General features: G+C 56.0%; 47 protein-coding genes (2 of these 47 cut by a window edge). 26 read left to right on the forward strand and 21 right to left on the reverse strand.

Going from position 1 to position 57,671, the window contains the following annotated elements; translation table 11 throughout:
- The 10 genes in view from gspL to gspC are tightly spaced (at most 20 nt apart) and all read right to left on the reverse strand, a layout consistent with a single transcriptional unit that may run on beyond the window.
- On the reverse strand, positions 1-977 hold the 5' portion of the coding sequence (gene gspL / locus HMPREF3178_RS13885) for a type II secretion system protein GspL (protein ID WP_017144961.1). The gene continues 220 nt to the left of window position 1, outside the view; only the first 977 of its 1,197 coding nucleotides appear in the window; its start codon is at positions 975-977; its stop codon lies beyond the left edge, outside the window.
- Entirely contained in the window at positions 970-1,950 is a 981-nt protein-coding gene (gene gspK, locus HMPREF3178_RS13890; protein ID WP_017144960.1) for a type II secretion system minor pseudopilin GspK, read from the reverse strand. The genes gspL and gspK overlap by 8 nt, the downstream gene beginning before the upstream one ends.
- Positions 1,947-2,543 (reverse strand): type II secretion system minor pseudopilin GspJ, encoded by a 597-nt coding sequence (gene gspJ / locus HMPREF3178_RS13895; RefSeq protein WP_004110660.1) that lies wholly within the window; start codon positions 2,541-2,543, stop codon positions 1,947-1,949. The genes gspK and gspJ overlap by 4 nt, the downstream gene beginning before the upstream one ends.
- On the reverse strand, positions 2,540-2,905 hold the full coding sequence (gene gspI / locus HMPREF3178_RS13900; protein WP_004110668.1) for a type II secretion system minor pseudopilin GspI: 366 nt from the start codon (positions 2,903-2,905) through the stop codon (positions 2,540-2,542). The genes gspJ and gspI overlap by 4 nt, the downstream gene beginning before the upstream one ends.
- On the reverse strand, positions 2,902-3,414 hold the full coding sequence (gene gspH, locus HMPREF3178_RS13905; RefSeq protein ID WP_017144959.1) for a type II secretion system minor pseudopilin GspH: 513 nt from the start codon (positions 3,412-3,414) through the stop codon (positions 2,902-2,904). The genes gspI and gspH overlap by 4 nt, the downstream gene beginning before the upstream one ends.
- Positions 3,414-3,836 carry a type II secretion system major pseudopilin GspG gene (gene gspG, locus HMPREF3178_RS13910; RefSeq protein ID WP_004107983.1) on the reverse strand — a complete coding sequence of 141 codons (423 nt, stop codon included), beginning with the start codon at positions 3,834-3,836 and terminating at the stop codon, positions 3,414-3,416. The genes gspH and gspG overlap by 1 nt, the downstream gene beginning before the upstream one ends.
- Before the next feature lie 20 nt (positions 3,837-3,856).
- Positions 3,857-5,059: a type II secretion system inner membrane protein GspF gene (gene gspF, locus HMPREF3178_RS13915; RefSeq protein WP_017144958.1), complete on the reverse strand. Its 1,203-nt coding sequence runs from the start codon at positions 5,057-5,059 to the stop codon at positions 3,857-3,859.
- Between the two features lies 1 nt (position 5,060).
- Positions 5,061-6,554: a type II secretion system ATPase GspE gene (gene gspE / locus HMPREF3178_RS13920; protein WP_070585236.1), complete on the reverse strand. Its 1,494-nt coding sequence runs from the start codon at positions 6,552-6,554 to the stop codon at positions 5,061-5,063.
- Complete coding sequence (pulD, locus tag HMPREF3178_RS13925; protein WP_004107980.1) at positions 6,551-8,533, reverse strand: GspD family T2SS secretin variant PulD; 1,983 nt, start codon at positions 8,531-8,533, stop codon at positions 6,551-6,553. Before pulD ends, gspE begins: the two co-directional genes overlap by 4 nt.
- Positions 8,534-9,373: a type II secretion system protein GspC gene (gene gspC, locus HMPREF3178_RS13930; RefSeq protein WP_017144956.1), complete on the reverse strand. Its 840-nt coding sequence runs from the start codon at positions 9,371-9,373 to the stop codon at positions 8,534-8,536.
- Between the two features lie 352 nt (positions 9,374-9,725).
- On the opposite strand from gspC, the gene pulA reads away from it, so the two are divergent.
- Together pulA and gspB are read left to right on the forward strand one after the other, a co-directional pair.
- Positions 9,726-12,998: a pullulanase-type alpha-1,6-glucosidase gene (gene pulA, locus HMPREF3178_RS13935; RefSeq protein WP_017144955.1), complete on the forward strand. Its 3,273-nt coding sequence runs from the start codon at positions 9,726-9,728 to the stop codon at positions 12,996-12,998.
- Positions 12,999-13,069: 71 nt separating this feature from the next.
- A complete protein-coding gene (gspB, locus tag HMPREF3178_RS13940; protein ID WP_017144954.1) occupies positions 13,070-13,594 on the forward strand; it encodes a type II secretion system assembly factor GspB in 525 nt (174 codons plus the stop codon).
- A gap of 29 nt (positions 13,595-13,623) precedes the next feature.
- Here the strand turns inward: gspB and pulS are convergent, their stop codons facing one another.
- Positions 13,624-14,001: a GspS family T2SS pilot lipoprotein variant PulS gene (pulS, locus tag HMPREF3178_RS13945; RefSeq protein WP_017144953.1), complete on the reverse strand. Its 378-nt coding sequence runs from the start codon at positions 13,999-14,001 to the stop codon at positions 13,624-13,626.
- Positions 14,002-14,573: 572 nt separating this feature from the next.
- Between pulS and mrcB the strand changes: the two genes are divergently transcribed.
- The 5 genes from mrcB to fhuB all read left to right on the forward strand — a co-directional run bounded on the left by mrcB (position 14,574) and on the right by fhuB (position 23,362).
- On the forward strand, positions 14,574-17,126 hold the full coding sequence (mrcB, locus tag HMPREF3178_RS13950) for a bifunctional glycosyl transferase/transpeptidase (protein WP_070585238.1): 2,553 nt from the start codon (positions 14,574-14,576) through the stop codon (positions 17,124-17,126).
- Between the two features lie 274 nt (positions 17,127-17,400).
- Complete coding sequence (gene fhuA, locus HMPREF3178_RS13955; protein ID WP_016808881.1) at positions 17,401-19,650, forward strand: ferrichrome porin FhuA; 2,250 nt, start codon at positions 17,401-17,403, stop codon at positions 19,648-19,650.
- A 45-nt stretch (positions 19,651-19,695) separates the two neighbouring features.
- Positions 19,696-20,493: a Fe3+-hydroxamate ABC transporter ATP-binding protein FhuC gene (gene fhuC, locus HMPREF3178_RS13960; protein ID WP_004107972.1), complete on the forward strand. Its 798-nt coding sequence runs from the start codon at positions 19,696-19,698 to the stop codon at positions 20,491-20,493.
- The gene (gene fhuD / locus HMPREF3178_RS13965) at positions 20,493-21,383 is read left to right on the forward strand and encodes a Fe(3+)-hydroxamate ABC transporter substrate-binding protein FhuD (RefSeq protein WP_016808882.1); all 891 of its coding nucleotides are present in this window, start codon (positions 20,493-20,495) and stop codon (positions 21,381-21,383) included. The genes fhuC and fhuD overlap by 1 nt, the downstream gene beginning before the upstream one ends.
- Complete coding sequence (gene fhuB, locus HMPREF3178_RS13970; RefSeq protein WP_053064621.1) at positions 21,380-23,362, forward strand: Fe(3+)-hydroxamate ABC transporter permease FhuB; 1,983 nt, start codon at positions 21,380-21,382, stop codon at positions 23,360-23,362. Before fhuD ends, fhuB begins: the two co-directional genes overlap by 4 nt.
- A gap of 60 nt (positions 23,363-23,422) precedes the next feature.
- On the opposite strand, the gene HMPREF3178_RS13975 is transcribed toward fhuB, so the two are convergent.
- Positions 23,423-24,352 (reverse strand): Rpn family recombination-promoting nuclease/putative transposase, encoded by a 930-nt coding sequence (locus tag HMPREF3178_RS13975; protein ID WP_004107966.1) that lies wholly within the window; start codon positions 24,350-24,352, stop codon positions 23,423-23,425.
- A gap of 211 nt (positions 24,353-24,563) precedes the next feature.
- Positions 24,564-25,844 (reverse strand): glutamate-1-semialdehyde 2,1-aminomutase, encoded by a 1,281-nt coding sequence (hemL, locus tag HMPREF3178_RS13980; RefSeq protein ID WP_004107964.1) that lies wholly within the window; start codon positions 25,842-25,844, stop codon positions 24,564-24,566.
- A 180-nt stretch (positions 25,845-26,024) separates the two neighbouring features.
- On the opposite strand from hemL, the gene clcA reads away from it, so the two are divergent.
- Positions 26,025-27,443, forward strand: coding sequence for a H(+)/Cl(-) exchange transporter ClcA (gene clcA, locus HMPREF3178_RS13985; RefSeq protein WP_032692291.1), 1,419 nt, complete (start codon positions 26,025-26,027; stop codon positions 27,441-27,443).
- A gap of 81 nt (positions 27,444-27,524) precedes the next feature.
- Complete coding sequence (gene erpA, locus HMPREF3178_RS13990) at positions 27,525-27,869, forward strand: iron-sulfur cluster insertion protein ErpA (RefSeq protein ID WP_004098733.1); 345 nt, start codon at positions 27,525-27,527, stop codon at positions 27,867-27,869.
- 87 nt (positions 27,870-27,956) lie between these two features.
- Here the strand turns inward: erpA and HMPREF3178_RS13995 are convergent, their stop codons facing one another.
- The 3 genes from HMPREF3178_RS13995 to mtnN form a co-directional block, all read right to left on the reverse strand.
- Complete coding sequence (locus HMPREF3178_RS13995; RefSeq protein WP_004107962.1) at positions 27,957-28,580, reverse strand: TRIC cation channel family protein; 624 nt, start codon at positions 28,578-28,580, stop codon at positions 27,957-27,959.
- A 180-nt stretch (positions 28,581-28,760) separates the two neighbouring features.
- Positions 28,761-29,561, reverse strand: a complete 801-nt coding sequence (btuF, locus tag HMPREF3178_RS14000; protein ID WP_070585240.1) for a vitamin B12 ABC transporter substrate-binding protein BtuF — start codon at positions 29,559-29,561, stop codon at positions 28,761-28,763.
- Positions 29,554-30,252, reverse strand: coding sequence for a 5'-methylthioadenosine/S-adenosylhomocysteine nucleosidase (mtnN, locus tag HMPREF3178_RS14005; RefSeq protein ID WP_017144949.1), 699 nt, complete (start codon positions 30,250-30,252; stop codon positions 29,554-29,556). Before mtnN ends, btuF begins: the two co-directional genes overlap by 8 nt.
- A gap of 84 nt (positions 30,253-30,336) precedes the next feature.
- Here mtnN and dgt point away from each other — a divergent pair, with 84 nt between their 5' ends.
- The 3 genes from dgt to cdaR all read left to right on the forward strand — a co-directional run bounded on the left by dgt (position 30,337) and on the right by cdaR (position 34,773).
- Complete coding sequence (gene dgt, locus HMPREF3178_RS14010) at positions 30,337-31,851, forward strand: dGTPase (RefSeq protein WP_016808888.1); 1,515 nt, start codon at positions 30,337-30,339, stop codon at positions 31,849-31,851.
- A 134-nt stretch (positions 31,852-31,985) separates the two neighbouring features.
- Positions 31,986-33,425 (forward strand): serine endoprotease DegP, encoded by a 1,440-nt coding sequence (gene degP / locus HMPREF3178_RS14015; protein WP_004107952.1) that lies wholly within the window; start codon positions 31,986-31,988, stop codon positions 33,423-33,425.
- Between the two features lie 190 nt (positions 33,426-33,615).
- Positions 33,616-34,773: a DNA-binding transcriptional regulator CdaR gene (gene cdaR, locus HMPREF3178_RS14020; protein WP_004098741.1), complete on the forward strand. Its 1,158-nt coding sequence runs from the start codon at positions 33,616-33,618 to the stop codon at positions 34,771-34,773.
- A gap of 37 nt (positions 34,774-34,810) precedes the next feature.
- Here the strand turns inward: cdaR and HMPREF3178_RS14025 are convergent, their stop codons facing one another.
- From HMPREF3178_RS14025 to map, 5 genes are all read right to left on the reverse strand, one after another.
- The gene (locus tag HMPREF3178_RS14025; RefSeq protein ID WP_017144948.1) at positions 34,811-37,789 is read right to left on the reverse strand and encodes a putative mucin/carbohydrate-binding domain-containing protein; all 2,979 of its coding nucleotides are present in this window, start codon (positions 37,787-37,789) and stop codon (positions 34,811-34,813) included.
- A gap of 184 nt (positions 37,790-37,973) precedes the next feature.
- Positions 37,974-38,363 (reverse strand): DUF3461 family protein, encoded by a 390-nt coding sequence (locus tag HMPREF3178_RS14030; RefSeq protein WP_004098742.1) that lies wholly within the window; start codon positions 38,361-38,363, stop codon positions 37,974-37,976.
- A 107-nt stretch (positions 38,364-38,470) separates the two neighbouring features.
- Entirely contained in the window at positions 38,471-39,295 is an 825-nt protein-coding gene (dapD, locus tag HMPREF3178_RS14035) for a 2,3,4,5-tetrahydropyridine-2,6-dicarboxylate N-succinyltransferase (protein ID WP_004107948.1), read from the reverse strand.
- Between the two features lie 33 nt (positions 39,296-39,328).
- Positions 39,329-41,992, reverse strand: coding sequence for a bifunctional uridylyltransferase/uridylyl-removing protein GlnD (glnD, locus tag HMPREF3178_RS14040; protein ID WP_017144947.1), 2,664 nt, complete (start codon positions 41,990-41,992; stop codon positions 39,329-39,331).
- Positions 41,993-42,111: 119 nt separating this feature from the next.
- On the reverse strand, positions 42,112-42,906 hold the full coding sequence (map, locus tag HMPREF3178_RS14045; RefSeq protein WP_004107944.1) for a type I methionyl aminopeptidase: 795 nt from the start codon (positions 42,904-42,906) through the stop codon (positions 42,112-42,114).
- A gap of 323 nt (positions 42,907-43,229) precedes the next feature.
- On the opposite strand from map, the gene rpsB reads away from it, so the two are divergent.
- The 14 genes from rpsB to lpxB all read left to right on the forward strand — a co-directional run.
- Positions 43,230-43,955 carry a 30S ribosomal protein S2 gene (gene rpsB, locus HMPREF3178_RS14050; protein WP_003856207.1) on the forward strand — a complete coding sequence of 242 codons (726 nt, stop codon included), beginning with the start codon at positions 43,230-43,232 and terminating at the stop codon, positions 43,953-43,955.
- A gap of 119 nt (positions 43,956-44,074) precedes the next feature.
- Positions 44,075-44,926, forward strand: a complete 852-nt coding sequence (gene tsf / locus HMPREF3178_RS14055; RefSeq protein WP_004110718.1) for a translation elongation factor Ts — start codon at positions 44,075-44,077, stop codon at positions 44,924-44,926.
- Positions 44,927-45,072: 146 nt separating this feature from the next.
- Positions 45,073-45,798, forward strand: coding sequence for a UMP kinase (pyrH, locus tag HMPREF3178_RS14060; RefSeq protein ID WP_004098747.1), 726 nt, complete (start codon positions 45,073-45,075; stop codon positions 45,796-45,798).
- Positions 45,799-46,004: 206 nt separating this feature from the next.
- Complete coding sequence (gene frr, locus HMPREF3178_RS14065) at positions 46,005-46,562, forward strand: ribosome recycling factor (RefSeq protein ID WP_004107940.1); 558 nt, start codon at positions 46,005-46,007, stop codon at positions 46,560-46,562.
- A 225-nt stretch (positions 46,563-46,787) separates the two neighbouring features.
- On the forward strand, positions 46,788-47,987 hold the full coding sequence (gene ispC, locus HMPREF3178_RS14070; RefSeq protein WP_017144946.1) for a 1-deoxy-D-xylulose-5-phosphate reductoisomerase: 1,200 nt from the start codon (positions 46,788-46,790) through the stop codon (positions 47,985-47,987).
- Positions 47,988-48,229: 242 nt separating this feature from the next.
- Positions 48,230-48,988, forward strand: coding sequence for a (2E,6E)-farnesyl-diphosphate-specific ditrans,polycis-undecaprenyl-diphosphate synthase (ispU, locus tag HMPREF3178_RS14075; protein WP_004107935.1), 759 nt, complete (start codon positions 48,230-48,232; stop codon positions 48,986-48,988).
- A gap of 12 nt (positions 48,989-49,000) precedes the next feature.
- A complete protein-coding gene (gene cdsA / locus HMPREF3178_RS14080; protein WP_017144945.1) occupies positions 49,001-49,858 on the forward strand; it encodes a phosphatidate cytidylyltransferase in 858 nt (285 codons plus the stop codon).
- A gap of 11 nt (positions 49,859-49,869) precedes the next feature.
- Positions 49,870-51,222: a sigma E protease regulator RseP gene (rseP, locus tag HMPREF3178_RS14085; protein WP_004107932.1), complete on the forward strand. Its 1,353-nt coding sequence runs from the start codon at positions 49,870-49,872 to the stop codon at positions 51,220-51,222.
- A gap of 31 nt (positions 51,223-51,253) precedes the next feature.
- Complete coding sequence (gene bamA / locus HMPREF3178_RS14090) at positions 51,254-53,692, forward strand: outer membrane protein assembly factor BamA (RefSeq protein ID WP_004107929.1); 2,439 nt, start codon at positions 51,254-51,256, stop codon at positions 53,690-53,692.
- A 130-nt stretch (positions 53,693-53,822) separates the two neighbouring features.
- Positions 53,823-54,308: a molecular chaperone Skp gene (skp, locus tag HMPREF3178_RS14095; RefSeq protein WP_004098757.1), complete on the forward strand. Its 486-nt coding sequence runs from the start codon at positions 53,823-53,825 to the stop codon at positions 54,306-54,308.
- A 3-nt stretch (positions 54,309-54,311) separates the two neighbouring features.
- Positions 54,312-55,337, forward strand: a complete 1,026-nt coding sequence (lpxD, locus tag HMPREF3178_RS14100) for a UDP-3-O-(3-hydroxymyristoyl)glucosamine N-acyltransferase (RefSeq protein WP_004107927.1) — start codon at positions 54,312-54,314, stop codon at positions 55,335-55,337.
- 102 nt (positions 55,338-55,439) lie between these two features.
- The gene (fabZ, locus tag HMPREF3178_RS14105; RefSeq protein WP_004098761.1) at positions 55,440-55,895 is read left to right on the forward strand and encodes a 3-hydroxyacyl-ACP dehydratase FabZ; all 456 of its coding nucleotides are present in this window, start codon (positions 55,440-55,442) and stop codon (positions 55,893-55,895) included.
- Positions 55,896-55,898: 3 nt separating this feature from the next.
- A complete protein-coding gene (gene lpxA / locus HMPREF3178_RS14110) occupies positions 55,899-56,687 on the forward strand; it encodes an acyl-ACP--UDP-N-acetylglucosamine O-acyltransferase (protein ID WP_004110721.1) in 789 nt (262 codons plus the stop codon).
- Positions 56,687-57,671: the 5' portion of a lipid-A-disaccharide synthase gene (gene lpxB, locus HMPREF3178_RS14115; protein ID WP_004107922.1), read on the forward strand. The gene runs 164 nt beyond the window's last position; only the first 985 of its 1,149 coding nucleotides appear in the window; it begins with the start codon at positions 56,687-56,689; its stop codon lies beyond the right edge, outside the window. The genes lpxA and lpxB overlap by 1 nt, the downstream gene beginning before the upstream one ends.

Consider the following 57,671-nt stretch of genomic DNA (forward strand, 5'->3'; position numbering starts at 1 on the left):
AGAGCGCCGAGCCGCGAGATGAGCGCCGGCCGGGCGCTTGTGCTTGCCAGCCGACGCAGATGCTGCTGCATTTGCAGACGTGGATTGACGAGGTTTTTTTCGCTTTTGAACCACTGGCGGTAAAAGTCACGGCTGGCCTGTACCGCGGCGTCGGCCTGGCGCGCCAGCGCGAGATGATCGTGGAGGCGATTCCCGCTCCACAGCAGCAGTAGCGCCAGCGCAGCGGCGAGAGCCGGGCGCCAGCGTCGGGGCGTCGGCGCCCGGCGGCGTTCAGGGGCAAAATCGCCCTGGCATAAGCAGGTTTTACGCGCCTGCGGGTTGCTCGCCGCCAGCTCCAGCAAATCCTGCGTCGGCAGAGGTTGCCACGGTGCGGCAATATCCGGCGGCGGCGAGTAGCAGGCGATGGGCGCGAGGTCAGGCCAGTGAACCAGCAGTTCGCCGAGCCATGAGGTTTCCACCGCCATACCGCTCTCCGAATCGTGGCGAAACAGCCACTGCTCGCCGCAGCGTACGGCGCTCCAGCCGGTTGGGTTGTGCGGCAGGGTTAGGGCATCCGGCGTCAGTGCCAGCACGTTGAGTCCGAGTTGTTCGCACCAGGCCTGCCAGGCGCGCATCTTCTCCCGCCCGACCACCGCCACGGCACAATCGCTTTTATCCCGGTGGAGCAGGGCAAAATGGCTCTCCTCGACCTCTGTTGCCAGCTGTTCTTCGAGTAAAAACGCCAGGGCCTGCTGCGCATTTCGGCGCACGCCGGCGGGCAGAGTAACGCGATGAAACGCGCAGTCGCTGGCGGGCACCAGCACCCAGGCCGGATAATGTTGCGCCAGCAGGTTGAGCGTCGGATCGCCAGCGTCAGGATGCCATTCTCCGCTCTGCGCCTCGTCGCCCGGCGCGGCCAGCCGCCATATCGCCGTCGCGGCATCAGGATTGAGGCGAATAATCAGCACGGTGGCGGAAGAGGTATGGTGGTTATTCATCGGCTACCCAATAGATTCCATAGCGCCGCTGGACGACGCCGAAGGTTCGCCCCTGCTTTTGCAGGAGGCTACGTTGCTGATAGCGGGCGCTGCCCATCACTACGCTGAAGGTGGCGATAAAACGCTCGCTGCGCACCGTCAGCCACGGACGCGCGGCGGCGGTATCGGTTTTTTGTAGTATCGGCTGCGACAGGAAAGCGGCGACGCTGCTCCAGCCGGTGGCCGCGCGCGCCTGCAGCAGCTGCCGGGCTTCGGCAAGGGTGAGTTCAGCCGGGAAGAGCGCCGACAGTAGCGCGGCCTGAGCGGGCTGCAGGGTATTGACGTTCACCTGCAGCGTCTCGTCCGGAGGCGCGCAGACGTAGGGCAGCAGACGCTGATAGAGCGTCGCGTCCATCCCGGCCAGCAGGCGCAGTTCGCTGACATCCTGCAGCGGCTGATTGCCGCTCAGATAGCCGGGGGATTGCGCCATATAGACTTCATCTTCCGCGCCGTTCAGCAGCGGCTGGCGATCGCTGTCCACCCAGTCGCGCAGGGCGGCGGTCAGCTGTAAGGCGCGCAGCGGCTCGCTGCCGAGGTTCTCCAGCAGTCGGGTAAAAACCTGTGCGGGATAAGGGATTTCAACGCTTTCGTCGCCGCTGAGCTGGTTAATGGCGTTGAGGTTGAAGCAGGCCTGCGCGTCGCTTAGGGTGGCGTAGATCTCGCCGTCATTGAGCGTAAAACGTCGCCCCTGCTGGGCCCAGTTCTGCGCCAGATGGGTTTGGTTCGGCGAGTCGAGCGCGTCGCGTTGTAGCAACGCCGCCGCCAGGGTTTCCGCCCCCAGCGCGTACCATTTGGCCTGCAGGTTATCGAGGGTCGTCGCGGTTTGCTGATACATCCGCGCGCTGCGCTCGGTCATGGCGCTCGCCAGCACCATCATCAGAGCGAGGATCAGCAGCACCATAAGCAGGGCGACGCCGCGCTGGCGGGTATTCATTGGCTGCCTCCCGGCGTAAGCAGAAACAGCCTTCGGATCTCGCCGTATGGCTCCAGCGTCAGGGTGACCTCCAGCCCCTGGGGCAACCTCTGCGGCTGCTGCCATTCATCCAGCCAGCGGCCGCTGGCGTAAAAGCGCAGACGAAACGCCTGCACGTTGCGCTGCATAACGGTCACCGTGGGCAGACTACCTGGCAGCGGGTCCTGCTGGTCGTAGCTCAGGCGCTCCAGGTGGCTGCCGCGCAGGCGGTAGCTGACGTTCTGAATTTCCGAACGCGGCAGAAGCCCCAGAGGGTTGGGCCAACCGTTGCGGCTAAAAGCGATCGCCCAGTCGTCGCTGCCGAGCTGAAAGCGTCCGGCAAAAAACAGGCTCGCGCTGTCGCGGCTACGGCGGGGAATGATTTGGCTAAAGTCCGCCGCCATCTGGCTGAACGTTTGCTGCAGCGTCTGGATGCGCTCGCCTTTATCGCGGGTGAGCGTATCGGCGCGCATCACATTTTGCAGCACCGTGACCGCAGCGACGCTGAGCGCGGCGAGGATGGCCAACGCCAGCAGCATTTCAACGAGGGTAAATCCGCGAGCTCGCTGGATCATGGCGGCGTCACGTAGGTGCGCAGCGAAGAGACGGGCATCTTTTCGCTTTTGGCATGGCGGACCTCGACGTCCAGCGCCCGCAGCTGCGGGAGGTCGGTTTCCACGCCCTGCCAGCGAATGTGCCAGCTGACGCCCGCCGTCTGCACCGTGGTTTCCGACCAGCTCAGCGCGGGCCAGCGATTTTCCAGCCGTAGCTGCACCAGCTGATTATCCGCCAGCCAGCCGGCCAGAATTTTCTCCTCCATTCGCCCCAGCTGGCGGGTTTGCTGGAGCGTGGCCTGCACCACCGCCAGCCCGGCAAGGGCGAAGACCACCAGCGCGACCATCACTTCTATTAGCGTCATGCCGGCCTGCTTTTTCATGGCGCCTCCTGCGGTTGAGGCTGGCTTTCGCCGCGCGCATTAAACGCGATACCCGTGGCTTCGCCGACGGTCAGCCGAAAGGGGGTCATCTCCCCGCCGGGAAAGATCAGCACATCGGGGTTGTCGCCCGGCGTCCAGGCCTCGCCCTGCGGAAAAGCGAGGCGTAGCTTGTCCCCGATGACGTTACCCGAAGTGGCGACGCGTCCGGCGCTTAGAGGCAGCCAACGATAGCCGTTCCAGTCGTTGCCGATAGAGGGGGGCTCATGGCTTTCGCGGGCTTGCAGAACCAGAAACTGCCATCTATCGGGATGCACCGAGACGCCAAAAAACTGACCGGTTTGTAGACCTCGCTGCTGGACAAAGCGCAGCTGCGCCTCAAAGCGCGCCAGGGTCTGCGCCGCGCTATCATCGCGCGAGGCGGGAAAGGCCAGCAGCACCATGCCTGCGCTGACGCCCATCAGCAGCAAAATGAGCATCATTTCCAGCAACGTAAAGCCGCGCTGTCGCACTATTTTTTCCCAATCGTCCAGTTGCCGATATCGTCATTGCTCTCCGGCACGCCGTCCGGCCCGAGGCTGAAAATATCGACCTGTTCATGCTGGCCGGGGCTTAGCAGCTGGTAATCGTTGCCCCAGGGATCCTGCGGCAGACGGCGAATATAGCCGCCTTCGGGATAGTTGCGCGCGTGCGGCTCGGCCGATGGCGCGCTGACCAGCGCCTGCAGCCCCTGCTCGGTAGTGGGATAGCGGCTGTTGTCCAGTTTGTACATGTCCAGCGCCCCCTCGAGCGCCACAAGATCGCTGACTACTTTTTGCCGATCGGCCTTTTCTTTGTTGCCCATCAGATTGGGCACCACGAGGCTGGCGAGTACGCCGAGGATAACAATCACCACCATGATTTCCAGTAAGGTGAAGCCGCGCTGTCGTTGCATATTTTTCTCCATTAGAACAATTACATACTCATCAGGGTATTGAGTTGCAGTATCGGTTGCAGAATGGCGAGGACGATAAACAGCACCATGCCGGCCATCGCCACTACCAGCAGGGGTTCAAACAGGCTGAGGGCCAGCTGAATTTGCGCGCTCAGATCCCGGTCCTGGTTATCTGCCGCGCGCGCCAGCATGTCGTTGAGCTCGCCGCTCTGTTCGCCGCTGGCGACCATATAGCGCATCATCGGCGGGAAAAGCTGGGTCATTTCGAGCGCGCGATGCAGGCTGACGCCTTCGCGTACCGCGTCGCTGGCGGCTTCGAGCTGGCGCTTAGCCCAGGCGTTGCTTAATACTTCCGCGCTGATGCGCATCGCCAGCAGCAGCGGAACGGCGCTGGCGTTGAGAATGCTCAGAGTACGGGCGTAGCGGGCGCTGTTAACGCTGCGCGCGACCCGGCCAATCAACGGCAGGCGCAGCAGCAGTCTGTGCCAGGCCAGCCGCTTTGCCGGCTGCCGCAGCAGGTAGCGCAGCAGCAGAGCCATGAGCATGGCGGCGAGCAGCAGCCACGGACCGGCGGCGCGCAGCATATCGCTCATCGCCATCAGCAGACGGGTAGAAAACGGCAGCGCCTGCTTAAGGTGGATAAACTGCTCGACAACCTTCGGCACCACCGTCGACAGCAGAATGACGATCACGCTGACCGCCACCAGGGTTAGCACGATGGGGTAAATCATCGCCTGCAGCAGCCGGGCGCGCAGCTGCTGGCGCTGTTCGGTATAGTCCGCCAGCCGGTTCAGTACGCCATCAAGATGGCCGGAAGCTTCGCCGGCGGCGACCATCGCGCAGTAGAGCGCGTCGAAGCAGCCAGGGTAGCCGCGCATCGCTTCCGCCAGCGCGTGGCCTTCCAGCACTTTGCCGCGCACGCCGGCAATCAGGGTTTTCAGCTGCGGTTTCTCACACTGCTGGGCCACCGCGTCGAGCGCTTTTTCCAGCGGGATGGCGGCGGCGACCAGCGTCGCCAGCTGGCGGGTGACGAGGGCGAGATCGCGGGCGTTAGTCCGGCGGATAAAGCGCGGTTGCCCGCCGCCGGCAGCCGGGGCAATATCCAGGGCCAGCCAGTTCTTATCCCGCAGCAGCTGGCGCGCGTGGCGGGCGGAGTCCGCCTGCTGGATGCCGCGCCGGGTTTTACCCTTTTCATCAACAGCCTGATAGCGAAAAAGCGCCATGTCAGGAGGCCTCCGCGATCTGCTGTTCGGTGACCCGCAGGACCTCTTGCCAGCTGGTGAGCCCCGCCAGCGCCTTTTCCCGCCCGGCATGGCGTAGGGTGACATAGTCCGTTCCCAGCTGTTGGATCAGCGTCACCTCGTTTTCGCCGCGGTGGATAGCCATGCGCACGCGATCGTCCACCAGCAATAGTTCGTGAATGCCGGTACGTCCGCGATAGCCGGTAAAGCCGCACTCGGCGCAGCCCCGGGCATGCCAGAGCGCCGTGCCGGGGGCGATCTCCATCTGGCGGGCGGTATCGGCATTGGCCGGCTCCTGCTGGCGACAGTGCGGGCAGAGCCGGCGCACCAGCCGCTGCGACATCACCGCCAGCAGCGAGGTGGAGAGCAGAAAAGGCTCGACGCCCATATCCTGCAGGCGCGAGATGGCGCCCAGCGCGCTATTGGTATGCAGCGTTGAGAGCACCAGATGGCCGGTTAGCGAGGCCTGAACGGCGATTTGCGCCGTTTCGCCGTCGCGGATTTCGCCCACCAGCACCACGTCAGGGTCCTGGCGCAAAATGGCGCGCAGCCCGCGGGCAAAGGTCATATCGACTTTCGCGTTAACCTGAGTCTGACCGATGCCCTCCAGCTCATATTCGATAGGATCTTCAATGGTCATGATGTTGCGCTCGCGGGCATCGAGGCGGCTTAGCGCGGCGTAGAGGATGGTGCTTTTTCCCGAGCCGGTCGGCCCGGTCACCAGCACGATGCCGTGCGGGCGGGCGATCAGTCCATCTACCTGCTGGAGCAGCGCGGGCGGCATCCCGAGGGTCAGCAGGTCGAGATTAACGCTGTTTTTATCGAGCAGACGCAGCACCACGCGTTCGCCGTAGCTCGACGGCAGGGTGGAGACGCGGACATCGACGGCGCGTCCGCCAATACGCAGCGCCATGCGCCCATCCTGAGGAATGCGTTTTTCGGCGATATCAAGGCTCGCCATCACCTTAATGCGCGAGATCAGCAGCGCGGCGAGGCGGCGCTGGGGGCGCAGGATTTCGCGCAGTACGCCGTCGACGCGAAAGCGAATTTGCAGGTGGCGTTCATAGGTTTCGATATGAATATCCGACGCTTTCTCTTTGATAGCCTCGGTGAGCATGGCGTTAATCAGGCGGATAATCGGCGCGTCGTCTTCGCTATCCAGAAGATCGTCGGTGTCCGGCAGCTCTTCGGCAAGGGTGTACAGATCCAGCTCGTTGCCGATATCCGCCATCATGCGCCGCGCCTCGACGGAGTCGCGCTGATAGCTCAGCACCAGCAGCTTTTCGAACGCCTCTGCTTCCAGTCGTTCCAGGCTGAACGGCATCCCGGCCACCCGGCGAGCTTCCAGCAGCGCCTGCGGCGCGGTGGCGGCAAGGCAGAAAACCTCGCAGCTTGCGCCGTTGCTCAGGAGCATCACGTTGTGCGCGCGGGCGTAGCTGAAGGGGAGCAGCGGACGTCGTTCAGCGGCGGGCATCATAGATTGCCTCCCAGATTGAACGCGTCGATGGCGGCGCTGACCTGGCGGAACGCGGCGGTATCCTGGCGCGGGTAGATCTCCAGCAGATCGTTACTCAGCATCGCGTCGTTGTTCTCTTTGCCGCGCTGTTTGCTCTGGGCGTCGTTAAACGCGGTGTACTGCCCGGATGAAGCCTGACGGTACTCGTCTCGGTCGCGGATCACCGTTGGACGAATGAACAGCATCAGGTTGCGCTTGGAGACCTTTTTGCTGGTGGAGCGGAACAGCGCGCCAATCACCGGGATATCGCCGAGCAGAGGGACTTTATCGGCGGTGTCGGAGACGCTTTTATCCAGCAGGCCGCCGACGACCACCGTTTCGCCGCTGCCGACCAGTACGGCGTTATTCACCGTACGGGTATTGAAGGTCGCGCCGAGATCCGAACTGGTGCTGGAGGCGGCATCCGCCACGCTCGAAACCTCCTGTTCGATCTCCAGCAGGACCGAATCGCCTTCGTTAATTTGCGGCTTTACCTTCAGCTTGATGCCGACGGTTTTACGCTCGACGGTATTGAAGATGTTATCGCCGGAGGTGGTTTGCGAGCCGGTCAGCACCGGGACTTCCTGGCCGACGTTAAAGGTGGCCTCCATGTTGTCGAGGGTGACAATGCTCGGCGTGGCGAGAATATCGTTCTTGGTGCTGCTTGAGAGTGCGGTGAGCAGCATTGCCCAGTTGCCCTGGTAGAAGCCGGCGGCAATGCCGTTGAAGGAGCTAAGGGCGCTGGCCAGGGAGCTGCTGACGGTGCCGTCTTTGTTGTACTGGTTGGCCCCGGCGATGGCCGTAGATATTGGCAGACCGCTGTTGGTGAACTGGGTCATCCCGGCGTTTTTATTGGCCCACTGGATGCCGAGGTTAAGACCGTCAGCGTCCTGCACTTCGGCGATGATCGCCTCCACCAGCACCTGTGGACGGCGGATATCCAACTGATCGATTACCCGTTCAAGATCGTTCATCACGTCAGGGGCGGCGGTGACAATCAGGGCGTTGGTCTGTCCGTGCGCTTTGATAATAATATTTTTATCCAGCGCCGCCACCGGCTTCGCGGCCTGCTTTTCGCTCTGCATCGTGCTGCTGATGCCAGTCAGCACTTCGACCAGGTCGGCGGCTTTGGCGTATTTCAGATAGATCACTTTGGTGTTGCCCTGCGTCGCCTGCTGGCGGTCGAGCTGCTTAATCATGGCGACGATCCGCTGGCGAGAGTTGGGCTCGCCGCTGACCAGCACCGCGTTGGTGCGCTCGTCGGCCACCACGTTGGCGACCATCGAGCCGGGCAGGGCCGATTTGCTGGTATCTTTGTTGAGTTCAGTCACCAGCTTGACCACATCGGCGGCGGAGGCCCATGAGAGGGGAACGGTCACCACGCTGCGGTCTCCGGCGTTATCGACGCGTTCGACGATGGTCAACAGACGCTTGATCACCGCCGCGCGGCCGGTCATCAGCAGGACGTTGGAGGGTTCATAGTGCACCACGCTGCCCGCGCCGGCGTTATCGTTAAGCTGGCGCAGCAGCGGCGCCAGATCGCGGGCGGCGACGTTAGTCAGCGGCACGACGCGGGTGACGACCTCATCGCCAGTACCCGGTGCGGCATCGCTCGCCACCGGCACCGCGGCGGTTTTCGCATCCTTCGAACGAACGACTTTCAGGACGCCGTTATTCATATTAATCACCGCGAAGCCATAGACATCGAGGACGCTGAGGAAAAATTGATAATATTGCTCTTCGTTGAGCATATCGTAGCTACGTACGGTAATGGTGCCGCGTACGCTGGGATCGATAATGACCGTTTTATTCAGGTTTTTACTGACCGTATTGATAAATTCCTGAATGTCGGTGCCCTTAAAGCTGGCGGAAAACTCTTCCGCCGCGGCCGGTTTGAATATCAGCGCGGCGAATATCAGCAGCGTCAGGAAAAATGGGCGGGTAACGTTGGTGATGATCAATTATTCATCCCTCAGATCTAGAGAAATATCTTGTTTCTGGCCGTCGCGTTCAACGGTAAGGGTTATTTCGGTTAATTCCGGTAGCTGAGCTAATGCCTGGCGAGACTGTTCTTTATCGCGGAGATCCAGGCCGTTCAGGGCAATCGCCAGATCGTTTTCCTTGAGACCCGCCTGGCGAAATAACGCCGGTTTTTTTCCCGCATTCAGGCGATATCCGCTGAGCTTGTCGTTGACCATGACCGGCGAAATATTGAGGTAATGAAGAATATTTTGCGGCTGCGCGCGGAGCTCCTGCGCCAATTGGCCGGCTGGCGGCGCGGCGCTAATTTTGCCGGCGGCGGGCGGGTCGTTAAACAGCGGGATAGCCTCATTTGTGCCGCGGTAATTAACTATCAGGCGGTCGGGGAAAATGGCGACAATTTTCGCCTCTCCGCCCGGCGTGTTATCGCCAATCCCGAGGCTAACCTGTTGATTCCCCTTCATCATGATAGCAATGGCGCGAGAGGGATCGGTACTGGCGAGCAGGCCGGTTACGCGCAGTTTGAGCGCCGAAACGGGCGCCTGCTCGAGATTGTCGCCGTTTGCGGAGGAGGGCGTTTTCTCCGCCACGCCAAATAGCGTAAAGCGCGGCAGCGCCGTTTCCGGGGAGGGCGCGGCGGGCACCGTCGTATCGGCAGAGCTTAATGCGTTATCCGTAAAGTTTACCGGGAGAATTATTTTCCAGGTTAATTGGGCGAGCTGCTGGCAGATAAAAAATAATATGATGAACGTCACAATATGAGGCACGTAATTAATTATTTTTTTATTTGATATTGTTAATCTCATCACGGAATTAGGCATTTTTATTCCTTTGCTCATTCTATTTCCCTCAGTAAAAGGTACCGCCCTACCGATATTGGTGGGGATTTTTTTATGGTGAGCGTGCTTATTGCGGGAATCTGCGTAGGTCGCTGCGAATGATAAAGAGTTTGGCTATTGCGGTCGTCATTCCCTTTTTATTTTTTCTCCTCCGGCCGCCTACGCCCCCACACAATGAGCGAACGGATGATTGAACCGGAGAGAGCAAGAATATCTAATTATCGACGCTTTAAAGATATGCTCGTTATTTTTTTATGGTGCTTAAGTGCGCCAGGAATAGTTTCGCGTATATATCACTTCATATAATTTAATCAGCATGTATAGGGACTATCGAATGCTCAGATATACCCGTAATGCCCTGGTTCTGGGATCGCTGGTTTTACTTAGCGGCTGCGATAACGGATCCTCTTCTTCTTCCTCTGGAAATCCCGACACTCCTGGTAATCAGGATGTGGTTGTACGTTTACCTGACGTTGCCGTACCCGGCGAAGCGGCCACGGCGGCAGAAAACCAGGCGGTCATCCACCTGGTGGATATTGCCGGCATCACCAGCAACAACGCGGCGGACTACAGCAGCAAAAACCTCTATCTGTGGAATAACGAAACCTGCGATGCGCTCAGCGCGCCGGTAGCGGACTGGAATGACGTCAGCACCACCCCGAGCGGCAGCGATAAATATGGCCCGTACTGGGTGATTCCGCTCAACAAAGAGAGCGGTTGTATCAACGTCATCGTTCGCGACGGCACCAATAAACTGATCGATAGCGATCTGCGGGTGGCGTTTAGCGACTTCACCGATCGTACCGTATCGGTGATCGCCGGTAACAGCGCGGTCTATGACTCCCGCGCCGACGCTTTCCGCGCCGCTTTTGGCGTCGCGCTGGCCGAAGCCCACTGGGTCGATAAAAATACGCTGCTGTGGCCGGGCGGACAGGACAAGCCCATCGTGCGCCTCTACTACAGCCACAGCAGTAAAGTGGCAGCGGATGGCGAAGGCAAATTTACCGACCGTTACCTGAAACTGACGCCGACTACGGTCAATCAGCAGGTCAGCATGCGTTTCCCGCATCTTTCCAGCTATGCGGCTTTTAAGCTGCCGGACAATGCGAACGTTGACGAGCTGCTGCAGGGCGAAACGGTCGCCATTGCCGCCGCAGAGGACGGGATCCTGATTTCCGCCACCCAGGTGCAGACGGCGGGCGTCCTGGATGACACCTATGCCGAAGCGGCGGAAGCGCTGAGCTACGGCGCGCAGTTGACCGACGGCGGCGTCACCTTCCGCGTCTGGGCGCCGACTGCTCAGCTGGTGGATGTGGTGGTCTACAGCGCGGACAAAAAAGTGATTGGCAGCCATCCTATGACCCGCGACAGCGCTTCCGGCGCGTGGTCGTGGCAGGGGGGCAGCGATCTGAAAGGCGCGTTCTACCGCTATGCGATGACGGTTTATCACCCGCAGTCGCGCAAGGTTGAACAGTATGAAGTCACCGACCCGTATGCGCATAGCCTGTCGACCAACTCGGAGTACAGCCAGGTGGTCGATCTCAACGACAGCGCCCTGAAGCCTGACGGCTGGGATAGCCTGACGATGCCGCATGCCCAGAAGACAAAAGCGGATTTAGCGAAGATGACGATCCATGAATCGCATATTCGCGATCTCTCCGCCTGGGACCAGACCGTTCCGGCCGAACTGCGCGGTAAATATCTCGCGCTGACCGCCGGCGACAGCAATATGGTACAGCATCTGAAGAAGCTCTCCGCCTCAGGCGTCACGCACATCGAGCTGCTGCCGGTCTTCGATCTGGCGACGGTGAACGAGTTCAGTGACAAAGTCGCCGATATTCAGCAGCCGTTCAGCCGCCTGTGCGAAGTGAACAGCGCGGTGAAAAGCAGTGAATTCGCCGGATACTGCGACAGCGGCTCCACCGTGGAGGAGGTGCTGAACCAGCTCAGGCAGAGCGATAGCCAGGATAATCCGCAGGTACAGGCGCTGAATACGCTGGTGGCGCAGACCGACTCCTATAACTGGGGCTACGATCCGTTCCACTACACGGTTCCGGAAGGATCCTACGCGACCGATCCGGAAGGCACGACGCGCATCAAAGAGTTCCGTACCATGATTCAGGCGATCAAGCAGGATCTGGGGATGAACGTGATCATGGACGTGGTATATAACCACACCAATGCCGCGGGTCCGACCGACCGCACGTCGGTGCTGGATAAGATAGTGCCCTGGTACTATCAGCGTCTGAATGAAACCACCGGCAGCGTTGAATCCGCCACCTGCTGTTCCGACTCTGCGCCGGAGCATCGGATGTTCGCCAGGCTGATTGCCGACTCGCTGGCGGTATGGACCAAGGATTATAAAATCGATGGTTTCCGCTTCGATCTGATGGGCTATCATCCGAAAGCGCAAATTCTCTCGGCGTGGGAGCGCATTAAAGCCCTGAATCCGGACATCTACTTCTTTGGTGAAGGCTGGGATTCAAACCAGAGCGACCGCTTTGAAATCGCCTCGCAGATCAATCTGAAAGGCACCGGTATCGGGACGTTCTCCGATCGTCTGCGCGACTCCGTGCGCGGCGGCGGCCCGTTTGATTCCGGCGATGCGCTGCGTCAAAACCAGGGCGTTGGCAGCGGCGCTGGCGTATTACCAAACGAGCTCACCAGCCTGAACGATGATCAGGTCCGTCATCTGGCCGATCTGACCCGTCTGGGGATGGCCGGTAACCTTGCTGACTTTGTGATGATCGACAAAGACGGCGCGGTGAAGAAAGGCAGCGAAATTGACTATAACGGCGCGCCTGGCGGCTATGCCGCAGATCCGACGGAAGTCGTCAACTATGTTTCGAAGCACGACAACCAGACGATGTGGGATATGATCAGCTATAAAGCGTCCCAGGAAGCCGACCTGGCGACCCGCGTTCGCATGCAGGCCGTTTCGCTGGCGACGGTGATGCTCGGGCAGGGGATCGCTTTCGACCAGCAGGGTTCTGAACTGCTGCGCTCGAAATCCTTTACCCGCGACTCCTACGACTCCGGCGACTGGTTTAACCGCGTGGATTATTCCCTGCAGGACAATAACTACAACGTTGGTATGCCGCGCATCAGCGATGACGGCAGTAACTATGACGTGATTTCGCGCGTCAAAGATATGGTTGCCGCTCCGGGCGAAGCGGAGCTGAAGCAGATGACCGCCTTCTACCAGGAGCTGACCGAGCTGCGTAAATCCTCGCCGCTGTTCACCTTAGGTGAGGGCAGCGCGGTGATGAAGCGCGTTGATTTCCGTAATACTGGTTCAGACCAGCAGGCCGGTCTGCTGATTATGACCGTGGATGACGGGGTGAAAGCGGGCGCCAGTCTGGATAGCCGTCTTGACGGCCTGGTGGTGGCGATCAACGCTGCGCCGGAAAGCCGTACGCTAAATGAGTTTGCCGGTGAGACGCTGCAGCTGAGCGCGATCCAGCAGGCGGCGGGCGAAAATTCGCTGGCTCACGGCGTGCAGATTGCCGCAGACGGCACGGTCACCCTGCCGGCATGGGCGGTGGCGGTGCTGGAAATGCCGCAGGGCGATGCTCAGGGCGCGGGGCTGCCGGTCAGCAGCAAGTAAGACCTTAACCTCCCGGCCCGCGGCGTACAAACCGCGGGCCGGGATGGCGTGTCCTGATTAAGGAGAAAACCGTGCTTGTTCGTGAACAAGAACCGTACCCGCCGTCCAATCCCCCGGCGGGGGGCGGAAAAATGGTGCAAATTCCCTGCGTGACCGTACCGCTGTATGCCGCGCTGCTGATTGCGCTCGGCTGGTTTGGCGGCGAGCAGTGGCGGAATAAACCCGTCCCGCAGCCGATAACGCAGCCGGTAGCCCATGCGGCGTTAGTGCCGCTGAATCAACCGGCGGTCGAAACTGCCGTCAAGCCGGTTAAAGCCGGGCCAGAAACGCAGGCCGTTGCGGAGGCGCCGATCGATGAAGATCATCTGCCGCCTCTGCGCTACAGCGCGCACGTCTACGCCACCCTGGCGGAGAAACGCAGCATTGTATTAAACGGACAATCCTGGAAGGAGGGCGACTCGCCGCTGGCGAATCTGGTTATCGAGCAGATCCAGCAGGATCTCACCGTCTTTAGCTTCAACGGTAAAACGTTTACCCTCGCGGCGCTGGATGACTGGCCGGGCGGGACGATTGAGGAGAGTCCGCAGGGAGAATAAAAATAGCGCGAGCGGAATTAAAATAACCGCTATTTATTGCCGCGCAGGCTATCAATAAATGGCGCCAGCTGGCGATTAAACTGGCTGCATTTTGTGGCTTCCGGGGTACTATCCTGCTGGAGCTGTTGATATAGCTGCGCGCTGCGCTGGCTCAGCAGATTATCATCAATATTTGCCCATCCGCGTTTTTTACCGACGTTTATTGCCGCACGGTTAATTGCGTCATCGGCAGGCAGATCGCTGCGGTTGCATTTATTCTTCAGATAGCGCGCCCCGGCGGCGACGGAGGCAAGCTGCTCAAGCTGAGCCTCACCGCTAACCGCAGGACTCAGGGTTGTCTGACGATTTTGCTGACAGCCTGAGATCAGGGCAACCGCCATAAGCGGAAATATAATAAAGTTGCGCATAATCTATTAAGCAGAAAAATTAATTGGCTGACAGTTTAACAAATATTTTTCGGCAGTCATCAGAAAATCTGCCAAATTATAAATGTTAAGTGGCTCGCGTTTTTATCATTGCGCTCTTTTAAATCTCATTTTCTTTCATCTGGGTCGTTTCTGTTTTCCGGCGGAAATAATATTTTCCGGCCTTACTGCTTCGGTTTGTTTCTGCGGCCAGCAGAAGGTTACGGGCGCACATTTTTATGTTGTTAAAAAACATCACAATTTCCCTGAGGTTGTCCGGCGAGGATGTAAAATGCTGGTTAAGAATGTCGCGGTTTAGTGCTATCCTGTATTCCCTGGACAATCCGTTCCGTGTCCCGAATAATTCTGTCGATGAAGCGTGTAACAATGTGATTTGTATGGTGAATTTTTAAAGTGAAAATCATGCGAGCGACATGATAATGCGTCGCGTAGTCCATAAATGGTTGCCTGAAAAACAACACCTTCGGGCGGCAATTTGAGAGATTTCTTCTTTCCCCCATCCGGGGAAACATTGAGAATCAGGCCTTTACGCCTGTAAGTTGCGGAGAAAAAGCATGGCGGGAGATGACCGCGAGCCGATCGGACGTAAGGGGAGACCCTCGCGCCAGGCAAAACAAAAGGTAACTCGCCGTCGGGTTCGGGAAGAGGACTACGACGACGATTACGATGATGACTATGAGGATGAAAAACCGATGCCGAGGAAAGGAAAAGGCAAAGGCGGTAAACCCCCTCGTCGTAAACGCACCTGGCTGTGGCTGCTGATTAAAATTGGGGTCGTCTGTGCGGTATTGATTGCCGCCTATGGCGTCTACCTTGACCAGAAAATCCGCAGCCGCATTGACGGGAAAGTCTGGGATCTGCCCGCGGCGGTTTATGGCCGGATGGTCAACCTTGAGCCGGATATGCAGATCAGCAAAAACGAAATGGTGCGCCTGCTCAACGCGACGCAGTATCGCCAGGTGAGCGCGATGACGCGTCCGGGGGAATATACGGTACAGGCCAACAGTATCGAGATGATCCGCCGTCCGTTCGATTTCCCGGACAGTAAAGAAGGCCAGGTGCGCGCGCGTCTGACCTTTAATGGCGATCGTCTCGACACCATCGAGAACATGGATAATAACCGCCAGTTCGGTTTCTTCCGTCTCGATCCGCGCCTGATCACTATGCTGCAATCGGCTAACGGCGAACAGCGTCTGTTTGTGAAGCGCAACGGCTTCCCGGATCTGCTGGTGGATACTCTGCTGGCGACGGAAGACCGCCATTTTTACGAACACGACGGCATCAGCCTTTACTCCATTGGCCGTGCGGTGCTGGCTAACCTGACCGCCGGTCGTACGGTGCAGGGGGCGAGTACGCTGACCCAGCAGCTGGTGAAGAACCTGTTCCTCTCCAGCGAACGTTCGTACTGGCGCAAGATTAACGAAGCCTATATGGCGCTGATCGTCGATGCCCGCTACAGCAAGGATCGTATCCTTGAGCTGTACATGAACGAGGTGTACCTCGGTCAGAGCGGCGATAACGAGATCCGCGGCTTCCCGCTGGCGAGCCTCTATTACTTTGGTCGTCCGGTGGAAGAGCTCAGCCTCGATCAGCAGGCGCTGCTGGTGGGGATGGTAAAAGGCGCGTCGGTTTACAACCCGTGGCGTAACCCGAAGCTGGCGCTGGAGCGACGCAACCTCGTGCTGCGTCTTCTGCAGCAGCAGCAGGTTATCGATCAGGAGCTGTATGACATGCTCAGCGCGCGTCCGCTGGGCGTACAGCCGCGCGGTGGGGTGATCTCTCCGCAGCCGGCGTTTATGCAGATGGTGCGTCAGGAGCTGCAGGCGAAACTGGGCGATAAAGTCAAAGATCTCTCCGGCGTGAAGATCTTTACCACCTTCGATTCCGTGGCGCAGGATGCGGCGGAAAAAGCGGCGATAGAGGGTATTCCGGCGCTGAAGAAACAGCGTAAGCTACCGGATCTGGAAACCGCGATGGTGGTTGTCGACCGCTTCACCGGCGAAGTACGGGCGATGGTCGGCGGGGCGGAGCCGCAGTTTGCTGGCTATAACCGCGCAATGCAGGCGCGCCGTTCGATTGGCTCGCTGGCAAAACCGGCGACCTATCTGACCGCGCTAAGTCAGCCGAATCAGTATCGTCTAAATACCTGGATCGCCGATGCGCCTATCTCGATTCGTCTGTCTAACGGCCAGACATGGTCGCCGCAGAACGACGATCGTCGCTACAGCGAGAGCGGGAAGGTGATGCTGGTTGACGCGCTGACGCGTTCAATGAACGTGCCGACGGTGAATCTCGGGATGGCGCTGGGCCTGCCGGCGGTGGTTGATACCTGGACTAAACTGGGCGCGCCCAGGAATCAGCTGAATGCGGTTCCTTCTATGCTGCTGGGGGCGCTGAACCTGACGCCGATTGAAGTGGCGCAGGCGTTCCAGACCATTGCCAGCGGTGGCAACCGCGCGCCGCTGTCAGCGCTGCGTTCGGTGATCGCTGAAGATGGTACCGTACTCTATCAAAGCTATCCGCAGGCGGAACGGGCGGTATCGGCGCAGGCGGCTTATATGACGCTCTGGACTATGCAGCAGGTGGTGCAGCGCGGTACCGGTCGTCAGCTGGGCGCGAAGTATCCGGGCCTGCATCTGGCGGGTAAAACCGGGACCACCAACAACAACGTTGATACCTGGTTTGCCGGTATTGACGGCGGTCAGGTGACCATTACCTGGGTGGGACGCGATAATAACCAGCCGACTAAGCTGTACGGCGCCAGCGGCGCAATGTCGATTTACCAGCGCTATCTGGCTAACCAGACGCCGACTCCGCTGGTCCTGACTCCGCCGGAAGATGTGGTGGATATGGGCGTCGATAGCAGCGGTAACTTTGTCTGCAGCGGCGGCATGCGTTCGCTTCCGGTATGGACGACCTCGCCGGACGCGCTTTGTCGCCAGGGCGAACTGATTCAACAGCAGCAGCTCCAGCAGCAGCAGGCGAATAATCCGTTCAATCAGTCCGGGCAACAGCCGCAACAGCAGCAAAATCAGCAGCAACCGCCGAAGCAGGAGAAGAGCGATGGCGTAGCGGGCTGGATTAAAGATATGTTCGGCGGTAATTAACTCGTCGTTGCATCCTGAAAGCCGGCGCCTTGTTGGTTGAGTGGGTGCAGGAATAGTGGCCCTCTAATACCTCAGTATTAGAGGGCCTTTTTATATCTGTAAATTAATTAACAGCCTTATAACCCCACAATTACCGTCTGGTTATTTATTCATCCTTTGATAGCCCGCAGGGGGCATATTTCTTGCCTTGCCGCGCTCGTTTCGCCTATTATGTCAGCCGTTATAATAATAATTCTCGTTTACGTTATCATTCACTTCTATCAGAGATATACCCATGGCGCGTCTTAAAACTGCTCAGCCAAATCACTCGCTGCGTAAAATCGCAGCTGTAGTAGCCACGGCGGTTAGCGGCATGTCTGTTTATGCACAGGCGGCAGTTGAACCGAAAGAAGAAACCATTACCGTAACCGCCGCTCCGGCTCCGCAGGAGAGCGCCTGGGGACCGGCAGCGACCATCGCGGCGCGACAATCGGCCACCGGTACCAAAACAGATACTCCTATTCAAAAGGTGCCACAGTCTATTTCCGTGGTGACCGCTGAGGAAATGGCGCTACATCAACCAAAGTCCGTTAAAGAAGCATTGAGCTATACACCTGGTGTTGCCGTGGGAACGCGTGGCGCCTCTAATACTTACGACTATCTGATCATCCGCGGTTTCGCTGCTGATGGCCAAAGCCAGAATAACTTTCTGAATGGCCTGAAAATGCAGGGGAACTTCTATAATGACGCGGTGATTGATCCCTATATGCTGGAGCGTGCGGAAGTCATGCGCGGTCCGATTTCCGTACTTTACGGAAAGAGCAGCCCGGGTGGTTTGCTGAATATGGTCAGCAAGCGTCCTACAACGGAACCGCTAAAAGAAGTCCAGTTTAAAATGGGTACCGATAACCTATGGCAGACCGGATTTGACTTCAGCGATGCGATTGACGAGGACGGCGTTTATTCTTATCGCCTGACTGGGTTGGCGCGCTCTGCCAATGCTCAGCAGAAAGGCGCTGAGGAGCAACGTTACGCGATTGCACCCGCTTTTAGCTGGCGCCCGGATGATAAAACCAACTTTACGTTCCTCTCCTATTTTCAGAATGAACCGGAGACCGGGTACTACGGCTGGTTGCCGAAAGAGGGAACGGTGTCACCGTTACCGAACGGTAATCGTCTCCCAACCGACTTCAACGAAGGCGCCAACAACAACACTTACTCGCGTAATGAGAAAATGGTTGGCTATAGCTTTGACCACGAATTCAACGATACCTTTACCGTGCGCCAGAACCTACGTTACGCGCAAAATAAAGTTTCGCAGAACAGTGTCTACGGCTATGGGATGTGTTCTGACCCGCTTTATTCGAGCAACCCAGCCACCAGCCCTTGCGCCAGTGTTCCTCAGTCACAATGGGGCCATACGCTGACCCGACAGTACGTAATTGATAATGAAAAATTACAGAATTTCTCTGTCGATACCCAGTTGCAAAGCAAGTTCGCGACCGGCTCAGTAGATCATATCCTGCTGACTGGCGTTGATTTCATGCGGATGCGTAACGATATCGATTCCTGGTTTGGCTATGCGGGTTCAGTGACGCCATCCGATATCTATAATCTTGATCGCAGCGATTTTGATTTTGGTTCGCACCCTGGGCCATCAGGTGCTTATCAAGTGCTGAATAAACAGAAACAGACTGGTCTTTACGTACAAGACCAGGCGCAGTGGGAAAAAGTGCTGGTTACTCTGGGGGGGCGTTATGACTGGGCGAAGCAGGATTCGCTCAACCGTGTTACCGCGACGCAGAGTTCCAGAAATGATAAACAATTTACCTGGCGCGGTGGTGTTAACTACCTGTTCGATAATGGTATAACGCCTTATTTCAGCTATAGCGAATCGTTTGAGCCAGCCTCGCAGACCGGTGCAAGCGGTAATGTTTTTGCTCCATCTAAAGGCAAACAGTACGAAGCTGGTGTGAAATACGTACCCAACGATCGTCCTATTGTCATTACCGGTGCCCTTTATCAGTTGACCAAAACCAATAACCTGATGGCCGATCCTGCAGGTTCGTTCTTCTCGGTTGAAGGTGGTGAAATTCGCTCGCGCGGCGTAGAGATTGAAGCCAAAGCTGCGCTTTCCGCTAGCGTCAACGTTGTCGGTTCTTATACCTATACCGATGCGCAATACACTACGGATACCTCCTACAAAGGTAATACGCCGGCTCAAGTGCCAAAGCATATGGCATCCCTGTGGGGGGACTACACTTTATTTAACGGCCCGCTATCTGGACTGACATTGGGTACTGGCGCACGTTTCACTGGCTCCAGCTATGGCGATCCAGCGAACTCCTTCAAGGTGGGTAGTTACACGGTTGTTGATGCATTAGTCCGTTATGACCTGGCCCGCTTGGGTATGGCAGGTTCTAACGTGGCGCTTCACGTGAACAACTTGTTTGACCGAGAGTATGTGGCAAGCTGCTTTAATACTTATGGCTGCTTCTGGGGCGCTGAGCGTCAGGTTGTGGCGACCGCGACTTTCCGTTTCTAACCACTTAACGGGCGCGGTTCGCCGCGCCTCTTACCAGGTTCCGTTATGCAGGAAAACATTCCGCACTCCGATACGACGTTTTCACTGGACCGCGTGACCTTCCGCGTGCCCGGCCGAACGCTGCTGCATCCTCTGTCGTTAACCTTCCCGGCGGGAAAAGTCACGGGCCTGATTGGCCATAACGGCTCCGGCAAATCGACGCTGCTGAAAATGCTTGGCCGCCATCAGCCGCCTTCGGACGGGGAGGTTTTGCTTGACGGTCAGCCGCTCGATAGCTGGGGCAGTAAAGCCTTTGCCCGCAAGGTGGCTTATCTGCCGCAGCAGTTGCCCCCGGCGGAAGGCATGACGGTGCGCGAACTGGTGGCTATCGGCCGCTACCCGTGGCACGGGGCTCTGGGGCGTTTTGGCGCGGCGGACCGGGAAAAAGTGGAAGAGGCGATTGCGCTGGTCGGGCTAAAACCGCTGGCCCATCGACTGGTGGACAGCCTCTCCGGCGGCGAACGCCAGCGCGCGTGGATTGCCATGCTGGTGGCCCAGGATAGCCGCTGCCTGCTGCTCGATGAACCCACCTCGGCGCTGGATATCGCCCACCAGGTGGATGTGCTGGCGCTGGTTCATCGCCTGAGCCAGCAGCGCGGGCTGACGGTGATCGCCGTACTGCATGATATCAATATGGCGGCGCGCTACTGCGACTATCTGGTTGCGCTGCGCGGCGGTGAAATGATCGCTCAGGGAACGCCCGCGGAGCTGATGCGCAGCGAAACTCTGGAACAAATTTACGGTATCCCGATGGGGATCCTGCCGCATCCGGCTGGCGCAGCGCCGGTAAGTTTTGTCTATTGATGGAAAACCTCACACTCATCACGCGGCGGCGCCTGCTGACCGCGATGGCGCTGTCGCCGCTGCTGTGGCAGATGCGCGGCGCGCGGGCGGCGGAAGTTGATCCGCAGCGTATTGTCGCGCTCGAATGGCTGCCGGTAGAGCTGCTGCTGGCGTTGGGCGTCACGCCCTACGGCGTTGCCGATATCCCTAACTACAGGCTGTGGGTCAATGAACCGGCGCTGCCTGATTCGGTGATTGATGTTGGGCTGCGCACCGAACCCAATCTGGAGCTGCTGACGCAGATGAAGCCGTCGTTTCTGGTCTGGTCGGCAGGGTACGGCCCGGCGGCGGAAAAGCTGGCGCGTATTGCGCCCGGACGAGGATTCACCTTCAGCGACGGCAAGCGTCCGCTGATGATGGCTCAGCAGTCGCTTAGCGAAATGGCTGACCTGATCGGCAGGCAGCAGGAAGCGAAGCGCCATCTGGCGGAATTTGACGCGCTGATGGAGAGCCTGCGTCCGCGCTTTGCCCGCCGCGGCGATCGCCCGCTGCTGATGATTACCCTGCTTGATACCCGCCACGTGCTGGTCTTTGCGCAGAACTGTCTGTTCCAGGAAGTGCTCGACCGCTTTGCCATCAAAAATGCCTGGCAGGGCGAGACCACCTTCTGGGGCAGCGTCACCGTCGGTATTGACCGGCTGGCGGCCTACAGAGATGCCGACGTTATCTGCTTCGATCACGGCAATGCGCGGGAGATGGCGCAGCTCACGGCGACGCCGCTGTGGCAAGCGATGCCGTTTGTTCGCGCAGGGCGTTTTCAGCGCGTCCCGGCGGTGTGGTTCTATGGCGCGACGCTATCGGCGATGCATTTTGCCCGCGTGCTGGCCGACGCTCAGGGGGGCCCGGTGTGAGATCGCGTATTTCGCCTTTGGCGACATCTCTGCTGTTAACTCTGCTTATCGTCGCTGCTGCGCTGACGCTGTTCAACCTCAACGTGGTGCTGCCGCGAAGCGAATGGGGGCAGGCGCTGTGGCAGCCTAATATCGATAATATCGCTCAGATGCTGTTCCACTACAGCCTGCTGCCGCGGCTGGTTATATCGTTGCTCGTCGGCGCCGGGCTGGGGCTGGTGGGCGTGCTGTTCCAGCAGGTGCTACGTAACCCGCTGGCGGAACCGACGACGCTCGGCGTAGCGACCGGGGCGCAGCTGGGCATGACGGTCACCACGCTGTGGGCGATCCCTGGCGTGCTGGCGTCGCAGTTCGCCGCGCTTGCCGGGGCGTGCATTGTCGGCGCGCTGGTGTTTGGTGTGTCGTGGGGCAAACGCCTCTCGCCGGTGACGTTGATTCTGGCTGGGCTGGTAGTCAGCCTGTACTGCGGCGCGCTTAATCAACTGATGGCGATCTTCCATCACGATCAGCTGCAAAGTATGTTCCTGTGGAGCACCGGAACCCTGACCCAGACCGACTGGAGCGTGGCGCAGCGACTGTGGCCGCAGCTGCTGGGCGGAGCCATTTTAACGCTGCTGCTGCTGCGTCCGCTGACCCTGATGGGGCTGGACGACGGCGTGGCGCGCAACCTCGGACTGGCGCTCTCGCTGGCACGGCTGGGGGCGTTGACCCTGGCGATTGTCATCAGCGCCCTGTTGGTGAATGCGGTGGGGATTATTGGCTTTATCGGCCTGTTCGCGCCGCTGCTGGCGAAGATGCTGGGCGCTCGTCGTCTGCTATCGCGCTTGCTGCTGGCGGCGCTGATTGGCGCGCTGCTGCTGTGGCTCTCCGATCAGGTTATCCTCTGGCTGGCCCGGGTGTGGATGGAAGTCTCCACCGGTTCGGTAACCGCCCTGATTGGCGCGCCGCTGCTGCTATGGCTGCTGCCGCGCCTGCGCAGCATTAGCGCGCCGGTGATGAACGGTGGCGCCAGGGTGCAGGCTGAACGGCAACATGTGCTGTGGTTCGCGCTGGGCGGGCTGGCGCTGCTGCTGCTGGCCATCGTCGCTGCGCTGGCTTTCGGCCGCGATGCGCAGGGCTGGCACTGGGCCAGCGGTACGCTACTGGATGAGCTAATGCCCTGGCGCTGGCCGCGCATTCTGGCGGCGCTGTTCGCTGGCGTAATGCTGGCGGTAGCGGGCTGCATTATCCAGCGTTTGACCGGTAATCCGATGGCCAGTCCGGAAGTGCTCGGCATCAGCTCAGGCGCGGCGTTTGGCGTGGTGGTGATGCTGTTCTTTGTGCCGGGAAATGCCTTTGGCTGGCTGCTGCCCGCCGGTAGCCTCGGAGCGGCGGCGACGCTGCTGATCATCCTGATTGCCGCCGGACGCGGCGGGTTCTCGCCGCATCGCATGCTGCTGGCAGGGATGGCGCTGAGCACGGCGTTTACCATGCTGCTGATGATGCTGCAGGCCAGCGGCGATCCGCGAATGGCGCAGATCCTGACGTGGATTTCCGGCTCAACCTACAGCGCCACGCCGGAACTCGTGATGCGCAGCGGCGCGGTGATGCTTGTTCTGCTTACGCTGACGCCATTTTGCCGTCGCTGGCTGACGATTCTGCCGCTGGGCGGCGAGGCGGCGAAGGCGGTCGGCATGGCGCTGACGCCGTCACGTATCGGGCTACTGCTGCTGGCGGCATGTTTGACCGCGGCCGCAACGCTAACGATTGGCCCCCTCAGCTTCGTGGGATTAATGGCGCCGCATATTGCGCGTATGATGGGATTCCGGCGTACGATGCCGCATATGGCGATCTCCGGCCTGATTGGCGGGGTGCTGCTGGTGTTCGCCGACTGGTGCGGCCGGATGCTGATGTTTCCGTATCAGATCCCGGCGGGATTGCTGTCGACGTTTATCGGCGCGCCGTACTTTATCTATCTGTTGAGAAAGCAGAGTCGGTAGCTTTTCATCATCGCGATGCCCGGCGGGCATCGCGATGTGATAAGTCGCTTTTGTACGTATTCAGGCCGGATTTATAGCGGCGTCCTGCAGCTGTTTGATTTCGCTTTCCGTTAATTCGGTGAGCTGGATGACCAGCGACTGTTCCATTCCGTTTTCCAGCATCCGGTTAGCAATTTTTAGTCGGGCCTTTGCTTCACCTTTTTCAATGCCCCATTCAATAAAAAGCTCTTTGCCGTTTTTTTCCAGCCATTCGTTCAGCGTTTCCATTGACTCCTCCTGCGGTATATGACTTACCAGTCCATTGAAAAAAGCCTTAGGGTTTGCGGTATAACCGCGCTGCCCCATGTAGCTAAATAACACTTTTAGCTGTTCGGCGGTAGTATATCCCGTGTTCAGCAGGGCCCCCAATTGCTCCAGCAGAAGCATGAGATCCCGTTGCCGAATATGTTTCTGCAGGAGCTCCAGTATCGCAATGCGCCGGTGCTGCATAATCGCGTCGTCAGGGATCACCGTGATATCGACCAGCGGAAAAGGGCGGTTATAGATTATTTTTGCCCACTCCGGCGAGTCGAACAGGCTGTACCAGTTCATCGTGAAGGGATAGGGCGAGGTTTTGCCCTGATAAAAAAGAATGGGAACCACCAGTGGAAGATGCGTATTTCCCGCTTCCAGATGGCGCTGCATTGCGGCGACGGCATAGCGCATCAGGCGAAACGCCATCTGTTTGTCCGGCGAGCTTTGATGCTCAATAAGTACGTGGATATAGCCGGTCTTATTATTGATTTTCAAAGAGTACAGCACGTCGGAATAGTAGGCGCGCAGGTCTTCCTCAATAAAATTACCTGATTCCAGCTGTAGCGTATTGAGATCGCACTGCGCGCGCAGATCTGCCGGAAGATGGATATCGATAAAGTCTCTGGCTGTGTCGGTATGCGCCAGTAGCTGTTTGAAGATAGCATCATGCGGGGTGGGAGAAGATTGCGTTGTCATCCTGAGCGATCCCTGCGGCTAATTTTGCGCTCAGCATCGGCTTCGGGCTTCATTTTGTCCGCTGACGATTTTGACTTCTACGAGGCGTGATGATGACAATCTTTCGAAGCGATCGCGCTTGCAGATTGTTATGCGTGAACCCACGCAAATTGAGGCTTTGCGGCGAGATGACAGAGATATTGCCGGGACTGGGCAGTCCCGGCAATCAGGGTTACAGCTTCGCGAAGGCGTTACGCGCTGCGGCGACGGTATTGTCGATATCCTCTTCGCTATGAGCAATAGACATAAAGCCCGCTTCAAACGCCGACGGCGCCAGGTAGACGCCCTCTTCCAGCATCAGGTGGAAGAAGCGTTTAAACCGTTCTACATCGCACTTCACCACGTCCTGGTAGCAGGTCACGCTTGGCGCATCGGTAAAGAAAATGCCAAACATGCCGCCGACGTTATTCACCACCAGCGGAATACCGGCATCGCGAGCGGCGTCCAGCAGGCCCTGTGCCAGCTGGTTGGTGAGTTCAGTTAGCGTCTCATGTACGCCGGGCTGCGCCACTTCGCTTAAGCAGGCGAAACCTGCCGCCATGGCGATGGGGTTGCCGGAGAGGGTACCTGCCTGGTAAACCGGGCCGGTCGGAGCAAGGGCATCCATCACCTCGCGGCGACCGCCGAATGCGCCAACCGGCATACCGCCGCCGATGATTTTGCCAAGGCAGGTCAAATCCGGCACCACGCCGTAGTAATCCTGCGCGCCCGCCAGCGCCACGCGGAAGCCGGTCATGACTTCATCAATAATCAGCAGCGCGCCGAATTCGTCGCACAGCGCGCGCAGGCCCGGCAGAAACTCCGGCAGCGGTGGAATACAGTTCATATTACCGGCCACCGGCTCAACGATGATGCAGGCAATATCCTGTGGATACTGTTCGAACGCAGCGCGGACCGAGGCCAGATCGTTATAGGTGCAGGTCAGGGTGTGTTTGGCGAAATCCGCCGGCACGCCCGGCGAGTTCGGCTGGCCAAGCGTCAGCGCACCTGAACCGGCTTTCACCAGCAGACAGTCGGCGTGACCGTGGTAGCAGCCTTCGAACTTGATAATTTTGTCGCGACCGGTAAAGCCACGCGCCAGGCGGATGGCGCTCATAGTGGCTTCGGTACCGGAGTTCACCATCCGGACCATATCCATGGTCGGGACCAGTTCGGTGACCAGCGCCGCCATTTTAACTTCCATCTCCGTTGGCGCGCCAAAGCTCAGGCCGCGCTCAGCAGCTTCAATAACCGCATTGCGGATTGCCGGATGGTTATGGCCCAGCACCATTGGGCCCCAGGAGCCGACATAATCGATATACGCTTTACCATCGACGTCGTAGAGATATGCGCCGTCGGCGCGCTCAATAAACAGCGGTGTGCCGCCGACGCCGGTGAAGGCGCGTACCGGAGAGTTCACGCCGCCGGGGATAAGTTCACGCGCAGCATTATACAGATTTTCAGATTTGCTCATTACCGGAGTCCTGGTTCGTGAAAAATGTTTTGTCGACTATTCTAAGTTATTCCAGGAAGGTTATGAAAGTTTTGCCCAATTGAAACAATGGGGGCGCAGCGCATTTTTTTGACGACGGAGCCTGTCCGGTTGGCTAGAATGCCCTTCTTTCTATTTGTATTACTAATCATTGATAATGGCATGAAAGCAGAAAATCCCTCTTCTTCAGCACATCAGTTCGTACGCGTTCGCCGCAGCGATGCCGTGCGTCGGTTGATTCAGCGTGATAAAACGCCGTTGGCGGTGTTATTGATGGCGGCCGTTGTCGGAACGCTGGCGGGGCTGGTTGGCGTCGCGTTTGAGAAAAGCGTCAACTGGGTGCAAAACGTGCGCATTGGCGCGCTGGTAGAGGTGGCAGACCACTGGTTTCTGGTCTGGCCGCTGGCTTTTATCCTCTCCGCTTTGCTGGCGATGGTGGGCTATTTCCTCGTCCGTCGTTTTGCGCCGGAAGCAGGCGGCTCCGGGATCCCGGAAATTGAAGGCGCGCTGGAGGAATTGCGTCCCGTTCGCTGGTGGCGCGTGCTGCCGGTGAAGTTTATCGGCGGCATGGGCACGTTGGGCGCGGGGATGGTGCTGGGGCGCGAAGGGCCGATGGTGCAGCTTGGGGGCAATCTTGGGCGCATGGTGGTGGACGTCTTCCGCATGCGCAGTCCGGAAGCGCGTCATACGCTTCTGGCGACCGGCGCCGCCGCGGGGCTCTCCGCCGCTTTTAACGCGCCGCTGGCCGGGATTCTGTTTATTATTGAAGAGATGCGCCCGCAGTTTCGCTACAACCTGATCTCCATTAAAGCCGTGTTTACCGGCGTGATTATGGCAACCATCGTTTTCCGTATCTTCAATGGCGATAAAGCGGTTATCGAGGTCGGTAAGCTCAGCAATGCGCCGGTCAACACGCTGTGGCTGTATTTGATCCTTGGGATGATTTTTGGCTGCGTGGGTCCGTTATTTAATACGCTGGTGCTGCGTACCCAGGATATGTTCCAGCGGATTCACGGCGGCAACATCAAGAAATGGGTGCTGATTGGCGGCCTGATCGGCGGTAGCTGCGGCGTGCTGGGACTGATTCAGCCGGCAGCGTCCGGCGGCGGATTTAACCTGATCCCCATCGCCGCGGCGGGCAATTTTTCCGTTGGCCTGCTGCTATTTATTTTTATCGCGAGGGTGATTACCACGCTGCTCTGCTTCTCTTCCGGCGCGCCGGGCGGAATTTTTGCCCCGATGCTGGCTCTGGGGACGCTGCTGGGTACGGCGTTTGGTATGGCAGCGACGCCGCTGTTTCCGGCGTATCATCTGGATGCGGGAACCTTTGCCATTGCCGGTATGGGGGCGCTGCTTGCCGCCTCGGTCCGGGCGCCGTTGACCGGTATCGTGCTGGTGCTGGAGATGACCGATAATTATCAGCTCATTTTGCCAATGATTATTACCTGCCTCGGCGCAACACTATTGGCACAATTCCTCGGCGGTAAGCCTTTATACTCGACTATTCTGCAGCGTACTCTCGCAAAACAAAAAGCGGAACAGGAAGCCAGGGCGCAGCCTGTCGGCGGGGAGAATACTTGAACGATTTACTCGGGTATTAGATAATGGCTCAAAAGGTCGGGTTATTCTTTAACCGGTCAGAAGTATCAATGGGAGCATAAAATGAGTGATGACGTAGCGTTGCCGCTGGAGTTTACCGAAGCCGCAGCGATTAAAGTAAAAGACCTGATTGCGGATGAAGACAATCCGAACCTGAAACTGCGCGTGTACATCACCGGCGGTGGCTGCAGCGGTTTCCAGTACGGCTTCACCTTTGACGATCAGGTTAACGAAGGCGATATGACTATCGAGAAGCAGGGCGTCGGCCTGGTGGTTGACCCAATGAGCCTGCAGTATCTGGTCGGCGGCGCCGTCGATTATACCGAGGGACTGGAAGGTTCGCGTTTTATCGTGACCAACCCGAATGCGAAAAGCACCTGCGGCTGCGGCTCCTCATTCAGCGTCTAAAGATAGTGCGATCGTGAGCCCCTTCTTCCACAGGGAGAGGGAGCAAACATTAAAAACGGTAACGTTCAGGTTACCGTTTTGCTTTTATTACCGTCCATTCTCATCAAGTGCAAACGTTGGCAGCTTCAGGTGCCAGCGGATTGCCGCCAGCCGAATCACCAGCGTAACCACCATCCCTGACATCGCCGCGTTTTCTAACGGAACCTGGAAGGTGTAGTGCGCCGTTGCGTGTACGATACCGCCAACGATGCAGGCGGTCGCGTAGATTTCCGTACGCAGAATCATCGGGATTTCGCGCGCCAGCACGTCGCGAATAATCCCTCCGCCGACGCCGGTGACGACGCCCATGCAGATGGCCACCAGCGGTCCGCTATGAGCAAGGAAGGCTTTGTTGACGCCGATCCCGACAAATACTGCCAGGCCGACGGCGTCCAGTACCGGCAACACCCATTTAGGTAACCGACGCGGCTGGCGCACCAGCAGGATAGTCAGCATGCTGGTGACCATGGCCACTACCAGATCGGTAGGATCTTTAACCCAAAATACCGGGCCGTTAGCAAGGGCCATATCACGAATGGTTCCGCCGCCCACTGCGGTCACCACGCCTAATACCAGCACGCCGAAAGGGTCCATGCGCAGCTTTCCAGCCAGCAGGACGCCAGAGATGGCAAACACGGCGGTGCCAATAATATCCAGCCAATAGACAAGCATCGTCAGTTCCCACTTATAGTCTACCCCATCAGGCTATTTCATTTGCCAGTTTGACCCTGGTCAGCGCTGACGAACCTCACGTACAGCGTATACGCTGCGGTTGTTCCTCGCTGTGTTCCAGACTGTCTGCAACAATAGCGCCTGGTGGGATAGGTTCTGAGCACCTGGGTTATCAGGTGATTATTTTACCTGTTCGAGCGCAGTACAGAGTTGTTTTGCGGCGAGGATAATACGTGGGCTCGCGCGTTCAAACCAGTCGCCATGTAGCGCAATAAAAGAAATTTTTAGCTGATTCTGCCAATAGCGCTCAACGGCGGGAAGTTTACTGGCATCGCCGGCGATAACGATAGCCTGCGGCTGCCTTGCCAGCACCTGTTCACGGCTAACCTGCGGCCAGGGAACCCGGCTGGCGGCAAAAATGTTTTCTCCCCCGCACAGCGTCAGAACCTGATCCTGAATCGAGCCTTTGCTGGTCGTAAAGAGAGGGTTGGCGCCGAACTGTAAAAAAACGCGTTTTTTCGGCACGTTGGCATAGCGGGCTTTCAGCTTCTGGTACTCACTTTGCATATTCTGCGCCGCCTGCTGCGCCTTTTCCGGCTGCGGGCTCCACTGCGCCAGCTGGCGAAGCGTCGCGATAATGTCTTCAATGGTCGACGTTTCGACCCAGATGACTTTTATCCCGAGCGAGCTTAGCTGATTGACCTGCCGCTCAGCGTTACCGCCGCGCCAGGCCAGCACCAGGTCGGGCTTGAGGGCGACGATACGTTCCAGATTCATCCCCTGCCAGCTGGAGACCTGCTCTATCTTTGCGGCTTCAGGGGGATAATCGGAATAACTGCTGACGCCAACTGGCGTAATGCCGGCGGCAAACGCCAGTTCTGTATTGGCGGGAGAGAGCGTCCCCACCCGCGGCGCGGCGAAAAGCCACGCCGGGGCGAGCAGCAGCAGGGCGGCAAGCGCCGTTATAAACGACTTAGCCACGGGCCAGGTGCTGCACCAGGTTTTCCACCATCAGGGTGGATTGTTTCGCGGCAACGGCGAGAAACTCGTCGAAGCTGAGATGCGACTGCTGATCGGCAACATCGGAGATGGCGCGAACGACTACAAAAGGTACGCCATAGTTGTGGCAGACGTGCGCGATGGCCGTGGCTTCCATTTCTACCGCGACGGCCTGCGGGAAGTTGTGACGGATTTTTGCGAGACCAATGGAACCATTGATGAAAGCATCGCCGCTGACGATGAGCCCGCGTACCGCGTTAAGGTTGAGCGCTTTGATGCAGGTCTCTGCGGCGGCAATCAGCTTCTCATCGGCTTTGAAACCGGCCGGACAGCCCGGCAGCTGACCATACTCATAGCCAAACGCGGTAACGTCCGCATCGTGATAGCGCGTTTCGTCGGAAACGACGATGTCGCCGACCTTCAGGGTTGATGTCAGACCGCCCGCAGAACCGGTGTTGATAATCACATCCGGCTTACAGTGTTCCATCAACAGGGTCGCGCCCATGGCGGCGGCAACTTTGCCGATACCCGATTTCAACAGAGCGACGTCAATACCCTGAAGCTGGCCGGTGTAGATTTCGCTGCCGCCGATAGTGATAGTCTGGCGGTTGTCGATTTTGTCGCGCAGAAGGGTAACTTCCTCTTCCATTGCGCCAATAATGCCGATTTTCATAGATTTACTCGCGATGTGTGGGTTTTAGCGGCATAGTCTATCATGCGCTTAGAAGGAAACGTTATTGCTCGCTCGGAGGAGATCATGGCTAAGATCGATTTTCGCAACAAGATTAACTGGCGTCGCCGCTACCGTTCACCGCAGGGCGTTGAGACGGAGCGAGAAATCCTGCGAATTTTCGAAAGCGATCGCGGGCGCATCATTAACTCGCCGGCGATCCGCCGGCTGCAGCAAAAAACTCAGGTTTTCCCACTGGAGCGCAACGCTGCGGTGCGTACGCGGTTGACCCACTCCCTGGAAGTTCAGCAGGTGGGCCGCTATATCGCTAAAGAGGTGCTGAGCCGGCTGAAAGAGCAGAAGCTGCTCGAACGCTACGGGCTGGATGAGCTCACCGGGCCGTTTGAGAGCATTGTTGAAATGGCCTGCCTGATGCACGATATCGGCAATCCGCCATTTGGTCATTTTGGCGAGGCGGCGATTAACGATTGGTTCAGCCAGCGGCTTTTTCCCGGCGATGCGGCCAGCCAGCCGTTAACCGACGATCGCTGCGTGGTTGCGGCGTTGCGCCTGCAGGAAGGCGATAGCCAACTGAATGAGCTTCGCCGTAAGGTTCGTCAGGATTTGTGCTGGTTTGAGGGAAATGCGCAGGGCATTCGGTTAGTGCATACGCTGATGCGAATGAATCTGACCTGGGCGCAGGTGGGCTGTATTTTAAAATATACCCGTCCGGCATGGTGGCGCGGGGAACCGCCGGCCAGCCACAATTATTTAATGAAGAAACCTGGTTATTATTTAGCCGAAGAAGGCTATGTTGCGAGGTTGCGTAAAGAACTGGATCTGGCTCCTTACAATCGATTCCCATTAACGTGGATTATGGAAGCCGCGGATGATATCTCATATTGCGTTGCCGACCTTGAGGATGCGGTAGAAAAACGCATCTTCAGCGTAGAGCAGCTTTATCAGCATCTCTATGAGGCCTGGGGGGTTCACGAAAAAGGCTCCTTGTTTAATCAAGTTGTCGAAAACGCCTGGGAGAAATCGCGTGCGAATTCTCTGAGTCGCAGCACTGAAGATCAGTTTTTTATGTATTTACGGGTGAATACGCTCAATAGGCTGGTACCGTACGCGGCGCGTCGGTTTATTGATAACCTGGAGAAGATTTTCAGCGGCGATTTTAATCACGCGCTGCTTGAAGACGATAGCGATTGCAGTCAGCTGCTTGAACTATACAAAAATGTTGCGGTAAAACATGTGTTTAGCCATCCTGACGTTGAGCAGCTGGAACTGCAAGGTTATCGAGTGATTAGTGGTTTGTTAGATATATACCAGCCGTTGCTAAAATTATCGCTCGATGAGTTTAGTCTGCTGGTGGAAAAAGAGCGGGTGCGGAGTTTACCGATTGCTTCGCGTCTGTTCCAGAAACTTTCGACTCGCCATCGGCTGGCTTACGTCGAGGCCGTAAATAAGATTTCACGCAGTAATCCGGAATTTCCGGTGATGGAATATTATTATCGCTGTCGTCTCATTCAGGACTATATCAGCGGAATGACCGACTTGTATGCATGGGATGAATATCGTCGCCTGATGGCCGTAGAATAAGGCTGAGTTTTGTAAAGACGGACAATAAATTTTTACTTTTACCAAAACTTCATTCCGGAACTTCGCGCTATAAAATGACTCTGATAGTCACCTACACAGCAACTATTCGTTATCTGAAATCGAGATTGAAACATATGAAAAAAACCACGTTAGCAATGAGTGCCCTGGCTCTGAGTTTAGGTCTGGCGTTGTCCCCTCTCTCTGCGAGCGCGGCGGAAACAGCTTCTTCGGCAACTAATGCGCAGCAGATGCCAAGCCTGGCGCCGATGCTGGAAAAAGTGATGCCGTCGGTCGTGAGCATTAACGTTGAGGGGAGCACCACCGTTAATACGCCGCGGATGCCGCGAAACTTCCAGCAGTTCTTTGGCGATAATTCACCATTCTGCCAGGATGGTTCACCGTTCCAGAGCTCTCCGTTCTGTCAGGGCGGCGGACAAGGCGGCGCGCCGGGCGGTAACGGCGGACAGCAGCAGAAATTTATGGCCCTCGGTTCCGGGGTCATCATTGATGCCGCTAAAGGCTATGTCGTCACCAACAACCACGTCGTGGATAACGCGACAACCATTAAAGTTCAGCTGAGCGATGGCCGTAAGTTCGACGCGAAAGTCGTCGGCAAAGACCCGCGTTCTGATATTGCGCTGATTCAAATTCAGGATCCGAAAAACCTGAGCGCGATTAAACTGGCGGACTCTGACGCTCTGCGCGTCGGCGATTACACCGTAGCGATCGGTAACCCGTTTGGTCTGGGCGAAACCGTGACCTCGGGGATCGTCTCCGCGTTAGGTCGTAGCGGCCTGAACGTTGAAAACTATGAGAACTTTATCCAGACCGATGCGGCTATTAACCGCGGTAACTCCGGCGGCGCGCTGGTTAACCTGAACGGCGAGCTGATCGGTATCAACACCGCGATTCTGGCGCCGGACGGCGGCAACATTGGTATCGGCTTCGCTATTCCGAGCAATATGGTGAAAAACCTGACCGATCAGATGGTTAAGTTTGGCCAGGTGAAGCGCGGTGAGCTGGGTATCATGGGTACCGAGCTGAATTCCGAGCTGGCGAAAGCGATGAAAGTTGATGCGCAGCGCGGCGCGTTCGTCAGCCAGGTCATGCCAAACTCGGCCGCCGCTAAGGCGGGCATTAAAGCCGGCGATGTGATTACCACGCTGAACGGTAAATCGATCAGCAGCTTCGCCGCTCTGCGTGCCCAGGTGGGTACCATGCCGATCGGCAGCAAAGTCGAGCTTGGCCTGCTGCGCGACGGTAAGCCGGTGACGGTGACCGTTGAGCTGCAGCAGAGCAACCAGAATCAGGTTGATTCCAGCACGATCTTCAACGGTATTGAAGGTGCGGAAATGAGCAACAAAGGCCAGGACAAAGGCGTCGTGGTGAGCAACGTGAAAGCGGGCACTCCGGCGGCGCAGATTGGCCTGAAAAAAGGCGATATCATCGTTGGCGCTAACCAGCAACCGGTGAAAAATATTGCCGACCTGCGCAAAATCTTTGATGCCAAGCCCTCTGTTCTGGCGCTGAACATTCAGCGCGGCGATGCGACTATTTATCTGCTGATGCAGTAATTCGTCGCCGTCTGCAAAGCCCCTTCTCTCCTTGCGGAGGGAAGGGGCTTTTTCTTTCTGCTGAGGGTTCCATTTTTGGTTCTGTGACATCTTCCACAACTCCATACTTCTCTCCCCGGCTTTGGGCAAATGCACAATGCGGCGTTTTGCCAACTCTTCTATGCTGGTAGCCTGCTCACGGGAGGGTTACATGGCTGGCTGGCATCTTGATACCAAAATGGCGCAGGATATCGTGGCGCGCACGATGCGCATCATTGATACCAATATTAACGTGATGGATGCCCGAGGGCGCATTATCGGCAGCGGTGACCGCGAGCGAATTGGTGAATTGCACGAAGGGGCGCTGCTGGTGCTTTCTCAGGGACGGGTTGTCGACATTGATGATGCTGTTGCCCGCCACCTGCACGGCGTGCGTCAGGGGATCAATCTGCCGCTGCGTCTGGAAGGGGAGATCGTCGGCGTAATCGGTCTGACCGGGGAACCGGAGTCGCTGCGCAAATACGGGGAACTGGTTTGTATGACCGCCGAGATGATGCTGGAACAATCGCGGCTGATGCATCTCCTGGCCCAGGATAGCCGTTTGCGCGAAGAGCTGGTCATGAACCTGATTCAGGCGGAAGAGAACACGCCGGCGCTGACTGAGTGGGCGCAGCGTCTGGGGATCGATCTCAATCAACCGCGCGTCGTGGCGATGATTGAAGTAGATAGCGGCCAGCTGGGCGTCGATAGCGCGATGGCGGAACTGCAGCAGCTGCAAACCGCGCTGACCACGCCGGATCGTAATAATCTGGTGGCCATTGTCTCGCTGACCGAGATGGTGGTGCTGAAACCCGCGCTGAATGCCTTTGGGCGCTGGGATGCAGAAGATCACTGCAAACGCGTTGAGCAGCTAATTAGCCGGATGAAAGAGAACGGTCAGCTGCGTTTTCGCGTGGCGCTGGGCAATTTCTTTACCGGGCCGGGCAGCATTGCTCGCTCGTACCGCACCGCCCGAACCACGATGATGGTCGGCAAGCAGCGGATGCCCGAAAGCCGTAGCTATTTCTACCAGGATTTGATGCTGCCGGTCCTGCTGGATAGCCTGCGCGGTGGCTGGCAGGCCAATGAGCTGGCGCGCCCGCTGGTTCGCCTGAAGGCGATGGATAACAACGGCCTGCTGCGCCGTACTTTACAGGCATGGTTTCGTCATAACGTGCAGCCGTTGGCGACCTCCAAAGCGCTATTTATCCATCGTAATACGCTGGAATATCGCTTGAACCGTATTTCTGAACTGACGGGGCTGGATTTAGGAAATTTTGACGATCGTCTGCTGCTGTATATTGCGCTCCAGCTGGATGAGCAGCGTTAAAAACACTCCCGCCGCAGGCGGGAGTGGGGATGGCGGATTACAGGCGCTGCAGTCCGCGGGTCGTGACTTGCCAGGAGACGGTATTAGGCTGTGGCCAGGAATAACCATTTAACGGATTGATGATGACGGAGCGATCTCCGGCTTCGGCATGAAAGACTTCGACGATATAGCCCTCATCGAGTATTGCCGTATCTATATAATCGCCAAGCTGCGATGAGCCTTTAATGGACTGGCGATAAACCACCGAGCCGCGCGTATTGTAGACATTTACCGTGGCATAGGTCGTCGTAAATTGCTTATTCGGCACCCCAGGGCTGGCGGTAAAGGTCAGCGCGCCGCCGCCAATATCCATCTCCATCGTCGCGAAACGGGTATTATTTTCGCCGAGCAGTTGCCAGGTGAAGAGATCGCCGTAAAGCTCTGTTGCCCCCTCCTCAGCATCAGGGGTTTCCTCATCCTGCTCTTCGGTTATAAGCGAACAGGTCGTCAGCCCATCCTTCACTACCCGCCAGCGGTTGTGTTGCTTCAGCGTAACTGCGCGATGAGTCGTATCATTGCAGGAGCTGGAGCGGAATGGCTCATCATGGAAAACCTCAATGATCATGTTTTCAGCGAGCGCGATAGTCTCGCTGTTTGCCAGGTTATTGGTCGCTCCGGCATAGCTGCGGTGATAAACCACCGTTTCGTCTGCTCCGGTTGCCGTAATGCTGGCATAGGTATGGGAAACATAATACGGGTGCGGCGCGCCGGTACGCGTGGCGACCGTCATTGCGTGCTGCTGATTATCGATAACGATCTGGCAAAAATCTTTATTGCCTTGCCCTCTGAGATTGAGGGTAACGCTTTTGCCCGTCAGTTCGCCCGGTTCGCTATTATCCTGAGGCAGGACGTCGGCATACTCTTTGAGCAATTTGCTGCGCCGAGGCTCTTCCATACGAGAGAGCAGCAGGAAGAGATCGTTTTTACTTACGCTCTCTTCCTGCGCCAGCAGTGAAGGCTGGCTACGTATCGTCTGAGCGTTGTGTTCGAAAATAGCCTGTAAGTCATCCGCCGGATTATTGTCGAGGATAAAGTTATAAAGCCCATTATCATCAATGCGCATCAGCTGGAATTTCTCACCTGCGATCAGCGTTAAATATCCCGGAGAGGCTTTCAGCCGTCCCGGCTCGACGTGAGTAATATATAAGTGATAGTGAGGACCGAAGGGAATAATCTCCTTACCGGTGGCGCAGTTCGTGCCGTTCATTTTGCGCTCAAATACCTTTTCGCCGCTGGCGGAAAGGACGCATACGCCAGCATAGAGCGTATCGGGATAGTAGCTATGCGGCGTGGCGCTGATAACGTTTAGAATAAGTTGCTGATTTTCATAGTCGATATCAAGGCGCGCAAATGGCGCATCGCCAAGACCTAAAAAGCTCATCGTTACGTTACGCACGCTGGTATCGCTTTGTCGGGTGTAGTTGACGGTAGCCGTATTGATGCCTTCTTTGACGACGATATGGCTGATGTCCGGACGATATTTTTGTGAACGGCCTTTCGGTGGATCGATCTGGTAAACGCCGATGGGAAGGTCATTCAGGGTCAAGGTGTTATCATCGACTATTAGTGAATAACGCGTGCCGCAATTATCCTTAATAGTCAGCGTCCGACCATAGATTTGATCCGGCTGGTCGATATTGAGCGTCAGAGATAGCGTACCTGTTTTGCCTAAAGCCGCCAGTTCGCTGTTATCCACCAGCCAGACGAAAGAGTCCAGCCCCAGCTGACGACGTGCGCTATCCCATTCATTTTGTGGCAGAAGAAGATATAGCGGATAAAGCGGTTTTGCCGCCAACGTAGCGATATATTCCCGAGTGGCGTTTTCCAGGGGGAGACCGCCTAGCGCAATGAACGGAGTGACATCATACCCTGCGGTGGTAGCAATGGCGGTAGCCAGCATATCGGCAAGCTGGTGATCGGATGGCTGGAAGCCATTGCTATTGGCCAGTACACGATAGTTCTGGTTGAAGGCGCGGAAGGCTTTAGTTCCCGCTTTGAGCAGCATCAGCATCAGAAATTGCAGACGCGGACGCAGGCCCCAGCGGGCGACGGGCGTCTGGTCTTTAATACAGGTCATCAGCTGAACTTCCTGCACGGCCTGCTGACCATAGTCATAGAGCCAGCCATCAATATAGAGATGATCGTCCCGGCTCAGCGTGAGCTGCTGGTAGAAAGAAGCGTAAATGTTGTTCCACACTTCGTTGACGGGCAGCGTTGTGTCCTGCATAAATTTGCCCTGATAGCCGTGGCCAATCTCGTGCAGGATCACCCACTGTGTGGTGACGTTATCCAGCCAGCCTTCGCCGATGGTTGCGGAAGTATGCCCGCACCATTCGGTATCGTAATAAGCCGCACCGACGCCATGTTTATCGGCTCTTACAAAATAGCGGGTGGCAATATCCTGATTCAACGGAGAATCCGGCTTATCGCTTAACCCAGCCCAGTCGTTATAGCATTTAAAAAGGTGAGTGTAATAAGCGTGTAACGCGGGTAAGCCCGCTTTCATCGCATTATCGCGGTCGGCATAGGGCAGCAGCAGATTGATAACATCCAAATCAAGCAGCGCGAATGACGATCTATTTTTTTCCCAGTTAAGGAAAAATTCATCCTCAGATTGGCCCGCTTTCCAGCAGGGTAGGGGTTTAGTTGCCGCGGGTTGCTGATAGATGACGGTGAACTCGCAGGGCTGGTCGGTAAACAACGTATCGATAAAAGGGACGGTATCAACGGCTGCGCTGACCGTTTTCCAGCCAGTGGCCAGCGTACAGGTTTTTTCTGCCGCGGTATCATCGCAGAGCAGGCGCAGCGTCGCATTACCGTTACTCATATCCGGCTGGCGGATTTGCAGCACCGTATTGGCGGGCAGAATAAAGCCCAGCGGCTGACGATCGTGCCGGCGTCCTTTTTCAAAACCGGCATTATCCAGCCAGGGCGCAGATTGCAGGGTATAACATGTTTGTTCAATTTCCAGTGTCATCGTATGACCTCCTTTCAGGTGGAAACTGAACATACAGGTCCTTATTTTATTATGTAATTCATGTGGATAGCAAAATGAGATGAAATGAGATGAGAGACGAAAATCTGAGGTTCACGGAGTTTGCAGATGAGGCGTGAGTGAGAGAAGAGAGGGAAACAGGGCCAGACTCTGGCCCGTATCAGGCTTATTTATTTCGCGTCAGTTTTTCCAGATCGGATTCAATTTCGCTGATCTTATTCGTGACAACGCTTTCCAGGTGACGCAGGTCGTCCAGGATCTTACGTTTCAGATCGATTTCGGTGCGATCGCGCTGACAGATTTGATCCAGCTCGTCGATGATATAGCGTAGGTTAGGGCTAATCTCCTGAACTTCTTTATAGCCCTGGCCCACGCCGTCGGCGACCACGGTTTTACGCTGACGCGGATATTTAAACTTGACGCTCTTGGCGAAGAACTCGCCTTTATCCTTCTGAAAGTAGATTTTCAGAATATCGTTATTGGCTTCCTGCCGCAGGCTATAGCGATCGATTTCATCAGGATTGGTAATACCAAGACTTTTCAGATTATCGTACATAACGGTACCTTTGATATCATCGTAATCTTTGAATAATTAACGAAAAAATCCATCTTCGCCAGCTCAATATATAAAAAAAGCGGGATGCCTCCCGCTTTTTATACTGCTTAGTCGATAGTACGCAGAAGTTCGTTGATTCCGACCTTGCCGCGGGTTTTGGCATCAACTTTCTTCACGATGACCGCGCAGTACAGGCTGTACTTGCCATCTTTCGACGGCAGGTTGCCGGAGACGACAACGGAGCCTGCCGGCACGCGGCCGTAGAAGACTTCACCGGTTTCGCGATCGTAAATTTTGGTGCTCTGGCCGAGATAGACGCCCATGGAGATCACGGAACCCTCTTCAACGATCACGCCTTCAACCACTTCAGAACGCGCGCCGATAAAGCAGTTATCTTCGATAATAGTAGGGTTAGCCTGCAGCGGCTCCAGCACGCCGCCGATGCCGACGCCGCCGGACAGGTGAACGTTTTTACCGATCTGCGCGCAGGAGCCGACGGTCGCCCAGGTATCAACCATGGTACCTTCGTCAACGTATGCGCCGATGTTCACATAGGACGGCATCAGAACCGTGTTGCGAGCGATAAACGCCCCCTGGCGAACGGCCGCTGGCGGAACGACGCGGAAGCCTTCTTTCTGAAAGCGCGCTTCATCATAATCCGCGAACTTCATTGGGACTTTATCGAAGTAGCGGCTCTCCGCACCATCGATAACCTGGTTATCGTTAATACGGAAAGAGAGCAGAACCGCTTTCTTCAGCCATTGATGGGTGACCCACTGGCCGTCGACTTTTTCAGCGACACGCAGCGCGCCGGAATCAAGCAGAGAAATCACCTGGTTAACCGCTTCGCGGGTTACGGTATCCACGTTTGCCGGCGTGATGTCGGCGCGACGCTCAAAGGCGGACTCAATAACGTTCTGTAATTGCTGCATTGTTTACTCTTTCCATTTACTTAAAAAAATACGTTACCCTTTATCGTTTGGATTGAGGGCCTCTGTCAACCGTTGTTGCACTTCTTGCTGCAGCTCATTATTAAGGGCACGCCGGTCTGCGGTGGCGATTATAAATAAATCTTCTACTCGCTCACCAATTGTCGTAATTCGCGCGCCGTGGAGCGAAATTCCGAGGTCGGCAAACACCTGACCAACGCGCGCTAACAGACCCGGCTGATCGAGAGCAATCAGTTCCAGAAAAGATTTGCGGTCGGTATGCGTCGGCAGGAAATTAACCTCCGTTGGGACGGAGAAATGCCTCAGTTTTGCCGCCTGACGGCGGGGAGCCGGCGGTTGCCAGCTGCGCTGGGTGATGGTCTGTTCCAGGCCCACGCGGATCATTTCGTGCCTGTCGGCGGAAAGCGGACTTCCGTCCGGCTCAAGAACAATAAAGGTATCCATCGCCATACCGTCGCGGGTAGTAAAGATCTGCGCATCGTGAACGCTAAGATTACGTCGATCCAGCTCGCCGCAAACGGCGGCAAAGAGATAAGGGCGGTCCGGACTCCAGATAAAAATCTCGGTGCCGCCGCGCGAGGCGTGGGAACTGAGCAGGATCATCGGCTTACTGAGATCGTGCTGCAGCAGATTGCGCGCATGCCAGGCGAGCTGGTTTGGCGTATGGCGCACGAAGTAGTTCGCGCGGCAGCGGTTCCATATTTGATGCAGCGCCTGTTCATTAATATTTTCCATTCGCAGCAGCGCCAGCGCCTGTAGCTGGTGATGACGCACCCGCTCGCGCATATCCGGCGTATTTTGCATTCCCCGGCGCAGCTGCTTTTCGGTGGCGAAATAGAGCTCGCGCAGCAGGCTTTGCTTCCAGCTATTCCACAGGTTTTCGTTGGTGGCGCAGATATCGGCAACGGTCAGGCAGACCAGATAGTGCAGACGATTCTCTGTCTGTACCTCTTCGGCAAACTGCTTGATCACTTCCGGATCCTGGATATCACGGCGCTGGGCGGTGACCGACATCAGCAGATGATGGCGCACCAGCCAGGCGACCAGCTGGGTTTCGCGAGAGTTAAGACCGTGGAGCTCGGCGAATTTCAACACATCCTGCGCGCCGAGAATTGAATGGTCGCCGCCGCGCCCTTTGGCGATATCGTGGAAGAGGGCGGCGATAAAGATCAGCTCCGGATGCGTCAGGCGCGGCCACAGCTCAACGCACAGCGGGTGACGGCTGCGGATCTCTTCTTTGGCGAAGCTCTCCAGCTTGAGCAGTACGCGGATAGTGTGTTCATCGACGGTATAGGCGTGAAACAGGTCAAACTGCATCTGACCAACAATATGCGACCATTGCGGCATATAGGCCCACAGCACGCTATGGCGGTGCATCGGCAGCAGTCCCCGGCTAACCGCGCCCTGATGGCGCAGCATACTGAGGAACAGGGTCCGCGCTTCGGGAATATAGCAAAGCGGTTGCGTCAGATGGCGCCGGGCGTGGCGCAGATGGCGAAGCGTGGTGGAGTAGATACCGGTGATGCTGCTGTTGCGCACCATCATAAAGAACATGCGCAGAATCGCCTGCGGTTCGCGGATAAACAGCGTGTCGTCGCGCAGATCGATAAGCGTGCCGCGCAGTTGAAAATCATCATCAATCGGCCGCGGTTTCTCATCTTCGGTGAGCGCCAGAATCGCTTCTTCAAACAGCTGGATCAGCATTTGGTTCAGCTCGCTGACCCGACGAGTGACGCGGAAGAAATCCTTCATCATATGTTCGATCGGCTGGTTGCCTTCGCCTTCATAGCGCAGGCGACGGGCGACGCTGAATTGCCTGTCGAACAGCAGGCGGTTATCGTAGCGGTTGAGCTCAAGATGAAGCGCAAAACGAATCCGCCACAGCTGATGCAGGCATTCATTAAGCTCGTTGCGCTCGGCTTCGGTCAGGAAGCCGAAACCGACCATTTCATCAAGCGAGGTGGCGCCGAAATGGCGGCGCGCGATCCACTGCAGAGTATGAATATCGCGCAGGCCGCCGGGGCTGCTTTTCACATCCGGCTCCAGGTTATAGCTGGTTCCGTGATAGCGCTGATGGCGGACATTCTGTTCTTCAACTTTTGCCGCAAAGAATTTTTCCGATGGCCAGAAGCCATCGCTGAAGATGTGTTTTTGCAGTTCAAGGAACAGCGCGACGTCGCCTATAAGCAGACGCGATTCGATCAAGTTGGTGGCGACGCTGAGGTCTGATAGCCCCTCAAGCAGGCACTCTTCGAGGGTGCGCACGCTGTGGCCAACTTCCAGTTTAATATCCCACAGCAGCGTCAGCAGCTCGCCGACCTTCTGGGCCTGCTCATCGGGCAGCTTTTTACGACTCAGGATAAGCAGATCGATATCTGACAGCGGGTGGAGTTCGCCGCGACCGTAACCGCCGACGGCGACCAGCGCGATGTCGTTAATTGACCCGAAACCGTACTCAATCCACAGCCGCTGGAGCAGTTGATCGATAAATTCGGTCCGCGCCTCAATCAACTTCTCTGCGACGATGCCCTGGTCAAAAGCCTCGCCCAGCCAGCGCTGGAAAGCGTCGATATGCGTCTTGATAGCCGCGCAGTTGAAATCACTCTGCGGCCAGCGGCCCGGATTAGCGGGCTGTCCGGCCAGGGAAGGGGAGACAGTATCAGATAAAGAGTTGCTCATCGCGCCACCATAAGAAAAAACTATCGCCCATAAAAAATCGCCGGGAGCGATTTTTAACGTCGCTTGCGGCGGCCCACAGGGTGCTCGTCATAAAAAAGCCGGCTGGCGCCGGCTTTTCATCAATCGTTGTGCGAGATTATCGCCGGGATGGTGTCATCCTTGCGTAACGTCAGTATTTCACAGCCGTTGTCTGTCACCACAATAGTATGCTCATACTGCGCAGACAAGCTCCGGTCTTTGGTTTTTACCGTCCAGCCGTCTTTCATGCTGCGGATCTCTTTTTTGCCGGCGTTGACCATCGGCTCAATGGTAAAGGTCATGCCTGGCTTGAGCACCACGTTGGTTTCCGGAGAATCGTAGTGCAACACCTGCGGCTCTTCATGAAAACCGCGGCCGATACCGTGTCCGCAATACTCGCGCACCACGGAGAAACCTTCGGCTTCAACGTATTTCTGAATAGCTGCGCCGATGGTGCGCAGATTGATTCCCGGTTTGACCATTTTGAGGGCCAGATAGAGGCTTTCCTGGGTAATGCGGCACAGGCGCTCGCCAAGAATAGTCGGCTTGCCGACGATAAACATCTTTGACGTATCGCCGTGGAAATCATCTTTAATGACGGTGACGTCAATGTTGACGATATCGCCATCTTTCAGCAGCTTGCCGTCGTCCGGGATCCCGTGGCACACCACTTCATTAATAGAGATGCAGACGGATTTGGGAAAACCGTGATAGCCCAGGCAGGCAGAAACGGCTTTTTGCTCGTTAACGATGTAATCGTTGCAGATGCGGTCCAGTTCGCCGGTGCTGACGCCCGGTTTCACGTAGGGCTCGATCATTTCCAGCACTTCAGCGGCCAGGCGGCCGGCAACGCGCATTTTTTCGATGTCTTCAGATGTCTTAATAGAAATAGCCATGGATTGTGTCCAGCAGTGTCGATTTTTTCGACAATAATAGATTATGTCTGAACAATGTTAACAGTCCGGGCGTCCTGCTGCCAAATTGAGAATCATTAACAGCACGCGACGTCAACAACAGTTGGTGTCCGGTCCTGTTTTGTGATATAAAGCGCGCCGGACTTCTGTTCCATTCTCAGATACACAAGATGGACTGAAGCGACAAATCTCACTTTGTGTAACAACACACACGTATCGGCACATATTCCGGGGTGCCCTTTGGGGTCGGTAATATGGGATACGTGGAGGCATAACCCCAACTTTTATCTATAGAGGTTTTAAACATGGCAACTGTTTCCATGCGCGACATGCTCAAGGCTGGTGTTCACTTTGGTCACCAGACCCGTTACTGGAACCCGAAAATGAAGCCTTTCATCTTCGGCGCGCGTAACAAAGTTCACATCATCAACCTTGAGAAAACTGTACCGATGTTCAACGAAGCGCTGGCTGAACTGAACAAGATCTCTTCTCGTAAAGGTAAAATCCTTTTCGTTGGTACTAAGCGCGCTGCAAGCGAAGCGGTAAAAGACGCTGCTAACAGCTGCGACCAGTTCTTCGTGAACCATCGCTGGCTGGGCGGTATGCTGACTAACTGGAAAACCGTTCGTCAGTCTATCAAACGTCTGAAAGACCTGGAAACTCAGTCCCAGGACGGTACTTTCGACAAGCTGACCAAGAAAGAAGCGCTGATGCGCACTCGTGAGCTGGACAAGCTGGAAAACAGCCTGGGCGGTATCAAAGACATGGGCGGCCTGCCGGACGCGCTGTTCGTTATCGACGCTGACCACGAGCACATCGCAATCAAAGAAGCAAACAACCTGGGTATTCCGGTATTTGCTATCGTTGATACTAACTCCGATCCGGACGGCGTTGACTTCGTTATCCCGGGTAACGACGACGCAATCCGTGCAGTTAGCCTGTACCTGAGCGCTGTTGCTGCTACCGTTCGTGAAGGCCGTTCTCAGGATCTGGCTTCTCAGGCGGAAGAAAGCTTCGTAGAAGCTGAATAATAAGGCATACCCTTATTTAGTACCGTGTATAAATAGGGGCCTCTTAGCGGCCCCTTTTTCACTTTCAAATCTGTCTGGTTCCTGGAACCGGGCAGATCACATCTCCCGAGGATTAAAGAATGGCTGAAATTACCGCATCCCTGGTAAAAGAGCTGCGCGAGCGTACTGGCGCAGGCATGATGGATTGCAAAAAAGCGCTGACTGAAGCGAACGGCGACATCGAGCTGGCAATCGAAAACATGCGTAAATCCGGTGCTATTAAAGCAGCGAAAAAAGCAGGCAACGTTGCAGCTGACGGCGTCATCCTTACCAAAATCGATGGCACCTACGGCATCATTCTGGAAGTTAACTGCCAGACTGACTTCGTTGCTAAAGATGGTGGCTTCCAGGCATTTGCTAACAAAGTTCTGGATGCTGCAGTTGCTGGCAAAATCACCGACGTTGAAGTTCTGAAAGCACAGTTCGAAGAAGAACGCGTTGCGCTGGTTGCTAAAATCGGTGAGAACATCAACATCCGTCGCGTGTCTTCCCTGGAAGGCGAAGTACTGGGTTCTTACCAGCACGGCGCGCGTATCGGTGTTCTGGTTGCTGCTAAAGGCGCGAGCGAAGAGCTGGTTAAACAGCTGGCTATGCACATCGCTGCAAGCAAGCCTGAATTCGTTAAGCCGGAAGACGTTTCCGCTGAAGTGGTAGAAAAAGAGTACCAGGTTCAGCTGGATATCGCCATGCAGTCTGGCAAGCCGAAAGAAATCGCAGAGAAAATGGTTGAAGGCCGCATGAAGAAATTCACCGGCGAAGTTTCTCTGACCGGTCAGCCGTTCGTTATGGATCCGAGCAAATCTGTTGCTCAGCTGCTGAAAGAGCATAACGCTGACGTGACTGGCTTCATCCGCTTTGAAGTGGGCGAAGGCATTGAGAAAGTTGAGACTGACTTTGCAGCAGAAGTTGCTGCGATGTCCAAGCAGTCTTAATTTTCAAAAGGAGCCGCCTGAGGGCGGCTTCTTTTTGCGCCTAATGTGTAAATTCAGCCAACCGCTATAGTGGACACGCTGAAAAGCGACGTACAATGTCGCCGGAATTAACTCATCTCATTCGTTGACAGTCTCAGGAAAGAAACATGGCTACCAATGCAAAACCCGTCTACAAACGTATTCTGCTTAAGTTAAGTGGCGAAGCTCTGCAAGGTTCAGAAGGCTTCGGTATTGATGCGAGCATACTTGACCGCATGGCTCAGGAAATTAAAGAACTGGTTGAGCTGGGTATTCAGGTTGGCGTAGTGATTGGTGGCGGTAACCTTTTCCGTGGTGCTGGTCTGGCGAAAGCAGGTATGAACCGCGTTGTGGGCGACCACATGGGCATGCTGGCAACGGTCATGAACGGCCTTGCAATGCGTGATGCACTTCATCGCGCCTATGTGAACGCCCGCCTGATGTCAGCGATTCCGCTGAACGGCGTGTGTGATAACTACAGCTGGGCAGAAGCAATTAGCCTGCTGCGTAACAACCGCGTAGTGATTCTTTCCGCGGGTACCGGTAACCCATTCTTTACTACCGATTCCGCTGCCTGCCTGCGCGGTATTGAAATTGAAGCCGATGTGGTGCTGAAAGCGACCAAAGTCGACGGGGTCTTTACCGCCGATCCGGCCAAGGATCCTTCTGCAACCATGTACGATCAGCTGACCTACAGCGAAGTGCTGGATAAAGAGCTGAAAGTGATGGATCTTGCTGCCTTTACCCTGGCCCGCGACCACAAATTGCCGATTCGCGTATTCAATATGAATAAGCCTGGCGCGCTGCGTCGCGTGGTGATGGGCGAAAAAGAAGGCACATTAATTACGGAGTAATTCCCGTCGGCGCCAAATACGGGTAATATTCGGCCTTACTTTTTCGGGTTTTTGACCCGATGGTTTTCAACATGCTCGGTGGACGGAATGCTGCGGCTGATTCCTCAGCCTGAAGGACGCTGAGCATAAACATGACTATACTTAGCTCACTTTTGCAGTGGGCGACCGTCTGGTCTGTCTGAGACAAGTTTTCAAGGATTCGTAACGTGATTAGCGATATCAGAAAAGATGCTGAAGTACGCATGGAGAAATGCGTCGAAGCGTTCAAAACCCAAATCAGCAAAATACGCACGGGTCGTGCTTCTCCCAGCCTGCTGGATGGCATTATCGTGGAATACTACGGCACGCCGACCCCGCTGCGCCAGCTGGCTAGCGTAACGGTAGAAGACTCCCGCACGCTGAAGATCAACGTTTTCGATCGCTCTATGAGCCCGGCCGTTGAAAAAGCGATTATGGCTTCCGACCTCGGTCTGAACCCAAGCTCCGCGGGAAGCGATATCCGCGTTCCGCTGCCACCGCTGACCGAAGAACGTCGTAAAGATCTGACCAAAATCGTGCGTGGTGAAGCTGAACAGGCGCGCGTTGCCGTACGTAACGTTCGTCGCGATGCCAACGACAAAGTAAAAGCACTGCTGAAAGAGAAAGAGATCAGCGAAGATGACGATCGCCGTTCTCAGGAAGATGTGCAGAAAATGACTGATGCTGCTATCAAAAAAGTTGATGCGGCGCTGGCGGATAAAGAAGCGGAACTGATGCAGTTCTGATTCTCTGCCGACACGCGGGTCTGACTATCGACCTGCGTAAAATCTGAAACGCCGTACAGGAGACCGTACGCTCAATTTTCGGGATTGCGTTCAGACGGCTGGCCTTGTAGCCTTTGGCACCATGTCAAAGGCGCTGCGCCTCCGCTCTGCCATCCGATCATTGATGCACAAGGGTTTGCTGGCGGCGTTTTGCTTTTAATCCTGTCTACCTTTTCTGGACGCCTCATGAAGCAATTAACCGTTCTCGGTTCGACCGGTTCTATCGGCTGCAGCACGCTGGACGTGGTGCGCCATAATCCAGATAGTTTTTCTGTCACTGCGCTGGTCGCCGGGAAAAATGTCGACCGTATGGTTGGACAATGTCTGGAATTCTCCCCTCGTTACGCGGTAATGGATGATACGCGCAGCGCTGAACTGCTGCGGTCAAAACTGCGCGAGCAGGGTAGCCGGACTGAGGTCATGAGCGGCCAGCAGGCTGCCGCGGAAGTCGCAGCGCTCGACGACGTTGACCAGGTCATGGCGGCGATTGTCGGCGCAGCGGGCCTGGTACCGACGCTTTCAGCTATTCGCGCGAGTAAAACGGTGCTGCTGGCGAACAAAGAGTCGCTGGTGACCTGCGGCCGTCTGTTTATGGAGGCCGTGCAGAGATACGGAGCGCGTTTGTTACCGGTAGATAGCGAGCACAATGCGATTTTTCAGAGTATGCCGGAAACAGTTCAACAGGATCTGGGGTACGCTGATTTAACCCAAAACGGCGTGTCGTCGATTCTGCTAACGGGCTCCGGTGGTCCTTTCCGCGAAACGGCGATTTCGGAACTGGCGGCGATGACTCCCGATCGGGCATGTAAGCATCCAAACTGGTCCATGGGGCGCAAGATTTCTGTCGACTCCGCCACCATGATGAACAAGGGGCTGGAGTATATCGAAGCCCGCTGGTTGTTTAATGCATCTGCGCAGCAGATGGAAGTTCTGATTCATCCGCAATCGGTGATTCATTCGATGGTGCGCTATCAGGATGGGAGCGTGCTGGCGCAGCTCGGCGAGCCGGATATGCGGACGCCGATCGCCCATACGATGGGCTGGCCAAAGCGTCTCAACTCAGGAGCAAAACCGTTGGATTTTTGTCAACTGAGCAACCTGAGCTTCTCCGCGCCGGACTATGCGCGTTATCCCTGCCTGAAGCTGGCAATGGACGCGTTTGATGTGGGGCAGGCGGCGACAACCGCGCTGAATGCGGCAAACGAAGTCTCGGTCGCGGCATTCCTCAACGGTGATATTCGCTTTACCGATATTGCGGCAATCAATCAGTCGGTCTTGGATCAACAGACGCTAAATGAACCGCAAAGTATTGATGAAGTACTGGCTATTGACGCTATGGCCCGGGCAAGCGCAGGTCGGCTGCTAGCGGCGCAGCGCAAATTCTGATACTCGTTGTGATATTTGTGGGCGCATGGCTTCGGTGATATAGTCTGCGCCATCCGATCGTTGCATTTTGGTGTGAAAGATTACGGTGGCCGTGGCAAAACACGGCTTTTTTGCGTAAAGCTTTTGGTTGTTCTCTGCGATTGGCCGTAGCTCCGGCACCGGATAAAAATGCGTATCCAGCGCTGACCGGTGGCCCGTGTTTAGTAGCTTAGCTAATCCTTATTATGGACTTAAAACGCGTTATGTTGTCTGCTAATCAAACTGTCAGCGAAATGTTGCCTGCGCATGGCTGTCGTCATGTCGCCATTATTATGGACGGCAACGGTCGCTGGGCTAAACGGCAAGGAAAAATCCGCGCCTTTGGCCATAAAGCCGGCGCGAAGTCTGTTCGTCGCGCCGTCTCATTCGCGGCTAATAATGGTATTGAAGCGTTGACGTTATACGCGTTCAGCAGTGAAAACTGGAATCGCCCGGCGCAGGAAGTCAGCGCGCTGATGGAGCTGTTTGTCTGGGCACTGGATAGCGAAGTAAAAAGTCTGCACAGGCACAATGTGCGCCTGCGTATCATCGGCGAGACCACGCGATTCAATGCGCGTTTACAGGAACGTATTCGCAAAGCGGAAGCGCTTACTGAGAACAACACCGGTTTGACTCTGAACATTGCCGCCAATTACGGCGGCCGCTGGGATATCGTTCAGGGCGTTCGTCATCTGGCCAAACAGGTACAAGACGGGTTACTCCAGCCCGAACAAATCACGGAAGAGATGCTGAGCCAGCAGGTATGCATGCATGAACTGGCTCCCGTAGATTTAGTTATTAGGACCGGGGGAGAGCACCGCATTAGTAACTTTTTGATTTGGCAAATTGCCTATGCCGAACTTTACTTTACGGATGTTCTTTGGCCCGATTTCGCTGAACAGGACTTTGAAGGTGCACTCCATGCCTTTGTTAATCGAGAGCGTCGTTTCGGCGGCACTGAGCCGGGTGGCAGCAATGCCTGATGGGGGTCACTTTTGCTGAAGTATCGCCTGATTTCTGCTTTCGTCTTAATCCCCGTCGTTATTGCGGCGCTTTTTCTATTGCCGCCTGCGGGCTTTGCCATCGTCACGCTGGTGGTCTGTATGCTCGCCGCGTGGGAGTGGGGGCAATTTAGCGGTTTCACTTCAACGACGCAGCGAGTCTGGCTGTCGGTGCTTTGCGGTCTGCTGCTGGCGCTGATGCTATTCCTGATGCCGGAATACCATTATGACGTTCATCAACCGCTGGTTGAGGGAGCGCTGTGGGCATCATTCGGCTGGTGGATAGTCGCGCTGCTTCTGGTTCTGACTTACCCCGTTTCTGCGGCCTTCTGGCGCAATTCAAAAACGCTCCGTCTGATATTCGGCATCCTGACCATTGTCCCGTTTTTTTGGGGCATGCTGGCGCTGCGAGCGTGGCATTACGCCGACGATCATTACAGCGGTGCGCTGTGGTTACTTTACGTGATGATTCTGGTCTGGGGCGCGGATTCCGGCGCCTATATGTTCGGGAAAATGTTCGGTAAGCATAAGCTGGCGCCGAAGGTTTCTCCGGGTAAAACCTGGCAGGGTTTTTTCGGCGGGCTGTTAACGGCTGCGGTTATCTCCTGGGCTTACGGCTGGTGGGCCCATCTGGACGTGACGCCGACGGTCCTGCTGGTGTGTTCGGTTGTGGCGGCCCTGGCCTCGGTACTGGGCGATCTGACCGAAAGCATGTTTAAACGCGAAGCTGGCATCAAAGATAGCGGAAATCTGATTCCCGGACACGGCGGTATCCTCGATCGTATCGATAGCCTGACGGCTGCGGTACCCGTGTTTGCTTGTCTACTCTTGTTGGTTTTCAGGACGATTTGACGGAAGGTTTTATGCTGAGCGTTCTCTGGAATTTGGCTGCTTTTATTATTGCGCTGGGCGTGCTGATCACCGTCCATGAGTTTGGCCATTTCTGGGTAGCTCGCCGCTGCGGTATCCGCGTTGAGCGTTTTTCTATTGGCTTTGGCAAAGCGCTGTGGCGCCGTTTTGATAAGCAGGGAACGGAATTTATTATCGCCCTTATCCCATTGGGCGGTTATGTCAAAATGCTCGATGAGCGCGTTGAGCCGGTGGCGCCCGAGATGCGCCACTGCGCGTTCAACAACAAAACCGTGGGTCAGCGTGCCGCGGTAATTGCCGCAGGGCCGATTGCCAACTTCCTTTTTGCCATTTTTGCCTGGTGGCTGGTCTTTATCATCGGTGTCCCCGGCGTGCGACCGGTCGTTGCCGATATCGCTCCTGACTCTATTGCCGCGCAAGCACAAATTGCAAAAGGAATGGAACTTAAAGCGATAGATGGCATCGAAACGCCTGATTGGGATGCAGTACGTATGGCGCTGGTGGCAAAGATTGGCGATCGGCAAACAATAGTTACCGTCGCCCCTTTCGGGACCAATCAACGCCAGGATAAAATCCTCGATCTGCAGCGTTGGGCGTTTGAGCCGGATAAACAAGATCCGGTTGCTTCGTTAGGCATTCAGCCCCGCAGCGCGCAGATTGATACCGTCCTGGCTGAAGTACAATCTAACTCGGCGGCGCAGAAGGCGGGTTTGCAAGCGGGCGACAGGATCGTTAAAGTCGATGGTCAACCGTTAACGCAGTGGATGACGTTTGTTAATCTGGTGCGTGATAATCCGGGTAAGGCGTTAGTTCTGGACATCGAGCGGCAGGGTAGCCCCCTGTCGGTAACCTTGACGCCGGATACGAAGTCTACCAAAGGTAAAGCTGAGGGGTTTGCAGGGGTCGTACCTAAGGTCATCCCGCTGCCTGATGAATATAAGACAGTGCGTCAGTACGGGCCGTTTGCCGCCATCGCTGAAGCCACGGATAAAACCTGGCAGCTGATGTCGTTAACGGTCAAGATGCTGGGCAAATTGATAACCGGTGATGTCAAACTGAACAACCTCAGCGGGCCGATTTCTATCGCCCAGGGGGCTGGGATGTCAGCGGAGTTTGGGCTGATTTATTATCTGATGTTTCTTGCGCTCATCAGCGTGAACCTCGGAATAATCAACCTGTTCCCGCTTCCCGTTCTTGACGGGGGACATCTGCTGTTTTTGGCGATTGAAAAGCTGAAAGGCGGACCGGTATCCGAGCGAGTTCAAGACTTTAGTTATCGCATTGGCTCAATATTGCTGGTGCTGTTAATGGGGCTTGCACTTTTCAATGATTTCTCTCGGTTGTAAGAGAGTTTGTTAGGAAGAACGCATAATAACGATGGCGATGAAAAAGTTGCTCATAGCGTCGCTGCTGTTTAGCAGCGCAACCGTATACGGTGCTGACGGGTTCGTGGTGAAGGACATTCATTTCGAAGGCCTTCAGCGTGTCGCTGTTGGTGCGGCCCTCCTCAGTATGCCAGTGCGTCCTGGCGATACCGTAACCGATGATGATATCAGTAATACCATCCGCGCCCTGTTTGCCACCGGCAACTTTGAGGACGTTCGCGTTCTGCGCGATGGTGATACCCTGCTGGTGCAGGTGAAAGAGCGTCCAACGATTGCCAGCATCACTTTCTCCGGCAACAAGTCGGTTAAAGATGACATGCTCAAGCAAAACCTTGAGGCATCCGGCGTACGCGTAGGGGAATCTCTCGATCGCACCACGCTTGCTGATATCGAAAAGGGGCTGGAGGATTTCTACTATAGCGTCGGTAAGTATAGCGCCAGCGTTAAAGCTGTCGTGACGCCGCTGCCGCGTAACCGTGTCGACCTGAAACTGGTATTCCAGGAAGGCGTCTCAGCGAAAATCCAGCAGATCAATATCGTCGGCAATCATGCATTCAGCACCGATGAACTGATTTCTACCTTCCAGCTGCGCGATGAAGTGCCGTGGTGGAACGTGGTCGGCGATCGCAAATATCAGAAACAGAAGCTGGCGGGAGATCTCGAAACGCTGCGCAGCTACTATCTGGATCGCGGCTATGCTCGTTTCAACATTGACTCCACTCAGGTTAGCCTGACGCCGGATAAAAAAGGGATCTACATCACCATCAACATTACCGAAGGCGATCAGTACAAGCTTTCTGGCGTGCAGGTGACGGGAGACCTGGCAGGGCATTCGGCAGAAATCGAAGCGCTGACTAAAGTTGAACCGGGTGAGCTGTATAACGGCACCAAAGTGACCAAAATGGAGAATGACATTAAGAAACTCCTTGGTCGCTACGGTTACGCCTATCCGCGCGTTCAGTCCCAGCCGGAAATCAACGATAGTGATAAGACCGTGAAGCTGCACGTAAACGTCGATGCGGGTAACCGCTACTACGTGCGTAAAATTCGCTTCGAAGGCAACGATACCTCGAAAGATGCCGTTCTGCGTCGCGAAATGCGTCAGATGGAAGGTGCCTGGCTGGGCAGCGACCTGGTCGACCAGGGGAAAGATCGTCTGAATCGTCTGGGCTACTTTGAAACGGTTGATACCGATACGCAGCGCGTGCCGGGCAGCCCGGATCAGGTTGACGTGGTCTATAAAGTTAAAGAACGCAATACCGGTAGCTTTAACTTTGGCGTGGGTTACGGTACGGAAAGCGGCGTAAGCTTCCAGGCCGGCGTTCAGCAGGATAACTGGCTCGGTACCGGCTATTCTGTGGGAATTAACGGCACCAAAAACGATTACCAGACCTATACTGAACTGTCGGTGACGAACCCGTACTTTACCGTGGATGGCGTCAGCCTCGGCGGTCGTGTTTTCTATAACGACTTCGATGCTAACGATGCGGATCTATCTGACTATACCAACAAGAGCTATGGTACAGATATTACGCTGGGCTTCCCGGTCAACGAGTACAATTCGCTGCGCGCGGGTCTCGGCTATGTGCATAACAAGCTGTCCAATATGCAGCCTCAGGTTGCTATGTGGCGTTATCTGAACTCAATGGGCCAAACGCCGAATGATACGAACGACCGAAACTCGTTCAGCGCTGACGACTTCACCTTCAACTACGGCTGGACGTATAACAAGCTCGACCGGGGCTTCTTCCCGACCGAAGGTTCACGCGTCAACCTGAACGGTAAAGTGACGATTCCGGGTTCGGATAACGAATACTACAAAGCGACGCTGGATACCGCGACCTATGTACCGATCGACGACGATCATAAGTGGGTGGTATTAGGTCGAACCAGATGGGGTTATGGTGACGGTATTGGTAGTAAAGAAATGCCGTTCTATGAGAACTTCTATGCCGGTGGTTCAAGTACCGTGCGTGGCTTCCAGTCCAACACTATCGGTCCGAAGGCTGTTTATAAACCAGCCAGCAGCCGCCATGATGGTGATGATGGATACGATAACGAATGCGATTCTAACTCCGCAGGTCTATGTAAGTCTGATGATGCGGTGGGCGGTAACGCCATGGCGGTGGCCAGCCTTGAGCTGATTACTCCAACGCCGTTTATCAGCGATAAATATGCGAATTCGGTCCGTACTTCCTTCTTCTGGGATATGGGCACCGTGTGGGATACAAACTGGCAGAATACGGCGGATACGAGAGCCGCTGGTGTTCCTGACTATAGCGATCCGAACAACATTCGTATGTCTGCGGGTATCGCAGTGCAGTGGATGTCGCCGTTAGGACCGTTGGTATTCTCCTACGCTCAGCCGTTTAAAAAGTACGATGGAGACAAAGCTGAACAGTTCCAGTTTAACATCGGTAAAACCTGGTAATTGTGTTGGCTACAATGGAATGTAAGTGCAGTTGCAGTATAGCGCTGACTATTGGCGATAACTGAGGTTATCGCCTGGCCACGCAAATAACGGTACCCCTGGGTACTCATGGGATGGTAAGGAGTTAATTGTGAAAAAGTGGTTATTAGCTGCAGGTCTGGGTTTAGCAATGGTAACTTCCGCTCAGGCGGCAGATAAGATTGCAATGGTTAACATGAATAGCCTGTTCCAGCAGGTTGCCCAGAAAACAGGCGTTTCTAACACGCTGGAAAACGAGTTTAAAGGCCGCGCGAGCGAGCTGCAGCGTATGGAAGGCGACCTGCAGTCTAAAATGCAGCGTCTGCAGTCCATGAAAGCGGGCTCTGACCGTACCAAACTGGAAAAAGACGTGATGGCTCAGCGCCAGACCTTCTCCCAGAAAGCGCAGTCTTTTGAACAGGATCGTGCACGTCGTTCTAACGAAGAGCGCGGCAAGCTGGTGACTCGTATCCAGAGCGCTGTGCAGAGCGTCGCTAAAGATCAGAGCATCGATCTGGTTGTTGACTCTAATGCCGTTGCATACAACAGCAGCGATGTAAAAGACATCACCGCTGATGTGCTGAAACAGGTTAAATAAGTAATGCCTTCAATTCGACTGGCTGATTTAGCCCAGCAGTTGGATGCAGAATTACACGGTGATGGCGATATCGTCATCACCGGCGTTGCGTCCATGCAGTCCGCGAAAGCGGGCCATATTACTTTCATGGTAAATCCTAAGTACCGTGAACACCTGGCCGCTTGCCAGGCATCTGCCGTCGTGATGACGCAGGATGATTTGCCTTTTGCCCACAGCGCCGCGCTGGTAGTGCGTAATCCCTACCTGACCTACGCGCGCATGGCTCAAATTCTTGATACCACGCCGCAGCCGGCGCAGGATATCGCGCCGAGCGCGGTCATCGATGCCACGGCGAAGCTGGGTACTCACGTAGCGATTGGCCCGAATGCCGTTATTGAGTCGGGTGTTATCCTCGGTGATAACGTGGTTATCGGCGCCGGTTGCTTCGTTGGGAAAAATACGAAAATAGGTGCCGGCTCGCGTTTATGGGCCAACGTCACCGTTTACCACGACATTGAGATCGGCGAGAATTGCCTGATTCAGTCCAGCACGGTGATTGGCGCAGATGGCTTCGGCTACGCGAACGATCGCGGCAACTGGGTTAAGATCCCGCAGCTGGGTCGCGTCATTATCGGCGATCGCGTGGAGATAGGCGCTTGTACGACCATCGATCGCGGTGCGCTGGACGACACCGTCATTGGTAACGGCGTGATTATTGATAACCAGTGTCAGATTGCGCACAACGTGGTAATTGGCGACAACACCGCAGTTGCTGGTGGCGTGATTATGGCGGGCAGCCTCAAGATTGGCCGCTACTGCATGATCGGCGGAGCCAGCGTGATCAACGGCCACATGGAAATCTGCGATAAAGTCACCGTCACGGGGATGGGGATGGTTATGCGACCGATCACCGAGCCAGGCGTTTATTCTTCAGGTATCCCGCTGCAGCCGAATAAGGTCTGGCGCAAGACCGCTGCGCTGGTACTGAATATTGATGATATGAGCAAGCGTCTCAAAGCCATTGAGCGCAAGGTTAATCAACAAGATTAGTGCTTCTCCAGCCACATTTAAATTTTCGGCCTGTTGCATTCATGAGATTGCCGCAGGCCGTGTTATTATTGCCTTTTAGTATATTTAGACAGGAAGAGTATTTTGACTACTGACACTCATACTCTGCACATTGAAGAGATTCTGGAACTGCTGCCTCACCGTTACCCGTTCCTGCTGGTCGATCGCGTGCTGGATTTTGAAGAAGGTCGTTTTCTACGCGCAGTAAAAAATGTTTCTGTAAATGAGCCGTTTTTCCAGGGGCACTTCCCTGGTAAGCCGATTTTACCGGGCGTACTGATTCTGGAAGCGATGGCCCAGGCTACCGGCATTCTGGCATTCAAAAGCGTTGGAAAACTGGAACCGGGCGAGCTGTATTATTTTGCCGGGATTGACGAAGCGCGTTTCAAACGTCCGGTCGTGCCTGGCGATCAGATGATTATGGAAGTCACTTTTGAGAAAACCCGTCGCGGCCTGACTCGTTTCAAAGGCGTTGCGACGGTGGACGGGAAAGTGGTTTGCGAAGCAACGATGATGTGTGCCCGTAGCCGGGAGGCCTGATACGTGATTGATAAAACCGCCTTTATTCATCCTACCGCCATTGTAGAAGAAGGCGCCGTTATTGGCGCTAACGTCCACATTGGCCCGTTTTGTATTGTTGGCGCTAACGTCGAAATCGGCGAAGGCACCGTACTGAAATCTCACGTTGTCATCAACGGTCATACCAAAATTGGCCGCGACAACGAGATCTATCAGTTCGCTTCCATCGGTGAAGTTAACCAGGATCTGAAATATGCTGGCGAACCGACCCGCGTGGAAATTGGCGATCGCAACCGCATCCGCGAAAGCGTCACCATTCATCGTGGCACAGTACAGGGCGGTGGATTAACGAAGGTGGGCAGCGATAACCTGCTGATGATCAACGCCCACGTGGCGCATGATTGTACGCTTGGCGACCGCTGTATTCTGGCTAATAACGCCACCCTCGCAGGTCATGTTTCGCTGGATGATTTTGTTATCATCGGCGGCATGACTGCCGTGCATCAGTTCTGCATTATTGGCGCGCATGTGATGGTGGGCGGCTGCTCCGGCGTAGCGCAAGACGTTCCGCCGTTCGTTATTGCTCAGGGCAACCACGCAACGCCGTTTGGCGTTAACATCGAAGGGTTGAAACGTCGCGGCTTCAGCCGTGAGGCGATCACTGCGATTCGTAACGCCTATAAGCTACTGTACCGCAGCGGTAAAACGCTGGATGAAGCGAAAGCCGAGATCGCCGAACTGGCGACACAGTATCCTGAAGTGCAGACATTTACCGACTTCTTTGCTCGCTCCACGCGCGGCCTGATTCGTTAATGGCTGAATCACGTCCCCTGACGATTGCCCTGGTCGCCGGAGAAACCTCCGGCGATATTCTTGGTGCCGGTCTTATTCGCGCGCTCAAAGCCCGTATGCCTGATGCTCGTTTTGTAGGCGTTGCCGGGCCGTTAATGCAGGCGGAAGGCTGCGAGGCCTGGTACGAGATGGAAGAGCTGGCGGTGATGGGCATTGTTGAAGTGCTGGGACGCCTGCGTCGACTGCTGCACATTCGCGCCGATCTCACCCGACGTTTTACCGAGCTTAAACCAGACGTGTTCGTCGGTATTGATGCGCCTGACTTCAATATCACCCTCGAAGGTAATCTGAAGAAGCAGGGTATCAAAACGATCCATTACGTCAGCCCATCGGTTTGGGCATGGCGGCAAAAACGCGTTTTCAAAATTGGCAGATCCACCGATCTGGTTCTGGCATTCCTGCCTTTCGAAAAAGCGTTTTATGACAAATTTAACGTTCCCTGCCGGTTTATCGGCCACACGATGGCGGATGCGATGCCGCTGGACCCGGATAAAGACGCGGCGCGCGACCGTCTGGGGATCGCGCGTGACGTACACTGCCTGGCGCTGCTGCCGGGTAGCCGTGGGGCAGAAGTCGAGATGCTCAGCGCCGACTTCCTGAAAACGGCGCAAATCCTGCGAGAATATTATCCCGATCTGGAAGTGGTCGTTCCGCTGGTCAACGCGAAGCGGCGGGAACAGTTTGAGCGTATCAAGGCGGAAACGGCGCCGGAGCTGGCCGTACACCTACTGGATGGGCGGGCTCGCGATGCAATGATCGCCAGCGATGCTGCGCTGCTGGCCTCCGGCACGGCTGCGCTGGAGTGTATGCTGGCTAAGTGCCCGATGGTAGTTGGTTATCGGATGAAGCCCTTTACCTTCTGGCTGGCGAAACGGCTGGTGAAGACCGACTACGTGTCGTTACCGAACTTACTGGCCGGGCGTGAACTGGTTAAAGAGCTGCTGC

It is taken from the genome of Klebsiella sp. HMSC09D12, from assembly GCF_001808475.1.
GTDB classification, from domain to species: Bacteria; Pseudomonadota; Gammaproteobacteria; order Enterobacterales; family Enterobacteriaceae; genus Klebsiella; species Klebsiella oxytoca.

Excerpts from the sequence above, each read along its gene's own strand:
- gspK (WP_017144960.1), bottom strand. The coding sequence starts at position 1,950 with ATGAATACCCGCCAGCGCGGCGTCGCCCTGCTTATGGTGCTGCTGATC.
- gspJ (WP_004110660.1), bottom strand. The coding sequence starts at position 2,543 with ATGATCCAGCGAGCTCGCGGATTTACCCTCGTTGAAATGCTGCTGGCG.
- gspI (WP_004110668.1), bottom strand. The coding sequence starts at position 2,905 with ATGAAAAAGCAGGCCGGCATGACGCTAATAGAAGTGATGGTCGCGCTG.
- gspG (WP_004107983.1), bottom strand. The coding sequence starts at position 3,836 with ATGCAACGACAGCGCGGCTTCACCTTACTGGAAATCATGGTGGTGATT.
- gspF (WP_017144958.1), bottom strand. The coding sequence starts at position 5,059 with ATGGCGCTTTTTCGCTATCAGGCTGTTGATGAAAAGGGTAAAACCCGG.
- gspE (WP_070585236.1), bottom strand. The coding sequence starts at position 6,554 with ATGATGCCCGCCGCTGAACGACGTCCGCTGCTCCCCTTCAGCTACGCC.
- gspC (WP_017144956.1), bottom strand. The coding sequence starts at position 9,373 with ATGCCTAATTCCGTGATGAGATTAACAATATCAAATAAAAAAATAATT.
- pulA (WP_017144955.1), top strand. The coding sequence starts at position 9,726 with ATGCTCAGATATACCCGTAATGCCCTGGTTCTGGGATCGCTGGTTTTA.
- pulS (WP_017144953.1), bottom strand. The coding sequence starts at position 14,001 with ATGCGCAACTTTATTATATTTCCGCTTATGGCGGTTGCCCTGATCTCA.
- mrcB (WP_070585238.1), top strand. The coding sequence starts at position 14,574 with ATGGCGGGAGATGACCGCGAGCCGATCGGACGTAAGGGGAGACCCTCG.
- fhuA (WP_016808881.1), top strand. The coding sequence starts at position 17,401 with ATGGCGCGTCTTAAAACTGCTCAGCCAAATCACTCGCTGCGTAAAATC.
- fhuC (WP_004107972.1), top strand. The coding sequence starts at position 19,696 with ATGCAGGAAAACATTCCGCACTCCGATACGACGTTTTCACTGGACCGC.
- fhuD (WP_016808882.1), top strand. The coding sequence starts at position 20,493 with ATGGAAAACCTCACACTCATCACGCGGCGGCGCCTGCTGACCGCGATG.
- HMPREF3178_RS13975 (WP_004107966.1), bottom strand. The coding sequence starts at position 24,352 with ATGACAACGCAATCTTCTCCCACCCCGCATGATGCTATCTTCAAACAG.
- hemL (WP_004107964.1), bottom strand. The coding sequence starts at position 25,844 with ATGAGCAAATCTGAAAATCTGTATAATGCTGCGCGTGAACTTATCCCC.
- clcA (WP_032692291.1), top strand. The coding sequence starts at position 26,025 with ATGAAAGCAGAAAATCCCTCTTCTTCAGCACATCAGTTCGTACGCGTT.
- erpA (WP_004098733.1), top strand. The coding sequence starts at position 27,525 with ATGAGTGATGACGTAGCGTTGCCGCTGGAGTTTACCGAAGCCGCAGCG.
- HMPREF3178_RS13995 (WP_004107962.1), bottom strand. The coding sequence starts at position 28,580 with ATGCTTGTCTATTGGCTGGATATTATTGGCACCGCCGTGTTTGCCATC.
- mtnN (WP_017144949.1), bottom strand. The coding sequence starts at position 30,252 with ATGAAAATCGGCATTATTGGCGCAATGGAAGAGGAAGTTACCCTTCTG.
- dgt (WP_016808888.1), top strand. The coding sequence starts at position 30,337 with ATGGCTAAGATCGATTTTCGCAACAAGATTAACTGGCGTCGCCGCTAC.
- degP (WP_004107952.1), top strand. The coding sequence starts at position 31,986 with ATGAAAAAAACCACGTTAGCAATGAGTGCCCTGGCTCTGAGTTTAGGT.
- cdaR (WP_004098741.1), top strand. The coding sequence starts at position 33,616 with ATGGCTGGCTGGCATCTTGATACCAAAATGGCGCAGGATATCGTGGCG.
- HMPREF3178_RS14025 (WP_017144948.1), bottom strand. The coding sequence starts at position 37,789 with ATGACACTGGAAATTGAACAAACATGTTATACCCTGCAATCTGCGCCC.
- HMPREF3178_RS14030 (WP_004098742.1), bottom strand. The coding sequence starts at position 38,363 with ATGTACGATAATCTGAAAAGTCTTGGTATTACCAATCCTGATGAAATC.
- dapD (WP_004107948.1), bottom strand. The coding sequence starts at position 39,295 with ATGCAGCAATTACAGAACGTTATTGAGTCCGCCTTTGAGCGTCGCGCC.
- glnD (WP_017144947.1), bottom strand. The coding sequence starts at position 41,992 with ATGAGCAACTCTTTATCTGATACTGTCTCCCCTTCCCTGGCCGGACAG.
- map (WP_004107944.1), bottom strand. The coding sequence starts at position 42,906 with ATGGCTATTTCTATTAAGACATCTGAAGACATCGAAAAAATGCGCGTT.
- rpsB (WP_003856207.1), top strand. The coding sequence starts at position 43,230 with ATGGCAACTGTTTCCATGCGCGACATGCTCAAGGCTGGTGTTCACTTT.
- tsf (WP_004110718.1), top strand. The coding sequence starts at position 44,075 with ATGGCTGAAATTACCGCATCCCTGGTAAAAGAGCTGCGCGAGCGTACT.
- pyrH (WP_004098747.1), top strand. The coding sequence starts at position 45,073 with ATGGCTACCAATGCAAAACCCGTCTACAAACGTATTCTGCTTAAGTTA.
- ispC (WP_017144946.1), top strand. The coding sequence starts at position 46,788 with ATGAAGCAATTAACCGTTCTCGGTTCGACCGGTTCTATCGGCTGCAGC.
- ispU (WP_004107935.1), top strand. The coding sequence starts at position 48,230 with ATGTTGTCTGCTAATCAAACTGTCAGCGAAATGTTGCCTGCGCATGGC.
- rseP (WP_004107932.1), top strand. The coding sequence starts at position 49,870 with ATGCTGAGCGTTCTCTGGAATTTGGCTGCTTTTATTATTGCGCTGGGC.
- bamA (WP_004107929.1), top strand. The coding sequence starts at position 51,254 with ATGGCGATGAAAAAGTTGCTCATAGCGTCGCTGCTGTTTAGCAGCGCA.
- lpxD (WP_004107927.1), top strand. The coding sequence starts at position 54,312 with ATGCCTTCAATTCGACTGGCTGATTTAGCCCAGCAGTTGGATGCAGAA.